Source organism: Microbacterium maritypicum, from assembly GCF_041529975.1.
Taxonomy (GTDB): Bacteria; Actinomycetota; Actinomycetes; order Actinomycetales; family Microbacteriaceae; genus Microbacterium.
The window spans coordinates 3,774,472-3,830,110 of the sequence record NZ_CP168030.1; the positions used below are offsets into that span (position 1 = coordinate 3,774,472).

A 55,639-nucleotide genomic window follows, 5' to 3' on the forward strand; every position below is an offset into this window, starting at 1 on the left:
CGGGCCGATGCTGTCGAGCGCGACCTGCGGGTCGAAGAAGGTCTGGCTGACGACTGCCCAGCCGGGGGTGTTGACGACGACGATGACCAGCACCGCCGCGACGACGAGGCTGCTGATCAGTGCGATCAGGACGGACCGGGTGGTCGCCCGGCGCCGCAGGACGCGGCGCGACAGCTCGAGCTCGCTCGGCTGCCACGCCGTGTCGACGGGCTGTGAGGTCATTTGAAGACGGGGACGTCGACCGCGTCGCTGAGCCACTTCTGCTGCAGCTCGTCGAGCGTTCCGTCTTCACGCAGGGCGTCGACCGCGTCGGTCACGTCCGAGGTGAGCGCCGAGCCCTTGGGCAGCACGATGCCGAACTCCTCGCCGCCGTCGGCCCCGGCGAACTGTCCGGTGACCACGCCGTCGTCGAGCTGTGCACCGACGACGTAGAACGCACCGGGGAGGTCAGTGATCATGGCGTCGATCTGGCCACCCTTGAGGGCGAGCACGACGTCGTCGACCGAGTTGAACACGCTGAGGTTCGCCTCACCGAGCTCGGCCTTGGCGACCGTGTAGCTGGTGGTGCCGCTGGCGACGCCGACCTTGGTGGCCTTGAGCTCGTCGATGGTCGTGGCCGATGCCGCGGGCGAGTCGCCGACCGCGACCACGGCCTGCGTGGTCGTGTAGTACGGCGACGAGAAGTCGACGGCCTTCTTACGGTCATCCGTGATGGAGAACTGCTGCAGGTTGATGTCCCAGTCCTTCGGGCCCGGCGCGATGGCGCCGTCGAAGGTCGTGCGCACCCAGACGATGTCGTCGGCCTTGTAGCCGAGCTGCTCGGCGACCGCGTTCGCGACCGCACCCTCGAAGCCCTCACCGTTGGAGGGGTCGTCGTCGACGAACCACGGCTCGTAGTTGGGCTCGCCGGTCGCGATCGTGAGCTTGCCCTCGGTCACGGTCTGCAGGCCCGAATCGTCACCGCTGCCGGATCCGGTCTCGGCAGCGGGAGCGCTGCAGGCGGCGAGGGTGATGGCGAGGGCGGCGGCAGCGGCAGCGGCTGCCGCGCGGCGGAGGGAGGGAGCGAAGGGCACGATGACTCCAGTGCGAGGAAGGGTGTGGAGGAGACGGCGAGGCAGGCGGGTCTGCTTCTGCAGAGACGGTCTGCCTCTACAGAGTAGGCGATTCGGCGAGACGCCAATCGGCGAAATCGAAACCTGGAGACACGAAGCACGAGACCAGGACCTCGTCGGCATCGAGCGGGCGGGCGGCCTGCCAGACACCGGCGGGAACCAGCACCTGGGCGGCATCGTCGGGGCCGAGCACGACCGTGGTCGCCGTGCCCGGTTCCGCACCGTCGCCGCCGAGGCGGAGTTCGAGTCGGCCCGGACCATGCCAGAGCCAGAGCTCATCGCTGGTCACGACGTGCCATTCGCTGCGCTCAGAGGGCAGCAGCAGGTAGTGGATGCAGGTGGCCGCCGGGCGCGGGCCGTTCGGCGTCTCGACGGGCAGCGGGCTCGTCCACGTGCGGCGGAACCAACCGCCTTCGGGATGCGCGGCGAGGTCGAGCCGCTCGGCGGTCGCGGGGCGCTGTGTCATGCGGAACCTCCGGATGCGGGTTCGACGGGTCGGGATTCGGCGGGTACGGATTCGACAGCGGCGCGCCCGAAGGACTCGATCGCGAAGCGCACCTCGCCGGAGACGATCGTCGCGGCGGCGCGGCCTGCCCCGTGCTCGACGAGTTCGGCGACGGCATCCGGGCCGGCCGGGATATCGAAGAAGGTGAGATCCGCGAGCGCGCCGACGGCGAGGTATCCGGTGCGGTCGGGGCCGACGTCGATCCCCATGGCGTGCGCGCCACCGAGGGTCGCGGCGCCGAGCAGTCGCGCGTGCAGGTCGCGGTCGGTGTAGCCCTGCGAGCGGGCGATGCGGGCGAGCTCCGCCACATCGGCGAGCACGTCGAGCGAGGGGCTGGACGACAGGGAGTCGGTGCCGACGGCGATCGGGCTGCCTTCGCGCAGGTACGCGGCGATGGGCGGCTCCTCGAGTCCGATGACGGCGTTCGAGCGCGGGCACAGTGCCACGGTGGTGCGGCGCTCCCGCAGGATGGCACGGTCTCGGGCGCTCATGTACACGCCGTGCGCGATGTGACAGTCGGGCCCGAGCACGCCGAGCTGGTCGACGAACTCGGTGGCGCTGGTGCCGAATCCGGCCTTGCGCAGCTCCTGGAAGCTGGCGAGCCCGGCGGTGTGCCAGGCCTGCGGATGCTCGTGCGCGAACTCGCTCTCGAACGCGGCCTCACCGAGGTGGATGTGGATGCGTCCGCCGCGCTCACGCACGATGTCGGGGATCTCGAGGAGCGGCTCGATGTCGAGCGAGTAGGGGGCGTGCGGCGAGAGGCCGGTGCCGGGCGGGGTGGGCAATGCGTCGAGGGCCTGCTCGACCTGCGCGCGTCCGGTGCGCGCCCAGTCGGCGTTGGTCCAGCTCATCACCTCCCAGTAGGTGATGCCGTGCAGTCGGGCGTCGTGCAAGGCGCTCGCCGCCGCGCGGTCGGTGACCACGTCGGCCACCGCGGTCGTGCCCGAGCGCAGCGCCTGTGCCGCGCCGTCGGCGGCATCCGCGGCCCAGTCGCACCCGCCCTCGTAGACCGGGTCGAACGCCCGCACCCAGTCGTCGAACCCGTCGTACTGTCCGCGGCCGACCGAGGCCATGCCGGTGTACTGCAGGTGGGAGTGCGCGTTCACGAGGCCCGGGGTCAGCACGCCGGGCCAGTGCACCTCGTCGGCGTCGATCCCGCGCTCGGACAGCGACCGCAGCACCCACTCGCGCTCGCCCACGTGCATGATGCGGCCGTCGCGCACGGCGACCGCGCCGTCGACGATCGGTGGAGCGGTGATCGGCACCACGAGCCCGGCGGAGTAGACGGAGACGGCGGTCATGCGGATGCTCCCCGGAATCGCGGCGAGCGCCACTCGCGCAGGGCGTCGACCTGGGCGGGGCTGCGCTCGTCGATGTGCTCACCGCGGGCGGCGAGTGCGGCCGTGCCGATCGTGGTGTCGGCCTCGGGCGGGAGCGGATGCACGCCGGCGGGCAGGTCGTGCGTGAGCAGATGCTCGACGGCGAAGAGCTGCACCGCGAACGACAGATCCATGATCTCGATCGGGTTTCCCTCACCGGCCGACAGGTTCACGCAGCCGCCTCGGGCGATGACGAGGGCCCCGTCTCCGGCGCGTTCGACGAACGGAGAGGCTTCGCCGTTCTCACCCGCATACGGTCGCAGCGTCGAGGGGTCGAGGTCGATCTCGTGCGGAACGCCGCCCGCGACCGTGACGACCGCCGCCGTGCGCAGCACCTCGGCGTCGACCGTGTGCGGAGCGCCCGTGGCCGAGACGACGAGCGCGCCCGGGGCGAGGTCATGCAGCCGGCCGATGCGGTGGCCGTCGTGGGCGGCCCGCAGTGCGCGGACGGAGTCGGTCTCGGTGACCGCCACCTGCACGCCGAGTGCCCGCAGGTGCGCGGCGACGCCCTCGCCGACGGGGCCGTATCCGACCACGACCGCGGGCTGGTCGCGGATGTCGATGCCCGCGGCATCCAGCGCATCGGCGATCGCGAACACGCACGACTGGCCGGTGCCGTAGCGGTTGTCGAAGGAGGTCTTGGTGAGGGCGTCGTTCACGGCGATGACGGGGATCTGGAGCACGCCTTCACGCTGCATGAGCCGAAGCGGAGTGAGCCCGCTCGTGGTCTCCTCGGCCGCACCCTTCAGTTCTGTGGCGATCCCCTCCTCATGCGCGAGGCGGATCAGGTGCGAACCGTCGTCGAGCAGCAGGTCGAACCCGCGGCGCAGGAACGACACGGCGGCAGTGCGTTCGGCAGCACCCGAGAGGGTCGGGTCGCCGTCGACGGGGATGCCCCGAGCACGCAGCACCGCCGCGACCTCGACGTCGATCTCATCGGGGTGCGCGTAGACGGCGACCGTGGCGCCGGCATCCCGCAGCAGCAGGGCGAGTTGGGCGGTCTTGGGTTCGAGCACCATCGCGATGCCGATGCGGACCCCGCGCACCGTCCCCTTCTCGCCGAGGCGCCGGGCGAGGTCGGAAGAGACGGGCATGTGACGTCCGGCCGCATCCACGCGGTCCTCGGCCGTCTTCCGCACGGGAAGCGGGTGGCCGTCGAGCAGGATCTCGGGCGCCTCGCCCGTCACGAACGTCACGCCGCCGTCGCCGAGGTGCGCACCGAGCGCCGGCAGCAGCTGACGCAGCGCCTCGGCCACGGCATCCGTCCCGACGACCGAGAAGTCCCGACCCGACACGAGCAGGTTGGTCTCGCGGGCGAAGCGGCGCACCAGACGCTGGGCGGTCACGGTCTCGTCGGTCACCTGTCAAGGGTAGAGCCCGCGGGGGTGGAAGATGAGCACGTCATGTACATCTCAGACTTCAAAATGTACAATTTGCCCATGTCCACGATCAGCGTCGCCGACGCGCGCAACAACCTCTCGACGGTCATCGCCCGCTCCCAGGAGGAGGCCGTGTTCATCGAGCGACGCGGTCAGCGTGCCGCCGTCGTGGTCAGCCCGGAGCAGTACGAACGGATGATCGAGGCACTTGAAGATGCCGAAGACGTGGCCGCGTTCGACGAGGCGATGGCAGAAGAAGGCCCGGACATCCCCTGGGATCAGGTGAAGGCCGACCTGGGCTGGACGTGAGTTATCGGATCGAACTGCGCCCCGCTGCGGTTCGAGCATTGAAGAAGGTCGACCATCAGGATCGCGACCGGATCCGCGGTGCCATCGCCCTGCTCGGCGAGAACCCCCGCCCGCCGGGAGCGAAGGCGCTGCAGGGACGCGACGGACTCCGCGTCCGCGTCGGGAACTACCGCATCATCTACACGATCGACGACGACGTGCTCATCGTCGCGGTCGTGACGCTGGGTCATCGGCGGGACGTCTACGAGCAGTAGCGAAGCCGGAGTGCTGGACGTCGCCGCCTAAAGCGAAGCCGATCCGATGCTTGCGGGGGCATCGACAACACAACGTAAGCCCCAATCGGTTCACGGGCTGCGGCGTCACGGATGAGGGGCACCGGACGTTGGTGAACCTCACCCACAGCAGCGCACGAATCAGTCGCGCCGTTTGCCGCCGCGCTTGACGCGAAGGACCAGGTAACCGACGAGTGCGACGACGGCGATGAGCACGATCACCGTGATGACGAGGTGCAGGGGTGCGATACCGGAAGTCATGCGTGAGACGACCCTTCGTGTCGTGCCGGTTCCGCCCGGCGCCGGCGACGCACCCTCGCCCCGCCGAGGACCCCGCCGACAGTAAGGACCATGATTGCCGCGGAGACGTAGCCGTTCACGAAGAACGCAAGGACACCCACACCAACGACAATCAGGAGATCGGTCAGGGAACGCAGCCCGGTGTGGCTTCGTCGGGTGCTTCCAGGCCTCTGGATCACGTCGGTCCTCACTGTTCCTTCCGCGGCTCACTGGCGGCAGCAAGGGGTTCCTTCAGGTAACATGTTACCCGCCGAATCGGGCTTAGGGCCCTCCTCGCATGGGCTCGAGGATGCTAGTCTTGGAACATCACGATCAGCCCGCTCGCCTCACGGCTCGGGCTGATTTTCTTTTGGGGAGACACGTGGTCGAGTACACCAAGCCTTGGATGTCTATAAAGCAGCAGATTGCGCAACTCCAGGGCAGAGGTCTGATCGTCGACGACGAATCGGCCGCTGAACAGTTGCTCGAAGAGGTTGGCTACTACCGCCTCACGGGGTATCTCTATCCATCTCGCGAGTCGGAGAAGTTCATTGATGACCGCGGTCGCCAGTCGACTCGTATTCTGAGTTCGTATCGGAAGGACACCCGTCTGGAGCATGCTGCGGCGCTGATCGCATTCGATCGCGCGCTACGCCTGCTCGTTCTCGAGGCCGTCGAACGCATCGAGGTTTCGCTTCGTACTCAAGTCGGCTACATCCTCGGCCAGACTTCGGCCTTCGCGCACCTCGATCAACGATGCTTCACTCCGGCCTTCACCGCGCCATCCATCGATACGGGCGCTGGCGTGATGACGAGCAAACATGCCGAGTGGATCAGCCGCGTGGACGAAAGGCGAGCCAGCTCGAAGGAAGCCTTCGTCGAGCACTTTCGACGGAAATACGACGATCGAATGCCGATTTGGGCACTGACCGAGATTCTTGAACTCGGCCACCTCGCCAAGCTCTACCGCGGGCTGCAGAACGATCTCGCCACTCGGATCGCCCTTCATTACTCAGTACCCAGCAAGACTGTCCTGGCCAGCTGGATCGCGAGCACCAACTATGTACGGAACGTCGCGGCACACCAGGCGCGCTTGTTCAACAGAAAGCTCGTCGATGCGCCCACCAGACCAAAGAACAATGCGATTCCCGTGTTGGCGCACCTGCGTGAAGACACAGCGCCGAAGCAGGACTTCGGCCTCTACAACTCGTTGGCCGTAATCGCGTATCTGCTGCGCAGCATCGGTGGTTACGCCGATTGGACGCGGCGCCTCAAGGAATTGGTAGCCACCTTTCCGAGTGTCCCCCACGTGAGGATCGACAGCATGGGCTTCCCCGACGGGTGGGCTCAGCAAGGCCTCTGGAAAACCAGCGGATCGAGCTAGACCCATCGACCAGCATCCCCCGGAATGTGTCCGCGCATTTCGGCGGCCCTGGACCGCCCCGCGCCGTTCGCCTTTCATGGGGGCATGACCCGTCAGATCCGCTTCAACGCCTTCGACATGAACTGCGTCGCCCATCAGTCGTCCGGCCTGTGGCGGCACCCCGACGACCGGTCGCGGCAGTACAACACGATCTCGTACTGGACGGATCTGGCGAAGCTGCTGGAGAGCGCGACCTTCGACGGCATCTTCATCGCCGACGTGCTCGGCACCTACGACGTCTACGGCGGCACGAACGAGGCCGCGATCCGCAACGGCGCCCAGGTGCCCGTGAACGACCCGATCCTGCTGGTGAGCGCGATGGCCGCGGTCACCGAGAACCTCGGCTTCGGCATCACCGCGGGCACCGCATTCGAGCACCCCTACCCCTTCGCGCGCCGGCTGAGCACCCTCGACCACCTCACCCAGGGCCGGATCGGCTGGAACGTCGTGACCGGATACCTGCCCAGCGCCGCCCGCAACATGGGCCAGGAGGATCAGCTCGCGCACGACGACCGCTATGACCGCGCGGACGAGTACGTCGAGGTGCTCTACAAGCTCTGGGAGGGCTCGTGGGAAGACGACGCCGTGGTCGAGGACCGCGAGCGCGGCATCTTCACCGACCCGTCGAAGGTGCACCCGATCGGGCATGAGGGGAAGCACTTCAGCGTTCCCGGCATCCACATCTCAGAGCCGTCGCCGCAGCGCACGCCGGTGATCTACCAGGCCGGTGCGAGCCCGCGCGGAGTGAAGTTCGCGGCCGAGAACGCCGAGGCCATCTTCGTCGCCGCCCCCTCGAAGGAGGTGCTCGCCGGCACCGTGAAGCGCATCCGCGATGCCCTGGAAGCCGCCGGACGCGACCGGTACGACGCCCGCATCTACACACTGCTCACGGTGATCACTGCCGCGACGAGCGAGGAAGCGACCGCGAAGCACGCCGAGTACCTCTCCTATGCGAGCCCCGAGGGCGCGCTCACCTTCATGTCGGGCTGGATGGGCGTCGACCTCTCTCAGTACGCAGAGGACGAGCCGGTCGGGAACGTCGAGTCGAACGCGATCCAGTCGGTGCTGCAGCACTTGAAGGAAGAGGCCGACCTCGGCCGCGAATGGACCGTCGGCGACTTCGGACGCCACAACGCGATCGGCGGCCTCGGCCCCACGGTCGTGGGCTCTGGTGTCGAGATCGCCGACGAGCTGCAGTCCTGGGTGGAGGAGACCGACATCGACGGCTTCAACCTCGCCTACGCGGTCACACCCGGCACGTGGCAGGACGTCATCGAGCACGTGATCCCGGTGCTGCGCGAGCGCGGCGTCTACCCGAATGAGTACACGCCCGGCACCTTGCGCAACAAGTTGCAGGGCAAGGGAGACCGCGTGCAGGACACGCACCGCGCCGCGAAGTACCGCGTCGGGGCGTTCGCGCCGAGCGTCTGAGTGCAGTACTCCGGAATAGAACAAGTAGTATTTGTACTCGTGGTACAAGCATCATTAGCATAGAATGATGACCAAGCCGCAGAGGTACCGGGATGTCTCGCGATTCCTCCGCGGGCAAGGCTGGCAGAACACCCGCACACGCGGCAGCCACCACATCTGGCAGTCCGGAGACCGGACGCAGACGCTGTCCATCCCGGTCCACGGTGACACAGTAAAAGCCGGAATCGTCCGCCAGGTGCAGACCGCGTTCCCGAACACTCCGAGCGCATGGAATTGAAGGGCAGGGACATGACGACCAGACTCAGTGCCCGCGCCTCCCGCGATGACGACGGATCGTGGACGATCGAGATTCCGGAGCTCACCTCCGAGACGCCCAGCGGCGCAACGATCGTGGCGACGGGCAGCGCGCTCACTTTCCGCGGAATCAAGAAAGCCGCCTCCGACCTTGCGTCCGTCTGGCTCGATGTCGAGCCCACTGATGTCGAGGTCGACATCGTCATCGATGCGCCCAGCCGAGTTATGCAGTTGCTCGCGGAGAGCAATGACGCGACGGCCGCCGGAGAGGCGGCGATAGAACGAGCGGACAGGCTCCGGCGCGAAGCAGCTCGTGCGCTCCGCGCCGATGGCTACCCTCTCGAAGCAGCCGGCGCTATCCTCGGCGTCACGTACCAGCGGGTGCAGCAGCTCGCCAGCTAGTACGCGCACGTTCTTGAGGCGCCTGCCGGGGGCGAGTTGGATCACCAGCACTCCGACGACGCAAGTCGCTCGACGCAAGTCACCTGACTCACCTCTACGGAAGGAGCAGATCATGGCTCGAGTGATCGTCCACGCGACGGTGACCCTCGACGGGTTCCTGGCGGATGCGGACGGCGGAGTCGGCTGGATGTTCGGCCGCCCCTCCGCTCCCGAAGACGATGTCGTCGTCGAGAACGTCATGAAGAACATCGGCGCCATCGTCGGCGGGGCGAACAAGACGCAGACCATCGACGAAGGAGAGATCCCCTACGGCGGCATGCTCAAGGTGCCGGTCTACCTCATGACCCACAGCGAGCACGAGCCGATCGAACGCGACGGGATCACCTACACCTTCGTGGTCGACGACATCGCGCAGGCGGTCGAGTCCGCCACACAGGCGGCGGGCGACAAGTGGGTCAGCCTGCTCGGCGGGAGCATCTCGCGACAGTGCCTCCAGCTCGAACTCGTCGACGAACTCCACCTAGACGTCGCGCCGGTCCTGCTGGGCGACGGCATCTCGCTGTTCGCCGGTCTCGGGCAGCGCATCGAGTTGGAACGCCTCGAGACCTCGGCCTTCGCGAGCGAGACCCACCTTCGCTACCGCGTGCTCCGCTAGGACCTCTCGCCGAGAACGCGTCCGACGAGGGGGCCGCGCCGTCAGTCGTCGCTGCGGCTGAAGATCCCGCGCAGAACGAGGAACACCACCACGGCGACGACCGCGACGATCGCGAGCTTGAAGATGAACGCGAGCACCGAGAACAGCGCGCTCACGATCCACCACGCGATCACGACGGCGAGGATGACGCCGAGGATGGTCCAGATGTTCTTGGTCATACCTCCAGCCTACGGAGTCGAGGCTGGGGGGATCTCCTCGAGCGAGCGATAGACGGGCAGCCCGCGCTCCTTCGCGATCTCCACGTCCTTGTCTGCACCCGCCGACTCACCGGGAAGGCGCAGCACCGCGTCGCAGTGCTGCAGCAGTCGGTGCGCCGTCTCGTACATCACGTCGCCCTCGCCGGCATCGACGGCATCGAGGGTGCGCAGGATCGGCAGCGCCGCCCATTCACCGATCATCGGCACGTGGCCGAGGCGGAAGATCGGCCCGGAGACCTCTTCGAGGCGCGCCAGGTTCTGGGCGATGAGTTGGGGGTCGCCGCCGGTACCCGAGCGGTACGGACCGGCGATCAGGATCAGGAGTGGTTTCGTCATGCGGATGACTGTAGTCTGAATCATGCAAGAACGTGCAACTTCGTGAGGAAACATATGCTGGCCGCGCAACGCAAAGACCACCTGCTCGCTCTCCTGGAGCGTGACGGACGGGTGGTGGCGAAAGCCGTCGCCGACGAGCTCGGCGTTTCGGAGGATGCCATCCGCCGTGACCTCCGAGAGCTCGCGGACGAGGGCAGACTCCTGCGCGTCTACGGCGGTGCGCTGCCGATCCCCGCTCCCGAGCCCCCGGTTCGCGAACGCGCCGCGCTGGCGACCGAGAGCAAGGAACGCGTCGCGCGCGCGGCGGTGGCCACCGTCCGCCCCGGATCGACGATCGTCCTCGACGCCGGCACGACCACGCTGGCGATGGCCCGGCTCCTTCCCTCCGGTATAGGGATCACCGTCATCACGCCGAGCCCGGCCATCGCCCTCGCCGTCGCCGAGCACTCGGACGCGCGGGTGATCATGATCGGCGGCGAACTCTCCCGACACTCGCTGGTGACCGGCGGCGGGCTGGCCATGGAGGCGATCCAGCGCCTCGCTGCCGACACGTTCTTCCTCGGCGCCACCGGCATCGACCCCGAACGCGGCCTCACCACGGGCGAACTCGACGACGCCGTCACCAAGCGCGCACTCGCTTCGCGCTGCACCGAGACAGTGGTGCTCGCGAGCGAGGAGAAGATCGGCGCTGCCGCTCGCTACCCCGTGCTGGCGCTCGACGCCGTCACCGCGATCGTCACCGACCCCGCCGACACCAACCCCCTCATCGCGGAGGTCGAAGCACGGATCGGCAGCCCGGCGTGATGGGCGCCGTTGCCGACCGCACTAGCGTGATCCCATGAGCTTCACGCCCCTCCGGTCCCGGTCGCGCAACCTCTACACCTGGTTCGCCACTCGCCCAGATCTCTTCGTCTCCGAGCGCTCGCCCCGGAAGTCGGCGACCTGGCTCGTGATCGCCGGGCTCATGGTGGTCGTGATGCTCCTCGTCTACCTCAACCCGGAGGCGACGGTCGAACTGCTCGGCGGACGCGTGCGCAGCGGGCTCGCGATCGCCGGTGCCTTCTTCCTCCCGCCGGCTGTCTTCGTCGCCGCCATCGTGATGTTCTTCGTCGGTGCGCGGCGCTGGCGGATCAAGGGCGGCGGCGTGCTGACGAATCCGGTGATCCACGGTGTCGCCGCGGGATTCCCGCTCGATCAGGCCCTGTCCACGCTGCAGCGCGGCAGCTCGGACAGCGCCGGGATCGTCGCCGCCCTGAAAGACGTGATCGCACACCGGGGCGATGACCGACTCCTCACGATCTGGACGTCCGACGCCGACCGGGCGATGTACATCGGCGTGATCCGCGTCGCGGGGAAGGAACTCTGGATCGACTCCGAGCCGCTCGCGCTGGACCCGGCACTCTTCTTCGACGCGAAAGACCTCGACCTCACCGCGATGCGCGAGCAGGCCGGCCTCGGCGGTCGCTGAACCGAGGCGGCATCCCGGAGGCACGGATCAGGGCAGGGCGCGACCGAGTCCGGAGAACTCGAGCGAGGCCTGCTCCGGATCACGCCACGCGCGGTACGCGAGGGCATCGGGGCTCGTCACCCCATAGGCATCACGCAGCGCAGCGACGCACCGCTCGGCGAGTTCCCGGAAGTCGACCGCGTACGCGGGCAGCGGGAGCTCCGCGGTCCAGTTCGGCTGCGCGACCCCCGGCTCCTTCCACCCGGTGGCCCGCAGCACCGATTCGTCGGCATCCGCGACCACGTCGCCCCCCGGCGCCTCGGCGTGGAGCATCTCGGGGTCTCCGGCGAACTGCACGTAGCGCAGCGGGTCGCCATCGACCGAGACGATGAGGAACACGCGGTCGGTCACACCGCGGAGCGCGGTGATGAGACGGAGCGTGAAGGCTCCCCACTCCGACGGCTGCGCGTCGGACGGTCGCGGGACCGGGCGCTGCGCGACGGCGTCTCGGGTCGACTGCGCCCACGGCATCGGCTCCGGTGTGCGCGTGGTCGTGAAGGCGAGGTCCCGGTCGTCGACGGGCACGAACTTCAGCCACGACTGCAGTTCGGGCCGCTCGAACCCGAACCTCTCGAACCCCTGCTCGGCTGCGCGCGGATCGCGGGTGTCGAGGCGTGCCAATGCTCCGTCGCCGGGCTCGACCGTGACCGGGATGCCGCGATACGTGCCGTGGTGTGCGACGCGGAAGCACTCCAGCTGCTCGTCGGGTGCGATGTTGCGGACCCACCCGCTCCCGATCTTCCGGAAACCCTCGACCGGGGTGGGGCTCCAGAGCGCCCAGTTGCCTCCCGGAGAGGCGAGCGGGTACTCCGTGTTCCCCACGCGCACGTATCGCCCCGACTTCTGCATGGTCAGCACCCCGGCTTCCGGATCGGCGTCGCGAGCACGCGCATCGTCTTCGGCCACCGCGCGCTGAACGTCATACGAGCCACCCTAAGCGAGCCGTCCGACCTCGCGGTCGACGACGACCGTCAGTCCCCCTCGCCCCGATCGACGAGAAGGGCGTGCAGGTGTCCGGCGGCCGCGAGGAGCGCGACGCTGCGCCGTGTGAGCGCGACCAGCCGGCCCTGGAGGATGCGCTGCACCTCGCCCGTGTCGGCATGCTGCCGCACGTGTTCGAGGATGCGCGAGATCGCGGGGATGCCGTAGCCGCCCGCGCGCAGGGCGGCGACGATGCGCGCCTCGGTGATCGCCGCCGCGCCGTACGACCGCGTGGATGCCGTGCCGCGGAGCGGATGCACCAGCCCTTCCTGCTCCCAGTGACGGAGCGCGGACGGGCGGATGCCGAGGGCCTGCGCGAGTTCGCCGATGGTCATCGCATCCGCGTCGTCGAAGTCTTCGCCGGCTTCGACCAGAGCGACATCGAGACCGCGCAGCGCCTCGCGCACTCGGGAGCGCTCGGCCGCGAGACCGACATGCAGGTCATCGATGCGCTCGGCCGCGGCCCCGACCGGCGCCCCGATCAGAGTCGGCATCAGTCGCCGGGCGGGCACGGGGCCGATGGCCGCCGCCATCGCACGATAGGCGCGCGCGGCGGTCTCGTGCCGTCCCGCATAGCGGCGGTAGCCGTTGGCTCCGCGCTCGGCCGGAGGGATGACCCCGAGCCGCTCCAGGTCGCGCACCTGCTGCGTCGAGTAGCCCACGCGTCGACCGAGCGCAGCCGTCGTCATGACATCCTCTTGAGGGTTTGGCATGTGATTCGCCCTCCTTCCCGCTTCCAAGTCCACATAAGCACGTGAACCTCATCATTGAGGGATGACAATGCAGGAGATCATCGAAACAGTCCGTGGCTTCGACGGCGCCCTCGTCGTCACCCCCGAAGCGGGCAGCGACTTCCCTGCGCTTTCCTGGGGAGACGCCTACTTCTATCACGCACCGGACGGGCGGATGCCGGAGCGCACCCAGCCGTACGGAACGATCATCACGAAGGACTACCCCGACGACACGGCTTCCGCGCTGAATGCGCCAGGGCGGTTCCGTGTGAACATCCACGTCGGACGCGAGCAGGTGGCGTCGCTCGTCCCCGTGGATACCGCGCCGGCGGAAGTCGACGTGTTCCAGCGGCATCCGCTCTACGGCGCGGCCGGGTGGGTGTGCGTGATCGACCCCGCGGAGCGCACCTCGGAATCCGTGCTCGATCTGCTCCGCCAAGCGCACGAGTCCGCCCGGCAGCGGTCCCAGCGCCGGGCGAGGTGAACATGACCACCGTGCAGGGCATGACCGAGGCCGACCGCAGGATCGTCGCCGTGTGGGCGGCCGACTGCGCCGAGCGGGCACTGCCCCTGTTCGAAGCGGAGGCGCCGGACGACGACCGCGCCCGAGACGCCATCGCCCGGGCACGAGCATTCGCCCGGGGTGAGCTCAGCGCCGCCGAAGAGATCCGTCGGCGGTTCGTCGCGGGCAGGGCCGCCCACAGTGCGACCTCGCCGGCAGGGGCTGCTGCCGCGCGGGCCTCCGCACAGGCCGCGGGCGTCGCCCACATGGGCGCCCATGCACTCGGAGCGGCGGCATACGCCGCGAAAGCCGTGGAGCTCGCGCACCCCTCGGCGCCCGAGGCACGCGCCGAAGAGGTGCGCTGGCAACTCGCCGCCCTGTCCCCTGAAGCATCCGCCGCTCTGCGCGCACTCCCCCCGCTCGGCGAGGATTCCGCGGGCCCTCTCGGCCCCGGCCTGCTCGCCACCGGCACGCTGGGCGAGGTGACCCGCGAGATCCAGCAGCACCTCCGCTGACGCGTCCTGCCGAGCTTCAGCCCCGATTCAGCGTCGACCGGCCACACTGGAGGAATGCGGATCCTGGTGGTGGACGACGAGGTGCGCCTGGCCGAGGGTGTGCGCCGCGGCCTGGAAGCCGAGGGCTTCGCCGTGGACGTCGCGCACAACGGCGTCGACGGGCTCTGGCGAGCACGGGAGACGCGGTACGACGCGATCGTGCTCGACCTGATGATGCCGGGCATGAGCGGCTGGAAGGTGTGCGAGGCGCTGCGCGCCGAGGAGAACTGGACGCCCGTGCTGATGCTGACCGCCAAGGACGGCGAGTGGGACCAGGTCGAGGCGCTCGAGACCGGCGCCGACGACTACGTCACCAAGCCGTTCTCGTTCGCGATCCTCGTCGCCCGCCTCCGCGCCCTCGTGCGCCGCGGAGCCGTCGCTCGCCCCGCGGTCCTGGAAGCCGGCGACCTGCGACTCGACCCCGCCGCCCACCGCGTCTGGCGAGGCGACACCCCGATCACGCTCACCGCGCGCGAGTTCTCGGTGCTCGAGTATCTGATGCGCCACCGCGGCCAGGTGCTGTCGAAGCGCGCGCTCATCGAGGGCGTCTGGGACGACGACTTCGACGGCGACCCCAACATCGTCGAGGTCTACGTCGGGCACCTGCGCCGCAAGCTCGACAAGCCGTTCGGCCGCGAGACGATCGAGACGATCCGCGGTGCGGGCTACCGGCTGGCGGCCGACGGTGGCTAGTCGCAACTGGCGCTCGGTGCGCGGGAGGACCACGCTCGGGGCGACGGTCGTCGTCGCGGTGGCGTTGCTCATCGGCGCCTTCTCGTTCTACGAGGTGCTCAGCGCCAGCATCCACGGCAGCACGGAACGGGCGGCCGAGCAGCGCCTCGACGAGCTCGCCGAGCGCAGCGACGGACCGGGCCGCGGCGGGATCGACGCCCTCGAGGACGAGTTCGTGCAGCTCATCGGCGCCGACGGATCGGTGCGGGCGGCCAGCGAAGACGCCAGGGAAGCGCTCGGTGCCGCGGCCCTGCCCGTGTCCGACGACCCTCAGACGCTGACCGTCGACGGGGAGCGGATGCTCGTCGTCTCGGACGACCTCGATGACGACCAGACACTAGTGCTGGCCGTTTCGATGGATGACGACGCCGAGACCCTGACGACGGTCGCGACTCTGCTCGCCATCGCCGTGCCCCTGCTCCTGCTGCTCGTCGCGGTGACCACCTGGCTCGTGGTCGGCCGGGCGCTCCGACCGGTCGAGCGCATCCGCGAGAAGGTCGACGGCATCACCGCCGAGCGCCTGCACCAGCGCGTGCCGGTGCCCGAGACGGCCGATGAGATCGCGGCACTCGCGACCACCATGAACGGCATGCTCGATCGACTCGATGCCGCGGCCACCGCGCAGCGGCGCTTCGTGTCGGACGCCTCGCACGAGCTGCGCTCCCCGCTCGCGACCATCCGTCAGCACGCCGAGCTCGCGCAGGCACACCCCGGCGTGACGAGCATCGGCGAGCTCGCCGAGGTCGTCTCGGAGGAGGGGCTGCGCCTGCAGGGCATCGTCGAATCCCTGCTGCTGCTCGCCCGGCTCGACGAGGGCGCGAGCACGCACGACGAGGCGGTCGACCTCGACGACATCGCGCTCGGCGAGGTGCGCCGACTGCGCGCGGCCGGGTTCGATGTCGACGGCTCCGGCATCCAGGCGGCCAGGGTGAACGGCGATCCCCGTCTGCTCGGCCAGCTGGTGCGCAACCTCGCCGACAACGCGGTGCGGCACACCCGCGGCCGGGTCGCGATCGGCGTGACCCCCTCGGGCGGTCACGTGTTCGTGACGGTCGAGGACGACGGCGCCGGCGTGCCCGCCGAAGAGCGCGACCGCATCTTCGAGCGCTTCGTCCGCCTCGACGAGGCGCGCAGCCGTGATGCCGGTGGCAGCGGACTGGGTCTCGCGATCGCGCAGGGCATCGCCGCCTCGGCTCGCGGAACGCTCGCGGTCGACGACTCCCGCTGGGGCGGCGCCCGCTTCGTCGTCACGCTGCCCCTCGGCGGCTGAGCGCTTGATCAGCCGTTCCTGAAGACCGCTTCAGGAGGCTTCAGGGAGGCTTCAGCGCCGGCGCGAGACCATCGGGACATGGACGACAAGACACCCACCCCGGACCAGACTCCCGACCAGACCCCCGCGAGCACCCCGGATGCGCAGACCGTTCCGGTCACCCCCGCTGCGGACGCGGCCACGCCGGCAGCCGGTGTCGGGCAGCACCCCATGTTCCCCGCGGCCGAGCCGGTCGCCACCCCCGCGGCATCCGCGCCGAAGCCCGGGCGCAAGCGTGCACTCCTCATCGGTGGCGGCATCGCGGCGGCCGTGATCCTCGCGGGCGGCGGTATCGCGGTCGGGGCGGCCATCGGCGATGAGTTCGGCGATGACGACGACCGGCCCGCGATGTCGGACGGCCCGCGTCACGACGAGGGAGCGCCCCACGGCGATCGCGACGACCGCCGCGACGACGACGACGGCTCGTCGAACGACCGCGGTCCGGTGACCGGCATCGGCACGGCATCGGCCGACGAGCTCATCGAGATCGCGGATGCCGCACGCGGCGCTGCCGAGGGCGAGGTCACGTCGATCGACGCGAAGCGTGACGGCACCTGGGAGGTGCAGCTCACGACCGCCGACGGCACTGAGACCGACGTCCGCGTCGACGAGACCCTCGCCGCTTCCGTGATCGAGACGGATCCAGCCGACGGCGACGACAACGGTCCCGCGCTCACCCTCGACGACGCCACGATCCGCTCGCTGGTCGACGCCGCGCTTGCGGAGGCCGACGGCATGATCACCGACCTCGATGTGGACGGCGACGACGTGAGCCCCTACGACGCGTCGGTCCTCACATCGGACAACCGCTCGATCGACATCGACTTCAGCGCCGACTTCGCCGTCGTCGGGACCGACATCGACTGAGCCGAGGGCCTCGTCCCCGGGCCGTCCTGCGACGTCCGACATCCCGATGCCGCCGCCCCTCCCCCGGGGGCGGCGGCATCGTCATGCGCCGGGGCGGACACGGCGACGGCTAGCATTCAGGGATGAGCACCTCCGGACCGATCGACGACATCTCCATCGGCGGCGAAGTGATCCGCCTCGGACAGTTCCTCAAGTTCGCCGGCCTCCTCGACTCGGGCGGCGACGCCAAAGAGGTCATCATCGACGGATACGTGACCGTCAATGGCGAGGTGGACCGACGCCGCGGACGCCAGCTGCGCGACGGCGACCTGGTGTCGTTCGAAGGCCGAACGGTGCGCGTCCGCCCCTGACGCGGGAGCTCAGCGGACGTCGCGCGGCAGGACCTTCCGCACGGTCACGACGATCAGGGCGATCAGCAGGCCGACCAGAGTCACATCGGCCACGATGTACGCGTAGTGCGCCCAGTTGGTCCCGGCGGCGGCGAGTCCCGCGATCACCAGGTCACTGCGCTGGTTCAGCACGGGGCGGATGACGGCGACCTCGATGAGGTAGACGAACCAGATCGACCCGAGGATCCCCAGCGTCGCGCGCCCCGCCCGCGCGCGCAGGCTCACCACGGTGAGGACGATGAGAACCACTCCCGCGAGCACGTTCAACGCCGTGAACACGAGCCGCCCGATGCCCAGTCCGATCGGGATCGTGACACCCGGCGCCAGGAACTTCAGCGGCGCTTCCAGGAACGAGATGGCGATGATCGCGCCGAGCAGGAACGCCGGCAGCAGCAGACGGAGGGCCGTGGTGGTCCGTGCCATGCCTGTCACCGCTTCCCTTCGCCCGCAGATGGATCCGCGTCCGACGCTACGCCGACCTCTCGATCGAGGCGCCGCCGAGCACCGTGCTTAACCGCTGCTCACAACCATTCGAACACCTGCTCGATGAGGATCCCGACACCGATGACGGTCATCGCGATGCCGGCGAGGCGGGTGACCAGCGAGCTCGCGCGCGGCCGGGTGCGCAGCAGGCGGCGGGCGAGCAGTCCGACCGTCGTGTAGACGATGGCGATGTTGAGCAGGTGCAGTCCGCCGAGCGCGAGCATCTGCGTCGTCGACGACCAGCCGTCCGGACTCGTGAACTGCGGCAGCAGAGCGAGCAGGAGCAGCAGCCCCTTGGGGTTGATGCCGCTCACTCCCGACCCGCGCAGGAACTGGGACCATCCGCCGGTCGCGATCGGCTCCCCGCTCTCGGTGATCGGCGCCGGGCGGCTGGCGAGCGTCGTCGCGCCGAGGAAGATCAGATAGAGCGCACCGACCACGGTCAGGGTCGTGAGCGTGACGGGATACGCGGTGACGAGCGCGCCGAGCCCCAGCGCGACGGCGACGATGACCACCGTGTAGCCGGCGAGCATCCCGAGGATCGAGGGTGCGATCGAGCGGGCGCGCAGCCCGGCCGATATCGCGTACGCCCAGTCGGCACCGGGGGTCAGCGCGAGCATGACCGCGACCAGCCAGAACTGCATGACCAGTGCGATATCCATCGGTCCTCCTCAATCCGAGGAAGAGACTACGAAGGATCCCGCGAAAGGTGCTTCGATTCTTCGCGTGCTGACGGCTGAATCCTGCAAGACTTGTCGCCATGGATGCACTTGACCGGGAGATTCTCTCGCTATTGCAGGATGACGGCCGGATGAGCGCGACGAACCTCGCTTCGCAGGTCGGTCTGAGCCTCTCGGCCTGCCATCGACGGCTCAAGGAGTTGGAACAGTCCGGGGCGATCGAGCGGTACCGCGCGGTGGTGGCTCCGAAGGCGGTCGGGCTCACGTTCGAGGCGATCGTGTTCGTGACGATCGGGCGCACCGACAAGGACACCATCGTCGCGTTCGAAGAGGCGGTCGTGGCCATCCCCGCGGTCGCCGAGGCGCAGCGCCTGTTCGGCGACCCCGACTACATGCTGCGCATCCTCACCCGCGACATGAGCGCGTACCAGGAGCTCTACGACAGCACCCTCGGAGCGCTCCCCGGCGTGCAGCGGCTCACCTCGACCATGGTCATGAAGCGCCTCGGCGCCGACCGCGCGGTGCCGATTCCCTGACGGGCGGAGAAGCGTCACCGCACGCGGACGTGCCTATCGATTCCAGTGCCGAAGCTTGTCGGGGTTGCACACGATCCAGATGTTGGACAGCAGATGCGATCGCATCTCGGCCGTGAGCGCGGCGACGATGCGCTCCCCACGAACCAGCGTGAGGCCCGGCACACCGTTGACCGACGCGGTGGCGATGAAGGTCCCCGGCGTCATCAGCGCACGCAGCTCCGACGCGGCCGCCTCCGGCCCCGTCGCCGGCATCGGACCGGTCGGAACGTGACCGCCGCTGTCGATGACCACCACGACCTCCGGGTGGAGCAGCACCCGGATCGCGTCTTCGTCCAGTGCGCAGAGTGCACTTCCGAAAGTCTCGATGGTGTCGGCATCGGCAGCATCATGACGGCGCCGGCGCAGCCACGCCGGGTAGTGCTTGCGGGTCATGCGGTGACCGCGTTGACGTGCCCGAGCTTCTGCGGACTCATCACCCAGAGCAGCTGCAGGATGCCCTCGCTCGACGTGGTCGCCGTGACCATGGTCGTGACCTCGCCGCCCTCGACGAGGGTGGCCGCGGGCTGGCCGTTCACCTGCACCCAGTCGATCGTCTTCCCGATCCAGAAGTGGTGCGCGAACGCCGCGACGAACTGCGCCACGCGCCCGCGACCCACCACCGGGATGCGGGCGGCGAGCTTGGTGCCATTGCCGTCGGTGTAGCTGACGACATCGGCCGTGAAGAGGGCTTCGAGCTCGTGGGCATCGCCCTTCTGGGCGGCCGTGAGGAACGCCTCGAGCAGCCGACGCTGCGCCACCGGGTCGACGTGGGCGTTGCGCGTGGACGACAGGTGCGCCCGTGCCCTGCTGACGAGCTGCCTCGCGCTCACGACACTGCTGGAGATCACCTCGGCGATGCGCGGGTACGGATAGTCGAACGCCTCGCGCAGGATGTACGCCGCCCGTTCGGTCGGGGTGAGCTTCTCGAGCGTCAACAGGATCGCGAACTGCAGCGCCTCCGCCCGTTCGGCGCCGAGCGCCGGATCGTCATCGGTATTCACGGGCTCGGGAAGCCACGGGCCGATGTACGTCTCCCGCCGCGAATGCGACGACTGCAGCACATTGATCGAGAGCCGGGTGGTGATCGTCGTCAGGAACGCCACGGGTTCCTGGATCTTGCTGCGATCCGTGTTCTGCCAGCGGATCCACGTCTCCTGCACGATGTCTTCGGCATCGGCGACCGTGCTCAGCATCCGGTACGCGATGCCGAAGAGTCGTCGGCGGTGCGTGTCGAAGACCCGTACCGCCTCGTCGAGGTCTGCGGTCTCACCGAATCCGCTCTCGGCCATCGTCACGCCCTTCGCCCCCCTGTCTTCATCGGAGTCCTGCGACCAGGCGTCGGCCCTCTTCGTGAACCCAGGCATCGAGGGTCGTGGACGCGAGACGCAGCGGAGACCGAGGAAGCAGCAGGTCTCCAGAGATGTTGAAGCCCAGGGTAGTGGTGTCCTCGTCCTCGACGACATAGCGCGGGTCATGGTCGACGCGGAGCACGCGACGCACGAACTCGGGGAGGGCCATCTGCTCGGGGCCTCCGAAGTCGACCGCGCCGCCGAGCGGATCCCCCATCGCCAGGTCGACCAGCGCTTCGGCCACGTCGGATGCCGCGACCGGCTGTACGGGCTTCGGTGGCAGATGCACGGTGTCGTGTGCGGTGTTCCACTCCGCGATCTTCCGCGCGAAGTCGTAGAACTGCGTGGACCGGAGGATGGAGTGGGCGATCGGCCCCGACCGAACGAGGTTCTCCTGCACGCCCTTGGCGGCGAAGTAGCCGTCTTCCCCGGCGTGATCCGCGCCGACGATCGACAGCACGACGTGGTGCTTCACTCCCGCGCGCTCCTCCGCCTCCAGCAGACGCTGCGTCGTGGTCTCGAAGAACTCGCGTGCGGCGGCACCCGACACGTCCGGGGCGTTCGTGACGTCGATGACGGCATCCGCGAACTCGAGCGCCGCATCGAGGCCCTGCCCCGTGCGCGCATCCACGCCGCTCGCCGGCGCAGCCACCACGACCGCCTGAGCTCGACGTTCGAGTTTCTCGACGACCATCCGGCCCACCTGGCCGGTCCCACCCAACACGACGATCCGCATCTCGCTCGCTCCGTTCCTGGGTCCCGCGCCGTGCGCGCAGGGGGTTCTCGTCAACAGTGACCGGACAGCACCTCGAAGTGTGACAACGGTCAGAGAAGTTTCACGTGGCCGCCCGGATGCGCCGGCGTTCGTAGATCAGGGTCGCGGTCAGCAGGAGCGCACCGATGACGATGCCCGCGATCTGTGCGGGCAACTCGGCGACTCTGAAGACCCCGACGAGCACCAGGGCCACGAGGGCACCACCGAGGACGGCGTTCACCGCGCCGACCATGCTGGCCATGGTGAACAGGAACGAGGATCGCGCGTACCGCACCCCGAGCTCGCCCGACTTCGGCGTGTCGAGCGCGATCAGCTCGGAGCCCCGCGGATGCAGGCTGACGAAGTACTCGCGGATCAGCTCCATGCGTTGACGCGCGGTGATGTTCTCGACACTCGTATCGACGAGTCTCACGACCGTGAACCAGCCCAGCGCGAAGATCGCCGGCAGGACGGTGAACGCGAGCACGCCGATCAGGGCCGGCGAGTTCGCGGCGAATCCGATGGCCACCAGACCGCTGGACAGGGTCGACAGGTAGATCGAACTGCGTGTTCCCGCTTCGCTGATCGTCGAGCTCGCCGCCGACTGCAGCACGAACAGCTCCGTGCCGACGGCACTGTTCAGGGCCGAGACATCGGGCCTCTCGTCGGTCATGATTCGCGCCGTCGCTCGGCGTCAGTGCGGGAGAACGCCTGCTCGCTGATGGTCGACATGTTCACCTTCCGGGTCGTGGGGCGCAAAATCGCGCTGTCGACAGCAGAGACCGGGTGGGCGCCCCGGTTGTGACAGGCCTCGAGCGAACAACCGTTTCGAGATGTCACAGGGGGACGCGGTTCACGGTCACATTTGCGTCCGAGAAAAGATCAGGAGAAGCAGATGGAAAGCAGTCTCGAAAGCAAAGTCGTGCTCGTGACCGGTGCGTCGTCGGGAATCGGCCGGGCCGCCGCCCTCGCCCTCTCCCATGAAGGGGCGATCGTGGTCGCGGCCGGACGTCGCGCCGAGCGCTTGCAGACGCTGGTGGAGGAAGCGCCAGGAGAGATGGTGGCCATGGAGCTCGATGTGACCGAGCCGGAATCCGTCGACCAGGTCGTCTCTGCGGTCGTCGCCCGCTTCGGTCGGCTCGACGCCCTCGTGAACAACGCCGGTCTGATGCTCGCGGGCATGATCCTGAACGCGGACACGGACGAGTGGGTGCGGATGGTGGAGACCAACCTGCTGGGTTCGATGCGCGTTGCCCACGCGGCGCTCCCCCACCTCATCGAGTCGCACGGCTCGTACGTGCAGGTGTCGTCGACGTCGGGTCGCATCTCGTCGGCCGGGGCTGCCGCCTACTCGGCGACGAAGTTCGGCATCACCGCGTTCGCCGAGTCGTTCCGCCAGGAGGCGACCCCGTACGGGGTGCGGACGATCGTCGTGGAGCCGGGCTTCGTCGCCACGGAGCTCGTGAACCACACCACCGACCCGGTGATGCGGGAGGCGGCCGATCGCATCGGTGAGTCGATGCGCACCCTCCAGCCCGAGGACATCGCGGCGGCCGTCGTGTACGCCCTCGGGCAGCCCGATCATGTGGCGGTGAATGAGATCCTGGTGCGGCCCACCGATCAGCTGCACTGAGGATCACGGCTCCCTCCGTGTCGCGAATGGTGCGCCGTCGTCGTCCTGACGGCGGCGCACCTTCGTCTCACGGCGTTCCGGCACCGTCTCCCGGCGGTTCGGCGACGTCGGCCACCGCCTGGGCGAACGCGTGGGGCGCCTCGGCCGGGAGGTGATGCCCCGCGTGCGGGATCCGGCGATGCTCGCGCGGGCCGGTGAACAGGTGCGCCTGCGGCGTGCCGTCGGTCGCCGGGAAGTTGCCGTCCGCCATGCCGTCCAGCGTGATCGTCGGAACGCTGATGGGCGGGGCCGACGCCAGTGCGCGCTCGAGCTCGTCGTACTTCGGCGCCCCGGGTGCCAGTCCGAGCCGATGACGGTAGGAGTGGATCACGACGTCGACGTAGTCGGGGTTGTCGAACGCGGCGGCGGCACGATCCATCTCGGCATCGCTGAACGCCCACTCCGGCGAATTGCGGCGCCAGATCACGTCGGCGATCTCGCGTCGGTTGGCGTCGAGGCCTCGGCGTCCGCGATCGGTGGCGAAGTACCAGAAGTACCAGAATCCGGCTTCGAGATCCGGACGGATCGGCGTCTGAGAGGCGGCGATGTTCTGGATGAGATACCCGTTCACCGAAACGAGGCCCGAGATCCGCTCGGGCCACAGCGCCGCGACGACACAGGCGGCGCGACCGCCCCAGTCGTACCCGGCGAGGACCGGCTCGTCCAGGTCGAGGGCGTCGATGAACGCCAGGAGGTCGGACCCGAGCGCCGCCTGCTCTCCGGTCCGAGGCGCGTCCTGATCGCGGAACCGGGTGCCGCCGTGGCCGCGCAGATACGGGACGATCGCCCGGTATCCGGCTTCGACGAGCATCGGCGCGACTTCGACATAACTGTGCACGTCGTACGGGTAGCCGTGCAGGAGCACGACGGGATCCGCCTGCGGGTCGCCGAGGTCGAAGTAGGCGACGGAGAGGTCTCCCGCATCGACACGGCTGGCGGCGGGAAACGCGGAGGGGGCAGTGGTCATGGTCATTCCTTCTCTGGCCGATGGTGCGGCGCCCCGCACCGCGGTGGCAGTGCGGGGCGCCGCGGTCGTGTCAGGCCGCGCTCGACGTCTGGCTCGCGACGTACGCCTTGCCGGCGGAGGCGATGACCTCGGCGACGATGTCGGGGTTCGACACCAGGGCGGCGTGCGATGCCCCCGCGATCTCACGCGTCGCCCGAGACGACGCACGCTCCGCACCGGCGCGGAAGACGGCGAGGGGGATGTTGAGGTCCTGGTCGCCGAACACGTGCCAGGAGGGGATGCCCTTCCAGGCCGGGTTCGCGGCGGTGACCGCATCCGAGAGCGCCGCCTCGGTGACGGGCCGCTGGGTCGCGGCCATGAGGGCGGCGACGTCCTCCGCCACATCTGCCGCGAACTGGTGGTGGAAGGCTTCCGTGCGAATGGCGAACTCGTTGCCACCGGTCGTCACGGGGTACGCGGTGAGGGTGTCGCCGAGGGTGCTTCCCGGCGCGCTCGTCGACAGGTCGAACGCGCTCTGGCCGGTCTCCGGGACGAACGCCGAGACGTAGACGAGACCGACGACGGCGGGGTTGTCGGCCGCAGCCTCGGTGATCACGATGCCGCCGTAGGAGTGGCCGACGAGGATGACGGGTCCGCCGATGGAGGCGATCACATCGCGCACGTAGGCGGCATCGACGGCGAGGCTGCGCAGCGGGTTCGCGGCGGCGACGACCGTCACGCCGTGGCTCTGCAGCCGGCTGATGACGCCGTTCCAGGACGCGGATTCGGCGAACGCGCCGTGGACGAGGACGATGGTGGGCTTTTCCGTGGACATGGTTTCTTCTTTCTTCGGGGGCGGGGTGGGTGGTGCGGGGTCAGGCGACGGTCAGGGCTTTGCGGAGCACGTGGATGGCCTGCTCGATGGCGGCCGTCGTGGCGGCGGAGCTGCGCAGCGGGTTGAGCATCATGAAGTCGTGGAGGGTGCCGTCGTAGCGCACGAGGGCCGTCCGCACGCCGGCCTCGATGAGCTTGCGACCGTATGCCTCACCCTCGTCGCGGAGCACATCGTTCTCGTCGACGATGAGGAGGGTCTCCGGCAGCCCCTCGAGTTCGCTGATCGGGGCGCGCAGCGGGGAGGCGGTTACGTCCTTGCGGGCTTCCACATCGGGCAGGTAGCAGTCCCAGAACCACGCCATCGCGTCGGCGCGCAGGTGGTATCCCTCGGCGTACTCGCGGTAGCTCTCGGTGTTCTGGCCGGCATCGGTGACCGGGTAGTACAGCGACTGGTGCAGGAAGACGACGTCACCGCGCCGCTTGGCGAGGATCGCGACCACCGCGGCCATGTTCCCGCCGACCGAGTCGCCGGCGATGGCGAGTCGTGAGGCGTCGAGGCCCTTGATCGCGCCCTCGTTCATGATCCACCGCGCGGTGGCATAGACCTGCTCGATGGCGACGGGGTGGTGCGCCTCCGGCGAGCGCTCGTATTCGACGAAGACGATCGCCGCCTGCACACCGTTCGCGAGCTCGCGAACCAGACGGTCATGCGTGCCGGAGTTGCCCAGCACCCAGCCGCCGCCGTGGACGTAGAGCACGACGGGGAGCTCCCCGGTCGTGCCGACGGGCTTGACGATGCGCACCTGCACGTCGCCGACCTCCGCGCGGACGGTGACCCACTCGTCGGTGACGTCGGCTTTCGCGATGGGCCCGGCCTGGACGTCGTCCAGCAGTGTGCGCGCGCCGTCGACACCGAGGTCGGCGAGGAACGGGGGCTTTCCTGCGGCTTCGGCGAATGCCCGGGCTTCGGGCTCGAGAACATGGTCGGTCATGGCAGATCCTTTCGTGGGGTGCGAGCCGGTCCGGATCGTCACCGATCATGGGCTCTTGCAAGCCAGGACCAGGTGAGGCCGAAGAATGTGACGACATCTTCGGAGCCGGTCCGCCGCCCGTCGGTCGGTGTCACAACGCGAGCGGCTGCGCGGTCATGTTCGTACGGAGAGGATCCGGAACCGGCATCGGCAACGAGGGAGAGACATGCGAATCACGGTCATCGGCGGAACAGGACTGATCGGCACGAGGCTCGTCCGCACGCTGCGAACGAGCGGGCACGATGTCATCTCCGCCGCTCGCGCCACCGGCGTCAACTCGTACACCGGCGAAGGGCTAGAGGATGCTCTGGTCGGCGCGGACGTCGTCGTCGACGTCTCGAACTCGTCGTACACCGACGAGGAGGCCGCCCGCGACTTCTTCTACACCTCGACGATGAACCTGCTCACCTACGGCGAGGCCGCCGGAGTCCGCCATCACGTCGCACTCTCCGTCGTCGGCACCGACCGTCTGGCCCGTGCGGAGGGCGGTTACTTCGTGGCGAAAGAGCAGCAGGAGCGGATGATCGTCGAGTCGCGACGCCCATACTCCCTCGTGCACGCCACCCAGTTCTTCGAGTTCATCCGCAACATCACCGACCAGGCGGCGCGCAGCGGCGCCGTCCGTGTCGCGGATGTGCTCGTGCAGCCGATGGCCGCCGACGATGTCGCCGAAGCGGTCGCTCGCACGGTCGTCGGCGAACCGCTCTTCGGCATGGTGGAGTTCGGCGGTCCGGAGGTCTTCAGCCTCGAACAGATCGCCGCCCAGGATCTCCGGGCCCGGCAGGACGAGCGTGAAGTGGTCGCGGACCCTCTCGGCACCTATTTCGGAGCGCGTCTGCAGAACCGCGATCTACTCCCCGAAGCGACCGCGACGATCGCTCCCACGAGGTACCACGAGTGGCGTATCGCGGCGACCGTCTGAAGACCAGACCGTGCGCGATGGCTTCCGTCACAACGAGGGCTGCCACTCGGTCATAGCTGATGGGCACCCCTTCGGCGCCCCGGAAAGGAAGGCATGAAATGGCAAAGATCGTCGTCATCGGAGGAACCGGCCTCATCGGTTCGAAGGTCGTCGCGAAGCTGAGCGAGCACGGCCACGAGGCCGTCGCCGCCTCTCCCAACACCGGCGTCAACTCGCTCACCGGCGAAGGACTCGCCGAGGTCCTGGTCGGCGCGAACACGGTCGTCGACGTCTCCAACTCGCCGTCGTTCGAGGCCCAGGACGTCCTGAAGTTCTTCACCACCTCCACGCGCAACCTGCTGGCAGCCGAGGCGGAGGCGGGCGTGACCCACCACGTCGCGCTCACCATCGTGGGCACGAACCGCCCGCAGCACATCGACTACTTCGCCGCGAAGGTGGCGCAGGAGCAGCTCATCCGTGAGTCGGGCATCCCGTACTCCCTCGTGCACGCCACGCAGTTCTTCGAGTTCGTCGGCAGCATCGCCGACATCTCGACCGAGGGCGACACTGTGAGCCTGCCGGGCGCGCTGATCCAGCCCATCGCCGCCGAGGACGTGGCGACCGCCGTCGCGCGCGCTGCGGCGGGCGAACCGGCCGGCGACTTCGAGATCGCGGGCCCCGAGGCCATGGGCATGGACGAGTTCGCCCGGCGCGCGCTGACGTTCCGTGGCGACGCCCGCACGGTGGTCCGCGACGACACCGCTCCGTACTACGGCGCCGTGATCGAGGAGCGCACCCTCATCCCCGTCGAGGGCGCGCACATCTTCGAGACGACTCTCGAACAGTGGCTGCCGCTGAACCCGCCTCGCAAGTAGCGGAAGCGCACCGGACCACACCACGAAGCGGGCACCCACTCGACCGAGAGAGGGTGCCCGCTTCTTCGGGTTACTGGTAGGTCACCGTCGTGTCACCCTGCGGGCCTTCACGCCCGCCGGAACCGCGCGGCCAGCGCCGGGTCGACGTCCACATCGCCGAAGGATGCCGTCCACGCCCCGTCCACCGCGATCGATTCGCCGCTCAGGTAGGGTGCCTCATCCGAGAGCAGGAAGGCCGTCACCGCGGCCACTTCATCGGAGCGGGCGATGCGTCCCATCGGCGGCCCTTCGGCGAGTCCACGCTCCTCGGCGGCGGGGTCGGGGGCTGCGGCGATCTTGGCTTCGAGGTGCGGCGTGCGCACGCCGCCGGGGGCCACGGTGTTGGCGCGGATGCCGAGGCGGCCGTAGCTCACCGCCACGCTGCGGGTCAGTGCGTCGATGCCGCCCTTGGTGAACTCGTAAGCCGCGTGGTCGGGGTGGCTGGCGCGGCCGTGGATCGAGCCGACGTTGACGATCGCCCCGGCGAGGCCCTGATCGATGAAGGCCGATACCGCGGTCGAGCAGCCCCAGATGTAGCCGAAGCCGTTGATGTCGAGGATCTCGCGCACGACGCTCTCATCGAGCTCGTGCAGCGGGGTGTGCTTCGTGATGCCGGCGTTGTTCACCCAGCCGGCCAGGGGTGCCCGTGCGATCGCTGCCTCTGCGGCCCGCTGGTGGACGGCGCGGTCGGAGGCGTCCCCGAGAACGACCTCGGCCACGATCCCCTCCTCGAGCGTGCCCGACCCCGGAGACCGCTCCAGCCCCACGACGATCCATCCGTCGGCGGTCAGTCGCTCGGCGATGGCGCGACCGATGCCCTTTCCGCTGCCGGTCACCACGACGCTGCGTGCGGATTCGGTCATGATGTGTCCCTCTCGGCGCTGAAGTGGGTCGGATGCACTTCCCGTTTGCTATAGCAATCACGAGCATAGCCGGGAGGATGGTCGTCAGCGCAAGCGGATCAGCCTCGAACACTGCCGAGGCTTGTCGACGAGGACGAAGACTCCTCAGACGGCGACCGCGCTGATCGACGCATGGGCGCGACGACCGTCCTGCACACGGGTCTCGCTGTCGACGACCGCGAAACCCGCCCGCTCCAGGTGCGCGGACATCCCGTCGATCGTCACGACTCAATTCCGGGTCAGGATGGAACCGGATGCCGGCGGGAGACGAATAACCAGTGTGAGCAACGACAACGACATCATCCGTGAATCGTTCGACGCCGCGGAGCGATTCTCCGAGATCTTCGAACGACATATCGACGCGGTCTCCGGCTATGTCGCCCGCCGCGTCGGACCGGCGGCGAGAGACGACGTCGTGAGCGAGACCTTCCTGATCGCGTTCCGCAAGCGCGGGCGCTACGACATGTCCAGGCCATCGGCGTTGCCGTGGCTGATGGGCATCGCGACGAACGTCCTCGGCCAGCATCGCCGCGCGCAGGCCCAGCACTGGCGAGCTCTGCAGGCGTCCGTCGCCCAGAGCGACCCCGTCGCCGCGGACGACCACGATCGGTCGTCCGCTCAGCTCGATGCGGCCGGGGAGATCGAGCGCCTCTATCCGCGGATCGCAGCCCTCTCCGCCCGCGACCGGGAGGTCCTCTTCCTGCACGCGTGGGGAGACCTCACCTACGAGCAGATCGCTGCCGCGCTGCGGATCCCGGTCGGCACGGTGCGATCGAGGCTGAGCCGCATCCGCACCAAACTCGCGGCCCCACCGCCGTCGCCACCGCCGAAGGTTCCCCATGAGCCCCGGCCCGCGACCGCACACATCCGACTTGCTGAGAAAGAGATCATCCATGGACATCCTTGACACGGTGCGCGAGATGAAGCCCACCTACCCCGCGTCTTCGCAGGCTCCCCGTCGCGCCCTCCACCAGGAGATCGCCCGGTCGCGACGCCGACGCCCCGTCGGACGCATCGTCGCGGTGGCACTGGCAGGCACGGCCGTCGCCGCGGTGGCGGTCACAGCCACCGTCCTCATTCCCCCGGGAGTCGTCGGCCAGCCGCAAGCGGCCTCGGCATCGACGTACCTCAACGAGACCGCGGCCTCCATCCGCGCCGCCGTCGCCGCGCCGATGGAAGTGACAATCACGACGCGGCACCTGGGCATGATCGGCGGCCCGAACGAGAAGTTCCTGCCGTTCGGAAACCTCAGGTCGGATGCGACCGCTGCCGTCGTCACCGAGTCGAGCGCGAGCTATCTCAGCACACCGGATCGCAAGTTCTCCGAGACCTCTCACACGGAGTTCCACGCCTCCGAGATCTTCGGCGATGAGGCGGCCGCCCATGCCGCGTGGACGTCGTACTACGGCTCTTCGTATCCGATCGGGAAGGAGCCTCGGACGCTCGCTGAGGTTCACACGTATGACGCCTTCGTCGAGGACCTCCCCGTTCCCACCTCCGACTTCCCGTCCGAACCCGCGGCATTCCTCGCCGCGTGGGAGAGCGGCATGGAAGACCGGCTGATCGCCGAGAAGGCTGAGGCGGCGAAGATGCCTCAGGACGGAGAGCCGGAGACCAACGGGTTGTACGAGAGCATCGAAGAGAAGTACGAGATGCCGGCCGCCGAGTACATGTTGAACGAGCTCCTGTGGTCGGTTCCGATCCTGACCGCATCCCCCGAGTATCGAGCGACCTTCCTCGAGGCGCTCGCTCTGGCTGAGGGGATCACCGTCGAGGAGGGTGCCACGGCCGACAAGGTGCTCGTCTACGAGACCGACGACGCCCGGTTCCGCCTGACGGTCAACCCCGAGGCGGGCGCCATCGTCGAGATCGAGAAGTTCATGCTCCGCGTGCTCCCGGAGCCGTGGAGCAACCACACGAAGGACGACCCGCTCGTCGAGGTCGGCACGACCCCGTTCCTGCCGGAGGGAGTGGCGGACTTCTCCGCATCCTTCACGACTGCACCTGCGGACTGACGGGTCCGCCCCTCGTGCCCTTCTCATCCGCGATACCGGGTGAGGAGGGCACGTCGCCGTTCACGGCACAATCGTCAGAGTCTCCGGCCTGGCCTCCGCTAGGCGTCGGTTGCGAGCGTCGGACCGCGGGGCGAGTAGCGGGCCGCGATCTCGACTGCGTGCTGATGGAGCACATCCCTCAGCTCGGGAGGGCTGAGGGCTTCAGCGTCGACTCCTAGTTTCCAGATCGCCCATGCCGCGTGGCGCAGGTCCTGAAAAGTCAACTCCATTCGAAGCCAACCATCCGACTCGGCCGTCTCGTGAACGATCGCGAGAGCCGTCTCGGCGAGTTCCTCTCGTCGCGCGGGGTCTAGCCGGGCGGCGACGATGAACTGCACTTCTCCGGCACGAAAACGTGCACTGCGCGCTTCCCAGAGTTGGGCGAGGTTGACCTCACTCGGGCGTTCTGCAGGAGCGGCGAGTGCCTCTGCCGCCAGAACCCGAGAGAGACGGTAGGTGCGATCATGGCCATCGACCAACGCGAGAAGGTAGCTCCTCTCCCGGACCGTCACGAGGCCGATGGGGTCTACGTGCCGCCAGGCGGCGTCACGACCTTCGGCGGCGTAGTGAATGCGCAGTTTGCGTCCGTCGAGCACAGAGCGGCGCACCTCGTTCATGACCGTCTCCGAGATGCCTTCGGCGAGCCGGTACCGGGACAGGAGATCCGCTTGAGGTTCGAACAGTATGCGCTGCGCGGCGTCGGTCGCCGCGGCTTGATGGCCGGCCGGTATCGCGTCGACGACCTTGCGCATGGCGGAGGACAGCGCCGATCCCAGGCCGAACACCTGTCGCCCCCCGATGCTCCCGGCCGTGAGCAGGGCGAGGGCTTCCTCCTGGTTGAGGCCCATCAGCTCGGCACGAAATCCAGGGAGCAAAGAGAAGCCGCCGTTGCGACCGCGGTTGACGTAGACCGGCACCCCGGCGGCGGACAGCGCCTCGATGTCTCTGAGAATGGTGCGCGTAGACACTTCCAGCTCGTCGGCGAGCTGGGATGCAGAGAGCGAACCCCGTTGCCGCAGGAGCAGCACGAGAGAGACCAGGCGATCGGCACGCATAGGAAACTTTCTCAGAAATACATGACAAGAGGTGTCGTGTATCGCTGCGAGGCTCGAAGTGTCGTCGATTCGGACGGCGATCGGCTGGACCGGATCACCGGCACGGCACACACAACGAATGGAGAAGAGATGACACTCGAACGCACCGCAGTCAACCCGGTCACGTGGTCGCTGGAAATGGGGTTCAACCAGGGTGAGGTCGTGTCCGCTGAGTCCCGCACGTTGTACATCTCGGGGCAGACCGCGATGAACAAAGAGGGACAGCCCGAGCACCACGGCGACATGGCCGCTCAGCTCGCGCTCAGCATCGACAACCTCGAGGCGGTGTTGACGGAGGCGGGGATGACCCTCGCGAACCTCGTGCGCCTGAACGTCTACACGACCGACGTCGACGCACTGTTCCCACACTACGGAGAGCTCGCCGGACGGCTCGGCGCCGCGGGCGTCTCGCCCACGACCACAATGCTCGGAGTCTCGCGCCTTGCGATCCCCGGCCAGCTCGTCGAGTTGGAAGGTACGGCGGTCGCCTGATCGGACGGCTCAGACGACCGCCACGCTCGACGCCGTGCCTGCGACGTCGAGCGTGGCGGAGCCCCGTCGGGCGCATCCCTCGCAGGAATGAATCGGTGTCCGTCCGAAGATGGCGGTCCGTGGGTTCGGTTTCGCCTCGGTCTCAGGCGTGGAGGCTCATCTGAGGGCGATCGCGCCCAGCCCGTCGGAGGCGACCGCCCCTGACGACATGCCCGGAACGAGGACGCACGGCTGATAGCTGACGCCCGGCTGCCGGGCTGCGGGGTCGTCCGCCAGCAACGCCTCGGCCGCCACTCGCCCCAGGCTGTTCAGCTGAGGATCCACCGAGGTGAGGAATCGATCGGGGCTCCCGCTGTACTTCGACCAGTTGTCGTAGCCGACCAGTGCGACGTCTTCCGGGACCCGGACACCGGCCTGTTCGAACGCACGGGTGACGCCCAGAGCGATGTAGTCGTTGCCGCAGAACACGGCGTCGAACTCGCCCCGCCGTTCGAGCAGCTCGAGACCGGCCCGGTAGCCCCACGGAATGGTCCAGTCGCCGAACAGGGGTTCCGACAGCGCGATCTCCACGCCGGCATCAGCGAGCTCGGCACGAAAACCGCTCAGACGATCCTGGACCGCCCGCGAATACTCCATCGCGGTCACATGCGCGATCCTCGTTCTACCCTGGCGAAGGAGGTGCGCGGCGGCCAAACGCCCTGCCTGCACATCGTCCGGGAGAAAGCACGTGTCCTCGGGGTTGTCCGAGACTCCGAAGACATGGATCACCGGCGTCTGGAACGACTCCGATATCGAGGGGAACGGCACGTCCGTGCCGTCACCCACCACGATGATCCCGTCGACTCGGCGGGCCTGCAGCGTGCGAAGGTTCTGCGGCCGGGCGGCGACATTGTCCTCATCGTCGTAGACGAGCACGGCGACATCGTGCTTGCTGAGCTCCGCGATTATCCCGGTGATGACCGGAGTCGAGAAGTTGCCCGATGCCTTCTGGGCGAGAACACCGACCGTGAAACTGCGCCCGAGCGCGAACGACTGCGCGAGCGCATTGGGCCTGAAGTCCAGTCGTGCTGCGGCCTCATGGATGCGCTGCCGCGTCTCGACGGATACATGTCCACCGCCGTTGAGCACGCGCGAGGCCGTGGGCACAGAAACACCCGACTCTGCCGCGACATCCTTCAAGGTCACCGGCCGCCTCATCGCGCTCCTTCCCGATCCCTCATCCTCTCAGGATCCCACGAGCCGCCGAGCACCGCTCATCTTCTACGACCCCACCAGATCCGAGATCGTGAGCCCGGACAACCAGGACTCCTTCATCGTGACCTCGGCGTCGTCGACCGCGCGCTCGTGCGTGGATTCGAACATCCGGCGCGCGAGGATCTGCGCGGCGATCGCACGATCCTCAGGAACGGCCATGTCCAGGCCCTCGGCGACCTCCGGTCGAGCGCGTATCAATGCATCCAGGGCGCCCGGATCGTCCGTCAACGCGGTGGCGTCCGCCGTCTCCTGCTCCGATGCCGCATCCGCCATCTCCTGGAACTCATACTGTTCGAGGGTCTTCTCCACCGGCCCGTAGAGCACTTCCCCTGCTTGGGAGGACGCGTGACGTGCGGCTTTGTCGGCTTTCCACCGCTCGACCAGGCTTTCGAAGGACGCGTCATCGATGAATGTGAGGGCGACCGCGCCCTGCCGACGGACGACCCCGTCGACGCAACGCGCGGCTGCCTCGTCAACCAGAAGTTCGCCCGCACGGCTGTCGTGCACCGGGTCCGTGTCGTCCACGACCCACCCCTTCTTGGACGCGGTATCCATGACCGTGGCTTGAACCTGACTGACGCAGTATCGGAACTCATCCGCATGAACCGGTGTTCCGTTCACCTCCATGGCGGTGCCGTTCTTCGCGGCACCCGGTGATGCGGGGGCGGGAGCGCATGCGCAGAACCCCAGCGCCATGAAGAGGGCGATGCACGCCGCAACGTACGGTCGTTTCACTGGTGCTTCCTTTCGGTCTCTTGCCCTGGTCACCGCTTCGGTTCCGCCCCCGCAGGGTGTTCGAACGATCGATCTTCCGATCGCTCGAACACCCTGCGCTCGGACGGCTACGGCTTCTTGGCCACGACCGGGCCGCTGTATGCGCCGATGTTCGGTGCGGCCGTCCCCGACACCGCATTGCCCCAGTAGTCGCGGCCCCCGTTGCCGGAGATGATGCGGCCTGCCGCGATCGCCGGCGATCCGGCCGTCAGCTTGTAGCCGTCGACGGTGTCGAGACCGTCGCCTCCCGTGCCCGGGTTGGCGAACAGCGGGTCGGCGTTGATGGCGTTGGCATCTGCCGCAGGGCCGGCGAACCCGTGATAGACGTTGCGGTCGACGGTGATCCCCCGATCGGTATCGAACCGGGTCAGGCTCGAGCCGACGAAGATGTTGTTGGCGACCGTCGAGTTCGCAGCGAGCCGGATGTCGAACGCACCGCCCGGGTTGTAGAGCGTGTTGTTGTACATCTCGAGCTTGACCTTGGCGTTGCCACCGCTGCCCGCGTTGACGATCCCCTCGCCCTGCGACACGTTGTACCGCACGACCAGCTCGGGGGTGTCGGTCTGTGCCGGACCGAAGCAGGTGAGGCACTCGAGGTAGAACCCTCCGGCGTTCTCATGGCTGTAGTTGTACTGATACGTGCACGAACCGGTGATGCCCCAGTCGCAGTCCCAACCCATCGAGTCCGGCCCCGGCTCGGTGCGGGCCGACTCGTTGAACTGAAGAACCGGATTTGCGCTCGTGTAGGCCCAGATGCCGGCGATCGCGCCACGGTTGACCGCGTCGTGTCCGGCGTCATAGCTCAGGTTGCGCTCGACCAGGGGGTCGACGGAGACGCCGATCAGGATCGAGTCGGCGGCCGCGCGAAGCACGGAGTTGCCTCGGACGACGACGTTGCGGTTGTGGTTGATGGTGTCGTCCCCATTCGGGGAGCCGACGATCGCGATACCCATCGATTTCACGTCGCGGATCGAGTTGTCCTCGATGGTGACGCCGTCGAAGTATCCCGTGAGCCCGCTGGCTTTGGCCGGCAGGCGAACCTGGATTCCTGCCGAGACGTAGCGGTCTGCGGCGTTGCGGTCCGAGCGGCCGGTGACGTCGTGGACATCGAGGTTCTTGATGGTGATGCCGGATCGCACCTCGTTGCCGGTGTTCTCCACGAGCACGCCGCTGCGCTTTCCCTCCGCAGCGGCGATGTTCGTCACCTCCAGGCCGTCGACCGTCCAGTAGCTGACGTCCCTCAGGGTGACGGGCGCTTCGACACCGCCTCCCCCGTTGATGATCGGTTTCGCGCCGGTGCCGTAGCTGCCCAGAACGATCCGTTTCGCAGAAGTGCCACTCCCCGACGCTGTGAAGGAACCTGCGCAGGTCGTGCCGGCTTTGAGTCTGATCGAGTCTCCCGCAGCGAAGGCACCCCCCGGAGCCTGGATCGCGGCGAGCGAGTTCCATGGACTGTCCTGCGTGCCGGTCCCATTGGCGGTCGCCGCGCAATCGACGAAGAACGTGGTGTCCGCGGCGTTCGCGGGTGCCGCTCCTGCCCCGGTCAGGGGCGCTCAACACGACGGCGGCTCCGACAGCGGCAGTGATCGCGGCCCTCCAGCGGCCCGGCTTCTGTCGCGTTGCCGCGACGGCGGATGGAACAGAATGCATGGTGCACTTCCTTTCTTCGGAGGGTCCGAGCGGGCGCTCGGACCGGAGGTCAGGTCTTCACGGCACCCGCCGACATGCCGGCGACGACGTAGCGCTGCAGGAAGCTGAACACCAGGATCAGCGGCAGGACGCCGAGAAGCGCCGCCGGGAACAGCGTCGTCGGCTCCACCGTGTTCGGGTCGATCAGGGCATAGGCGTTCGCCATGATCGTGCGGTTCTGCTCGCCCTGGAGGAACACGAGGGGAACGATGAGGTCGTTCCACACGACCAGGCTGATGAACGTCACCAGCGTCGCCGTGACGGGTGCCAGGAGCGGGAAGATCACGACGAAGAAGATGCGAAGCGGACCCGCACCATCGATCGCCGCGGCCTCCTCCAGCTCCGTCGGCACCTGGCGCATGAAGCTGGTGTAGAAGAACACGGCGATCGGAAGGTTCATGGCCGTGTAGACGAGGATCACGCTGAGATGCGTGCCCAGGATGTGCAGATCCCGGATCATCAGGTACAGCGGTGCGATGAGCACATAGATCGGGATGGTGGTCCCGATGATGAACACGCGGTAGGTGGTGTTCGTCCAGGAGCGCCCGATCCGGCTCAGCGGGTAGCTGGCCATGGCGCCGAAGGCGACGGTCAGCACGCAGGAGCACACCAGGATGATGAGGGTGTTCGCGACGCTCTGCGCGTAGTTGATGCGCTGGAACGCATCCACGACGTTGTCGAGCGTGAGGTGTTCGGGCCACCCGAGCGGATTCGCCGACACGTCAGCGGCCGGTCGGATCGCGGTCAGCACGGCGAACGCGAACGGGGTCACGAGCAGTGCGACGCCGACGATGAGCCCGATGTCGCCGAGCCGGCGTTTGCCCGCGTTCCACAGGCGGTGGTCGCGTGACCGGGCCGGGGCGGGGAGAGATGCGGACATGGATTCAGATCCTTTTCTCGCGCATGCGCAGAACGGACGTGGCGACGCTGCTGAGCACGACGACGATGACGAGGAGGAGGACCGCGATCGTCACTCCGTAGGCGAACTCGCCCGCCCCGCCGAAGACCTTGCGGTAGACGAGGAGGGTGAGCGTGGTGGTGGATCCCGCCGGGCCGCCGTTGGTCAGCACGAACGGGAACTCGAACACCTTCAGCGAGCCGATGAGGGAGAGCGTGATGTTCACCGTGAGCGAGGGGGCGAGAAGAGGCCATTCGATCGTGCGGAATCGGCGGAATCCCGTCGCACCGTCGAGGTCGGCCGCTTCGAGGACATCGGCAGGTAACGCGAGGTATCCGGCGAGGAAGATCGCCGCGGAGTAGCCGGCGAACATCCAGATGTTGACCAGAGCCACCGCGCCGAGTGCCGTGCTCGTCTCGCCCAGCCAGATGCGGGTGAGGGAGTCCAGCCCGAGGGCGCGGAGCACCTCGTTGATCGTTCCATCCGGTGCGTAGAGATACGAGAAGATGAACGATGCCATCACCGGGGCGACGAGCGTCGGCATGAGGATGAGGACGCTGACCGGTTTGCGGATCCGCGGCCGGTTGTAGAGCGCTCTGGCCAGGAGCAACCCGAAGAGGTTCTGCAGGACGACGACGATGACGGCGTAGAGCACGGTCGTGCCGACCGCTCGGATGACCTCCCCATCGGTGAACAGTCGTGAATACTGCTCGAGACCGACGAAGTCTGCCCGAGGGCCCCCGCTGCTGTCCGTGAAGCTGAGCCAGAGGCCGTTGACCAGCGGGTAGAGGATGAGGAGCCCGTAGACGACGAGCGCGGGAAGGAGGAACCCGAGAGCGACGAGGGGACGTTTGGAGATCATGACAATCCTTCAGCGAGAGCGGTGCGGCCGCCGGAGAGGGCGACCGCACCAGGAACGGGACTAATCCGCCTTCTTCGCGATCCCGTCCATCTCGTCGAGGAACTCGTCGGTCGTGATCTCACCGAGGAACAGTGCCTGCAGGCGAGAGCCCATCTGCGTCTGCACGTCGCCCGCCATCCAGGTGTTCGTCTGCATGAAGCGGTAGTTCCCCGCCTCGTAGGACGCGAGGAACTCGCCCGTCGCGTCGTTCTTCGGACTGGTGCCCGATTCGAACGGAGAGATCGCGTTCTCCGCTTGGAGGAACAGATCGAGGTTCTCGGGCTGGGACCAGAAGTCCACGTATTTCTCCGCGGCGTCCTTCACCGGGGATGCCTCGTTGACGCCCCACATCGTTCCCACGAACAGCAGTTCGTTCGGATCGACGCCCGCCTCCCCACCCGGCCAGGCCGTGAACTGACTCTTGATTCCGGCTTCGGCGACGCCGCCGAGGTTCCACGCGCCCTGGAGCCAGAAGCCCGTGTCGCCCGCCGTGAAGTCGTCTGCGCCCTGCGACCACTCGTCTTCGCCGAGCTCAGTCTTCCAATCGATGAAGCCCTGCTCCTGCAAGTCGAGCAGCTGCTCGACCGCCGGCTTCCAGTCCGAGAAGCTCGCATCACCCTCGGAGAACTCTTCGTCCCAGCCCTTGTCGACGGTCGTGGCCGCAGCGTTCAGCAGCGCCATCGCGCCCGTCCACCCGGCCTTGTCGGGAAGAGTGATCGGGTCGTGGCCGGCAGCCTTCACCTTGGCGAGCGCGTCGAGGAAGCTCTCCCAGTCCTTCGGCACCTCGTTCACACCGACCTCGCTCAGCAGTTCCATGTTCGAGTACAGACCGACACCGATGGCCTCCATGGGCATGGCGAGCACGGCGTCGTCATAGGTCGCGAAGCTCTCGACCTCGGGGGTGATGTCGTCGGCCCAGGACGCCGAGGACAGGTCTGCGAGGTATCCGGACTTCCCCCATGTCGCGAGAAGGTTGCTGTCCAGCATGATCACGTCGGCGGCATTGCCGGCCAGCAACTCAGGCTGCACGCGCTGCGAATAGGCCTCGTTCGCGGGGATGGCCTCGAACTCGAGCTTGATGTCGGGGTTCGCCTTCTCGAAAGCCGCGTTGATCTCGGCGACGTTCGCCGGCTCGCCTTCGCCGCCCTTCCAGCCGTACACCGTGAGAACGGTCCGGCCGTCGTCGGTCGTGGTCGACGAATCGCCGGATGAACAACCGGCCAGAGTCAGTGCCGTCACGAGGGCGGTGAAGGCACTGGCGGAACGAATCATTCGCTGCTGCGACTTCTTCATTGAAGGATCTCCTTATCGGGACGCGAGGACGTTGTCGATGGTTGTCCCATCACCGCACCGATATATAGGTAACCGGTTGCCTAACGTTGCTGGCGAGCGTAAATTGATGCGCGTCGCCTTGTCAAGTGCTCGCATCTGCGGGCGATCCGACCCTGATCACGCCCTGGACGAAGAGAAGCAGATGCCCACCGCCACGCCTCCCATTCCGGCATCTGCCGCCGTGGGTTCCCCCCGCCGCTCCCGCCTCGACTGGTTCCGTTCCGCCTCGTTCGGACTGTTCATCCACTTCGACCAGGCGAGCCGGCTCGGAGTCGATCTGTCCTGGCCGATGGTCGGGCTCACCAGCGATGACGGCACAGGAGTGCACGCACGAAGCGCGGTCGACTACTTCCGGCACGCCGACGAATTCGACCCTCGTGAGTGGGATCCTCGCGCCATCGCACAGGCAGCGAGGGATGCGGGGATGCAGTACGCCGTCTTCACGACGAAGCATCACTCGGGTTGGGCGTCCTGGCCGAGCGAGGCGACACCGCTGAACATCTCCACCTCTCCCTACGGGGCTCGCGGAGGCGATCTCGTCCGCGACTACGTGGATGCCTTCCGGGAGGCAGGACTGCGCATCGGCTTCTACTACTCGGTGTCCGACTGGTCGGATCCCGACTACCCGGCGTGGCGCGCCGAGTTCGCACCGTATGCGTTCGAGGAGTACCCGCGCGCGACGCCCGAACAGTGGACGAGATTCCGCGAAGGGATGAAGGCCGAACTCAGCGAACTGCTCACGAACTACGGGCCGATCGATCTGCTCTGGTTCGACGGCGGGTGGGAGCGCACGGAGGAGGAATGGGACAGCGCGGAGCTGGAAAGGCACATCCGATCCCATCAGCCGGACATCGTCCTCAACGACCGCCTCCCCGGCATCGGCGACTACGTGACGCCGGAGCAGTCGATCCCTGCGGAGCTTCTCAGCGACGCCTGGGAAGCGTGCATCACCATGAACGACACATGGGGATGGGATCCGAGCGACCACGACTACAAGACCACCGCGCACCTGATCCGGACGCTCGTCGACTGTGTCGCCAACGGCGGCTCGCTCCTGCTGAACGTGGGCCCGAGCAGCACCGGCGCTCTGCCGCACGAAGAGGAGAAGTCGCTCCACGAGATCGCCGATTGGATGCGCACCCATCGCGAGAGCGTGATCGGCGCTCGACCGGGGCTGGAACCGTGGCAGTTCTACGGTCCGACGACCGTCAACGCGGACGACCTGTACCTGCACCTCGTCGCCTGGCCGGACGAGACCGCCACCGTGCGCGGCATTCGACCTCAGTCCGTGCTCGGCGTGGAACTCCTGACGACCGGGGAAGACCTCGATTTCCGAGCCGTCGTCGATCCCGCGCACGCCCGCGACGACGACCCTTTGGGCAACCTGGTCATCTCGATCCCGCAGGATCGGCCGATGGGCCCGCTCCCGGTGATCCGTATCCGTTTCCGCGCGGGCACAGCGGGGACCGATCGGTTCACGCCGGTCTCCGTGGGCGGCCGCAGAGAAACGCCGGCACCAGGATCCGCCGGGTAGTCCTCTCGGAGAGATGGCGCCGGCCGGGATCGGTGGACCCGCGCATCTTCGCCCGACTCGTCCCGCAAATCCGTCTCCCGGTCGACGAAGCTGCGAAGCTGGATGCCGTCATCATCCCCCACCCCCGTCGCCTTCATGCTCCTTCCAGAGTGGGAACTGCAGAGGCGTCGAAGCAGGAGCCGTCCCGTGAGCGTCGCGTCCACCCTTCCCCTCATCCGCCGTCCGCTCGCCGAGGGCTGGCGCGTCCGCCCGAACGGCGGCCCCGCACAGGTGGCCGATGCGTGGATCCCCGCCGTCGTCCCCGGTGTGGTGCATCTCGACCTGCTGCGGGCGGGCCTCATCCCCGACCCGTACCTCGACGACAATGAATCCGCCCTCGCGTGGATCGGTCTCGTGGACTGGACCTACGAGGGCAGCTTCGCGCTCGAGTCGGAGGAGCAGGCGGCCGATCGTCACGAGCTCGTGTTCGACGGGCTCGACACCGTGGCGACCGTCACCGTGAACGGGCGGGTGATCGCCGAGGTCGCCAACCAGCATCGCTCCTATCGACTGGACGTGACCGACCTGCTCACCACCGGCGACAACACGGTCACCGTCGCCTTCCGCAGCCCGGTCCGGTACGCCGACGCGCAGAGCGTGGCGCTGGGTGCGCGCCCACGCCCCTACCCCTCGCCGTTCAACGCCCTGCGCAAGTCGGCGTGCAGCTTCGGCTGGGACTGGGGCATCGCCACCTACTCGAGCGGCATCTGGCGCGAGGTGCGTCTGGAGTCCTGGTCCGACGCCCGCCTGAGCGACGTCCGCGTCCACGCGACACCGGACGGCACCGACGGCACGGTGCGCGTCGCCGTCGAGATCGAGCGCGCCTCGGCGCTCCCGCTCGACCTGACGGTCCAGGTCGCGGGGACCGTGCAGACGGTTCCGATCGCCGCCTCGGAGACGTCGGCGGAGATCGAGGTCCGGGTGAGCGACGTCGAACGGTGGTGGCCCGCCGGCCATGGCGCTCAGCCGCTGTACGACGTCGAGATCGCCCTCCTGGACGACGGCACGGCGCTGGACTCCGCGACCAGACGCGTCGGGTTCCGCGATCTGCGCTGGGACACCACCGCGGATGCATCCGGCACACCGTTCACCCTGTTCGTGAACGACCGCCCGATCTACGTGAAGGGCGTGAACTGGATTCCCGACGACGCGTTCCCGAGCCGGGTCGACCGCGACCGGTATCGCACCCGACTCGAGCAGGCGAAGGCGGCGAACCTCAACCTGGTCCGCGTCTGGGGCGGGGGGATCTACGAGTCCGAGGACTTCTACGATCTCGCCGACGAGCTCGGCCTGCTGGTCTGGCAGGACTTCCTGTTCGCGTGCGCCGCGTACGCGGAGGAGGATCCGCTGCGCGCCGAGATCGAGGCGGAAGCGCGGGAGAACGTCGCACGCCTCGCGCACCGCGCCTCACTCGCGCTGCTCACGGGCAACAACGAGAACACCTGGGGATACGAGGACTGGGGCTGGAAGACGCTGCTCGACGGCAAGAGCTGGGGCGCGCACTACTACTACGAGCTGTTCCCGGCGATCATCGACGAACTCGCGCCGCACGTGCCGTATGCACCCGGAAGCCCCTTCAGCCCGGGCGCGGGGTGGGACGGGCGTCAGCAGACCGGACCGCATCCCAATGACGAGGCGCACGGCACCATGCACCTGTGGGAGCAGTGGAACCGCCGCGACTGGCCGACGTACCGCGACCATCGCCCCCGGTTCGTCGCCGAGTTCGGGTGGCAGGGGCCGCCCACGTGGTCGACGCTGACGCGGTCCATCTCCGACGATCCGATCACGCCCGACTCCCCCGGCATGATCGTGCACCAGAAGGCGGCCGACGGAAACGCGAAGCTGGGCTCCGGCCTGGTCGCGCACTACCCGATCCCCGACGACATCGAGACCTGGCACTGGGCCATGCAGCTCAATCAGGCGAATGCGGTGGGTTTCGCGCTCGACTGGTTCCGCTCACTGGCCCCGCACAACGCCGGCGCGATCGTGTGGCAGCTCAACGACTGCTGGCCTGTGACTTCCTGGGCGGCGATCGACGGCGACGGACGAGAGAAGCCGCTGCTGTTCGCCATCAAGAACGCCTTCGACCCCCGCGTGGTGACGGTGCAGCCCTCGGGCGACGGCCTCGAAGCCGTGTTGCACAACGACACCGATGACACCTGGTCGGACAGCCTCTCGCTGCGACGGATCGGCTTCGACGGCACGGTGCATGCCTCGGTCGAGGTGGCGGTGTCGATCGCTCCGCGGGAGTCGACGCGCGTTGCGATTCCGGATGCCGTCGCCACGCCCGGTGACGCTTCCGCCGAGCTGATCGTCGCCGATGTGTCCGGCGCGCGCGGGCTCTGGTGGTTCGCCGAACCCCGCGACAGCGCCCTCGCCGAGCCGCGCCTCACCGCCGAGGTGGAGCGCGTCGCCGACGGCGGGCACCTGGTGACCGTCACGGCGGGCGCACTGGTGCGCGACCTCACCCTGCTCGTCGACCGGCTGTCCCCCGACGCCCGAGTCGACCGCGGCCTGGTGACCCTGCTTCCCGGCGAGCGGGCGGTGTTCCGCATCGACGGCGTGGCCGAGCTCGACGCCGCCACCGTTCTCGGTCCGCTGGTCGCGCGATCCGGCAACCAGCTCGTCGGCGGGCGGTAGCACCCGGCCGACACCGTCCGCTGAACAGTTGAGGGGCCTCCGCACGGACGGAGACCCCTCACCGGTTCAGGCCCGCGGCAGCCGCAGCGTCACGAGTTGGAACGGACGCAGCGCCAGACGGATGCCGTCGGCATCCTGACCCGTCAGCGCCGCCTGCTCGCTCTCCCGCTCGAGCAGGTCCACTTCGCTGGCGTCGCCGCTCGGGAAGCCCACGGCGACCGTGGCGTCGGCGCGACGCCCAAGCGCCTCGTACAGTCGCACGATGACGTCGCCGCTGCCGTCTTCGGCGAGCTTGACCGTCTCAACCACCACACCCGGGTGATCGATCGAGACGAGGGGCTTCACATCGTCGGCGCCCTCGATGCGGCGCTCTGCGAGGTTCGTGCGGTACCCCTCGGCGATCGCGTCGACGAGCTCGCCACCGACGACGATGCCCACCTCCAGATGATGCCGGCCCTGGTCCTGCTGCGGGTCGGGGAACAGCGCAGCCCTGACGAGCGAGAGCCGCACGGTCGAGTACGTGCCGCCCGTCTCACGCGGATGCCGGGTGATGTCGTGACCGTAGGTGGAGTCGTTGGTGACCGCGACACCGAAGTCGCTCTCGCCCACTCTGACCCACCGGTGCGCCACGGTCTCGAAGCGCGCGGCATCCCACGAGGTATTGGTGTGGGTCGGACGCACGATGTGCCCGAACTGGATCTCGGAGGCGGCGTGGTCGGTGTGCACGTCGACGGGGACGCTGAGCTTGAGCAGCTTCTGCTGCTCGTGCCAGTCGATGTCGACAGCCAGCTTCAGGGTTCGCGACCCCTCGTCGAGACGGATGCTGTGCACCAGCGTCGACGCGCCGAAGGAACGCGAGATCACCACGGCGCCGTCGACGATCTCGATGCCGTCCGCCTCGAGGAGGTCGGTGACGTTGCGGCGGTAGTGCTCGTCGATGTCCCAGGCATCCCACTGCGTCGGGGTGTCCCGGTGCAACTGGAAGACGCCGGCGTTCTGACCTTCCGGCACGACCTCGCGGCCGCTCGCCAGGTCGATGATCGACGTCAGCACCCCCCGGGCGTCGATCGTCGCACGCACGAGCTCGTTGTCGAGCACAAACCCGCCGTCCGCCGCGACCGGCGTGACCGGTGCGACCGCATCCGCCTCGCCGATCGCCAGCGCGCCGACCGAGGCATGCCCGTGCGGGGCCGCGTTGACCACGAGGCTGCGCGTGCCCTCGCCGACCAGCGCACGCAGCGAATCGGCGATGATCTGCTCGAGCTCCACGGCGATCGCCGCGTAGTTGCGCTCGGCATCCTGGTGCACCCAGGCGATCGACGTTCCGGGCAGGATGTCGTGGAACTGCTGGAGGAGGACGAGCTGCCAGAGGCGTTTGAGCTGCTCGGTCGGGTAGGCGCGTCCGGTTCGGACAGACGCCGTCGCCGCCCAGAGCTCGGCCTCGCGGAGCAGGTGCTCGCTGCGACGGTTGCCCTGCTTGGTGCGCAGCTGACTCGTGTACGTGCCGCGGTGGAACTCGAGATACAGCTCGCCGCTCCACACCTCGGGCGACGGGTACTCGGACTCGGCCTGCTCGAAGAACGCCCGTGGCGTGGAATGCCGGGCGACCGGCGACCCTTCCAACGACCCCGCGCGCGCGACCTGCGCAGCCATCTCCCGGGTCGGTCCGCCTCCGCCGTCGCCGTAACCGTACGGCAGCAGCGAGACACGGGCTCTGCCCTTGTCCTGGAAGTTCCGCTGCGCATGCGCGAGATCGGCCTGCGAGGCGTCCGAGTTGTACTTGTCCACCGGAGGGAAGTGCGTGAACACGCGCGTTCCGTCGAGGCCCTCCCAGAGGAACGTGTGGTGCGGCATCCGGTTCGTCTCGTTCCAGGAGATCTTCTGCGTGAGGAACCACTTCGATCCCGACGCCTTGATGATCTGAGGAAGGGCGCCGCTGTAGCCGAAGGAGTCGGGCAGCCAGACCTCGGGGGTGTCGATCCCGAACTCGCGGAGGAAGAAGCCCTTGCCCTCGACGAACTGGCGGGCGAGGGCTTCGGAGCCGACCATGTTCGTGTCCGACTCGACCCACATGCCACCGACCGGAACGAAGCGGCCCTCGCGCACGCGCTCGACCAGACGCTCCCAGATCTCCGGGTAGCGCTCCTTGATCCAGGCGAACTGCTGTGCCGACGAACTGGCGAACACGACGTCGGGGTTCTCGTCCATCAGTGAGAGCACGTTCGAGAACGTCCGCGACACCTTGCGAGCCGTCTCGCGCACCGGCCACAGCCAGGCCGAATCGATGTGCGCGTGCCCGACGGCATGCAGCACGTGCGCGCTGGCATGGGCGGGACTCGCCAGCACCTCTCGGAGCGCCTCACGGCCCGCTGCCGCCGTGCCCGCGACGTCATGCGGGTCCACGAGGTCGATCATCCGATCCAGCGCCTGCACGATCTCCGCCCGCCGCGGCGACGAAGCATCCAGCTCACCGAGGAGCCCCCGCAGGATCACGGTGTCGTCGAGCAGTGACTCGACGGTCAGGTCGCGCAGGGCCACGTCGACGACGCGGAGTACGTAGATCGGATCGGCACCGGCGGTCTCGGGGTCGCCTAGCGCGGTCGGGTCGAACGTGAAGATGCTGCCCACGTCGGGATTGGACGCCGCCTCGAGCAGCACGTCGATGCGGCCGTCCGACTGCACTGCCGCGGCGACCGCGTTGTTGAACGGCGAGATGCCCTTGATCGGATTCCCGTCGAGATCCCAGACGAGAGCCTCGGCCTGGAAGCCGCTCTGTCCGGCCGTGAAGCCGAGGTCCACGACGAGCTCTGCCCTGGTGCCGTCAGGAAGACCGCCGGATGCCGTACGCCACTCGCTCGGGACCTCCCCGGTCACACGGAACCACGTCGTGCCCCAGGGACGCCCCCACGGAGCGCCGACCGCCGTGGGCGTGAAGTCCGCCTGAACGGCATCCGTGAAGGACACCGGCTCCCCCGGCACCTCCCACGCGCGCACCTCGAGCGGGTGGCTCAGGCGATGACGTGCCGGACGGAGGCGCTCGCGGATGAATCGGTCGATGCGCATCTCGATGAGCGCGGTGCGGTCGTGCATGTGTAGTGCTTTCTGGATCGTGGGGATTGTGCGAGGAGGCCGGGGATCAGCCCTTGACGCCGCCGGCCAGCGCGAAGCTGCTGCCGGAGAGACGCTGCACGAGCAGGTACAGGGCGAGGATCGGCACGGAGTACAACGTGGCGAACGCGGCGAGCTGCCCGTAGGCGACGGCGCCGTGGTTACCGAAGAAGGTGAAGATCGCGACGGCCGCCGGCATCTTCTCCGAGCTGAACAGCAGGACGAACGGGACGAAGAAGTTCCCCCACGCCTGCGTGAACACGAAGATGAAGACGACGCTGATACCGGGGCGCATGAGCGGCAGGACGATGGTCCACAGCGCACGCATGGCGGACGCGCCGTCGACCCATGCCGCCTCCTCGAGGGAGACCGGCACCGAGTCCATGAAGTTCTTCAGCATCCAGATGGCCATGGGCAACGACGTGGCGGCCATGAACAGGATCACGCTGACCTGCGAGTCGAGCATCTTCAACTGCACGAAGAGCGCGTAGACCGGCACCATCATGGCCGTGATCGGCAGGCAGGAACCGAACAGGACCGAATACATGAAACCGCGCTGGAACCGCGAGTTGTGCCGCGAGAGCGGATACGCGGCGAGCACTCCGACGACGACGGTGATGAGGGCGGTGCCGAACGAGATCAGCGCCGAGTTCCACAACGGCAGCAGCGTCATCGACCAGTCGAACACCGCGACGAAGTTGTCGAACGTGAGGCTCTCCGGCACCGAGATCGACACCGTGGCCGACGGAGACACCGCAGAGAACGCGATCCACGCGATCGGCACGAGGAACACGACCCCGATCACGATCAGGACGGTGTTGGCGAGCCGTGCGGAGCGGCGCTTCGTAGGCGACGCGACGGAGATCCGCTGGCCGCGCCTCACGGCGGGGCGGACGATCGCTTCCGTGGCAGTCATCAGTCGACCTCCGGCTTAAGGATGCGGATGTAGAAGATCGCGAAGATCGCGCCGAGCACGAGGGTCACCGCAGCGATCGCCGTCCCGTAACCGATCTGGGAGTACTGGAAGGCCTCCTGATAGGCGAGGACGGGCAGGGTCGAACTCGAGACGCCCGGCCCTCCCTTGGTCATCACCCAGATCAGACCGAAGGTGCCGAGCGTCTGCAAGGTGGTGAGCATCAGGTTCGTCGAGATCGAGCGGCGGATCATCGGGATGGTGATGAGGAAGAAGCGCTGGGCGGCGTTCGCACCGTCGATCTGTGCCGCCTCCATCACCTCGGGCGGCACCTCGTTGAGGGCGGCTCCGTAGACCAGCATCGAGAACGCCGTGCCGCGCCAGACGTTGGCGAGGATGACGGCGAACATCGGGTACTCGATGAGCCAGCTCACCGCAGGGATGCCGATGGCCTCGAGCAGCGCATTGAGCGTGCCGTCCTTCGAGAAGTACGCGTAGAGGGCGAAGGCGGCGACGATCTCGGGCATCACCCAAGCGACGACGACGAGTGCGCCGACCACGCTGTTGACCGACTTCGAACCGATGCGCATGAGCGCGGCGACGCCGAGGCCCAGCACGTTCTGGCCGATGATCGCGGAGAACAGCACGAAGACGACCGTGAGGACCAGCGCCGTCCAGAAGTTCGGGTCGGTGAACAGCGAGACGTAGTTGTCGAGTCCGACGAACTCGGGCTGCGCCGCCCGGTAGCCCGTGAGGGCGCGGTTGGTCAACGATCCCCAGATGGCGTAGATGATCGGCCCGAGCAGGAACACGACCAGCAGCACCACGGCGGGCAGCAGCGGGACGGAGCGTATCAGCTCGCGGAGAGGGGCGCGCCGCCCGGCCCCGGTGGGCACCGGGGCCGGGCTGTGCGTTGCGGAAGCGGAGGTCACTGCGGGATTCCTACTCGACGTTGTCCGCACCGACGATCTGGGTGAGCGCATCGTCGTAGGTCTTGGCGGCATCCTCCGGGCTCGCTTCTCCGGTGATCACCGATTCGGTGGCCTGCTGAAGCGCGCTGGTGATCTGCGAGTAGTCCGGCGTGGTCGGACGGAAGTGCGTGTACTGCACGAGGTCGGAGAAGAACGCGAAGGTCGGGTTGTACGAGAGGTACGCATCGTCGGTCGCGACGTCTTCGCGGACGGCGATCTGACTGTTCTCGGTGTCGTACTTGAGGGAGTTCTCCTGGTTCAGCGCCATCGCGATGAAGTCGAAGGACGTCTGCGGGTGCTTGGTCTGAGAGCCGACCGCGAGGGTCCAGCCTCCGGACATCGAGGTGTAGCCGGGGTCGCCGCCGTCCTGCGTCGGCATCTTGGCGAGACCGATCGTGTCCTCCCAGCCGTCCCAGGCGCTTTCACCGCTGATCCAGCCGCCCGGGAGCCAGGAACCGTCGATGGCCATGGCGAGCTTCCCCTCGGGGAGCAGCTCGGTGGAGACGCGGCTGCCGATGGTCGAGTCGAGGGCGAGATCGAGCGGAGTCGCCAGATCGTTCTTGTAGAGCGTGTCGTAGAAGCCGAAAGCGTCGGTGAGGCCCTCGGAGCCCACCGCCCACTTGTCGGAGTCGGCGTCGTACAGGGTGGACTCGGTGCCGTAGAGAAGCATCTCCAGACCCTGCATCGACGTCTGCTCACCGGCGCTCTTGCTGCCGTAGATGTTCAACGGGATCAGGTCGGCGTCGTACGCCTTCACCGCTTCGGCAGCGTCGAGGATGTCCTGCCACGACGTGGGCTGCCAGTCGGTGGGGAGCCCGGCCGCCGCGAATATCTCCTTGTTGTAGTAGATCGCGCGGGTGTCTGTGCCCATCGAGATGCCGTAGGTGCTGCCGTCTCCACCGAGTCCGGCCTCCTTCGCTGCGTCGTAGAACTGGTCCCAGTCAGCCCAGTCGGCGAGGTAGTCGTCGATCGGGAGCAGGTAGCCGGCAGCGGCGTCGGAGCGCAGCTGGAAGGTGTCCTCGTAGATCACGTCGGGTGCCGTGTCGGGCGAGCCGTTCATCAGAGCAAGCTTGGTGAAGTACTCGTCCTCGGACTCGATCGGCTGGAGCTTGACCGTCACACCGGGGTTCGCGGCCTCGAACTCGGGTTTGACCTTCTGGAAGAGGTCATCGAGCTGGTGGAACGCCGACGTCATCTGGTACGCGACGGTGATGGTGCGGTCTCCGCTGTCGGACGTCTCCGCGTCCCCGGACGCACCGCATCCCGAGAGGACGACTGCGCCGACCGCGATCGCGCCGATGGCGGCGAAGGGCTTCGTTCGCATCTGCTTGCTCCTTTGCATGCGGACCTCGCTGTTGAGGCCTCAGACGGATAACCCTATCAAATGGGATAACTGCGTAGATGGGCCCTCGTAACAGTTCCGTCACGGAACGCTATGCCGTTCGGGATGACGGCAGACCGCGGTCAGCGGCTGATCATGAGCCGCGACGGCCGCGCCGTGAGCGCGTCGTCGAGCACGAGACACGCGGCCCCCACGGCGGCCGCGTCCGCTCCCATCTGCGAGGGGCGCAGCTGCACGGGTGCTGTGGACGTGCTGACCGCGGTGGTGTGCACCCAGTGATCCAGCGCCGGGAGAAGCCGTTCACCGAGCCTCGACCACGCGGGGCCTCCCAGGACGACGATGCCGAGATCGAGGAGGTTGTTCACCTCGACGATCGCTGTTGCGAGGTGCCTCCCCGCGCTTTCAAGGGCGGCAAGCACCCCCTTGTCGCCGGCGGCGGCCAAAGACGACAGCAGCTCGAGCTGCATCCGCGCATCTTCCGTGCCGCTCGGCGGAGTCGTCCGCTCCGCCTGGGCCAGGAGCATTCGCGGCTCCATGATCACTCCGATGCAGCCGCGCGATCCGCAGGTGCAGAGCGGCCCCTCCGGGTCGACGACGATGTGCGCGATATTGCCGGCGTTACCCGTCCTGCCGTGCACCGGCGCCCCTGAGACGGAGAGCCCGAGGCCGAGTCCGGCACCGTAGTAGAGGAACATCGCGTCGGCGAGCTCTTGCCCTGCATCGAACCACTGCTCCCCTACGACCGTCGCCACGACGTCTTTCTCGAGCAGCGTCGGCAGCCCGCTGACCCTTTCCAGCTCCTTGCGCACCGACACGTTATGCCAGGCGGGGAGGAGCGGCGGATTCAGCAGGCGACCCGCGTCTCGGTCGAACGGCCCCGGAGCGGCCACACCGATCCCGAGCACGCGCTCGGCCGGAAGGCGCGCCTCGAGGATGAGCGATCGGACGCTGTCTCCGAGACGCCCCACGAGTTCATCCGGCGACGCCTCAGCGCCTCCGGGGGTCTGCTCGGTCCGCGCGACGACAGCGCCGGCGGCATCCACGACCACGACGGTGTCGACGGCCGGGTCGAGATGCACACCGACCGCGTAGCGCGAATCCGACCGCAGCGCGAGGAGCGTCCGCGGCTTTCCCGGGCCCGAGATGACCTTCCCGGTCTCTTCGATCAGCCCCTCGTTGGCGAGTCGGCGAGTGACATTGCTGAGCGTCTGCGTCGACAACCCCGTGCGTTCGGCGAGCTCGCTGCGACTGAGCCCCTCCTCCGACCGACGGATGAGGTCGAAGACGAGTGCCTGGTTGTAGACGCCCACAGCAGGGAGGTTCGACCCACGCTGCATATTCCGCTCCTCACCCGTGCGCCTCCGTCGGCGCGTGAACCTCATGATCGCGGCGGCACACCGCAACGGTCAAACCCGGGGCCGCACGTTTCGAGCTTCGTGACCGCACGGGGAAGAACACCTGGCCGCCCGGTCACCCCGCGACTCAGTTGAAGTCGCCGCCCGGGGCCATGTCCATGAAGCGGGAGTAGTGGCCCTGGAACGCGACGGTGATCGTGGCGGTGGGGCCGTTACGGTGCTTGGCGACGATCAGGTCGGCCTCGCCGGGACGCACGTCCTTGTCGTACACCGAGTCGCGGTGCAGCAGGATGACCATGTCGGCGTCCTGCTCGATCGAGCCGGACTCACGCAGGTCGCTGATCGCGGGCTTCTTGTCGGTGCGCTGCTCGGGACCACGGTTCAGTTGCGACAGGGCGATCACCGGAACCTGCAGCTCCTTGGCGATGAGCTTGAGGCTTCGCGAGAACTCCGAGACCTCCTGCTGACGCGACTCGACGCGCTTGCCCGAGGTCATCAGCTGCAGGTAGTCGATAATGACCATGCGCAGGCCCTCGCGCTGCTTGAGTCGACGGCACTTCGCGCGGATCTCGACGAGCGTCATGTTGGGGCTGTCGTCGATGTAGAGCGGCGCGTCGTTGATGCGGCCTCGGGTCGCGGCGACGGTCGTCCAGTCGCGCGGGTCGAGGTTTCCCTTGCGCATGTTCTGCAGCGGGATCTGCCCCTCGGCGCTGAGCAGACGCATCGCGATCTCGCTCTTGCCCATCTCGAGCGAGAAGAAGACCGAGGGGATGTTGTGGCCGATCGAAGCCGAGCGCGCGAAGTCGAGCGCGAGCGTCGACTTACCCATGGCGGGACGCGCGGCGACGACGATCATCTGCCCACCGTGGAGGCCGTTGGTGAGCTCGTCGAGCTCTCGGAACCCTGTGGGGACACCCGTCATCGAACCGTCGCGGCCGCTGGCGGCCTCGATCTCTTCGAGCGCCGCGTCGACGGCGATCTGCAGCGGGACGTAGTCCTCGGCGGTCTCGGATCCGGTGATCGAGTAGATCTCGGCCTGCGCGTTGTTGACGATGTCGGTCGCGTCGCCCTCACCCGCGTAGCCGAGCTGCACGATGCGCGTGCCGGCGTCGACGAGGCGGCGGAGGATGGCGCGCTCCGAGACGATGCCCGCGTAGTAGCCGGCATTGGCCGCGGTCGGGACGATCGAGGTGAGGGTGTGCAGGTAGTCGGCGCCGCCGGCGCGACCCAGCTCGCCGGTCTTGATGAGCTCGTCGGTGACGGCGACGACGTCGGTCGGCTCGCCGTGCGAGTAGAGCGAGAGGATCGCCTCGAAGATGAGCTCGTGCTTCGGGATGTAGAAGTCGGCGCCCTTGAGCGTCTCGATCACGTCGGCGACGGCATCCTTCGAGAGGAGCATTCCGCCCAGCGCGCTCTGCTCGGCGAGAAGGTCGTGAGGAGGGGTACGCTCGGGCGCGCGCTTCGCGCCCATCCGCTCCTCTGAGATGTCGGCGATCGACACAGTCTTCCCTTCGATGCGACGTTTCCGATGCGATGTTCTGATGAGGCGTTCCGACGGCGGGCCGCGTGGCTCTCGGCCAAGAATTGCCGCTTCGCACAGCGAAACAGGTGCCTCCGACATTCGGTCGCTCGCCCACGCTACGAGCGACTGTTTCCACATGCAACACGGCCTGTGGATAACCATGTGGAAAGCGTGCGGACAAAGTCGGAGTGTCTGTGCACAACGGGTGTGGATAACCCCGTGGATGGGTGTGACTTCAAACTTTTTTCTTGGCCCTGACCAGGGTTTAACTGTTTCCCCAGCCTGTGGATGGGAATCAGTTTAAATCGCGCATTGAAGGTTGCCCCTCTCGGGAGGGGGATGTGTAGAACCTGGGGAAAGTCAAGCCGAGATTTCACCGGGCGCGTCACAACCCGACATCCCCGGAAACGCGCGCAAAACCCCCTAGACAGACGGTCTGCTCGCGAGTATCGTCACCCGCAATCGATGCACCTGCGTCGAGGTACGTTGCCTTCGGAGGGGGAGGTCGACGTGGACGTTCCGGCCACCCGACGCGGCGTTCCTGCCGTGGTCCTCTGGAGCGCCGTCGGAGCGCTCGCCTGGGCGACACTCACCCTCTTCTTCGGGGGCGGATCGGCGCACGCGGATGAGCAGCAGGACGGCCCGCTCGACGGGCTCACCTCGATCGTCAGCGAAACCGTGTCGGCCGTCACCGCCCCGGTGACCCCCGTCGTCTCGAAGGTCGTCGCACCGGTCGTCACGAAAGTCGTGGCCCCCGTGCAGCAAGCCGTTCCCGCCGTCGTCGAGACCGTGACGGAGACGGTCGCCAAGACCCCGGTCGTGGGCCCTGCGACCGCGCCGGTCGTGCAGGCCGTGACCGAGAAGGTCGACGCGGTCGTCGCCCCGGTCACCGAGGTTCTGACGGATTCGCCGGTCTCGCAGATCACCGACCCGATCCTCGACACCGTCGCGGGCGTCCCCGTCGTCGGCGGACTCGTGACCGACCTCGGCGTGGTCACCGCGGTGCGCGATGTGGTCGGAGTGGTCGATGACACGACGGCTCTCCTCGGAAACGTGACGAACGGGACCGTTCCGCCGGTGCTCGAGGCACTCGATCCGACGACCCCCGATCCGACCCCGGGTACCGGTGTCGTCGATCCCCCCGTGAGCCCGACCGCCGTCGCCGCCGTCTCCGCGACGCAGGCGACTTCCGCACCGATCCTCGGCGCTTCGGTCGCCGCATCCGCGCGCGCATCCGCCGCGTCGTCCTCGGCCGCGGACCTCGTCTCGCACGAGTCCGCCCCGGCCACGGAAGACACTGCGACCGCGCCCGCGGGCGCTCCGTCCGGGAGTCCGCCGGGCGCCCCCGTACCCGCTTCTTCCTCCGCCGGCCCCGGCGGAGGGTCCAGCCCTGCCCAAGCGCGCCTCAGCGATGTGGACGCTGCTCCGCTCCGTGCTAGCGAGCGGACATCCGGCGCATCCGACGACGTGCTTCCTTCGTCGCCGGTCGCCGACACCGACGTCTCACCTGACTGACGGACCGTCACGTCGTTCCCCCGGGGACGACAGATGCCGTGCTGCGCGCGCACTCTGATCGCGCGCACCCATCAGACGATCCATCCAGTCAGGAGAAACGATCATGCGCACTTACCTCAAGCGAGCCCTGTGGGGCACGCTCATCGCCGGGGGCATCACGCTCCTCGGTGCGACGGCCGCCAACGCGGCCGAGACATCCGGAGACGACGGACTTCTCTCCGGCACGCAGGCGGAGACAGCGATCTCGGCGCCGATCTCGGCGGTCGGCAATGCGATCTCCGTGCTCGGCGATGTCGTCGCGGCGCCCGCACCGGCACCCGCACCTGCGCCCGCACCTGCACCTGCACCTGCACCAGCGCCCGCCCCGGCCCCCGCACCCGCTGCGGAGACCAGTGGGTCCTCGGGCACGGCATCCGGCACCCAGGCCGTGGTGACCGTGAACCTGCCCGTCACCGTGTCGGGCAACGCCGTGAGCGTGCTCGACGACAGCTCATCGACCAGTGCCCCGGCCGCAACTCCCCAGAACTCGGCTCCCCAGGCCGAGACCCCGGCCGGGGCACCTCTCGTGACCACGAACGGCGTGGACGGCGTGCTCTCGGGCACGCAGGCACTGCTCGCGGTCAATGCACCGATCACCGTCACGGACAACGCCGTGTCGCTGCTCGGCGACTCCGAGAGCGCTGCAACGAGCGGGGAGGGAGCCGCAGCACCGGCATCCTCCGCTCCGGCCGCATCGGGCACGACGTCCGGTGACGACGGGATCGGCAGCGGCACTCAGGTGGTCGCACCGATCACGGCACCCGTGACGGTGTCGGGCAACGCGATCTCCCTGCTCGGCGACACGAGCTCGACCGGTTCCGGCACGGCCGGCACCGGGGGCTCGTCCGCTCCCGCCACGACGGGGGGAACCTCCGGCGATGACGCCACCCTCGGCGGCACGCAGGCGATCGCGCCCGTGACGGCACCCGTGACGGTGTCGGGCAACGCGATCTCCCTGCTCGGCGACAGCGCGGCGACCGGAACCGGCACCGGCGGCACCTCGGCGCCGACCGCACCCGCCACCGGCGGCAACACCACCACCGGCGATGACGGCATCCTCGGGGGCACCCAGATCACCGCACCCGTCACCGCCCCCGTGGCCGTGACCGGCAACGCGATCTCCGCACTCGACGACGCCACCGTCACCGGCACCGGCGGCACCACCACCGCACCCACCGCGCCCGCGACCGGAGGCAACACCACCACCGGAACCGACGGCATCCTCGGCGGCACCCAGCTGGGGCTGCCGGTGACGCTCCCGATCACGATCGGCGGGAACGCCATCTCCGTGGTCGGCGAGGCGACGGTGACCGACCCCGGCCCCGGAACGGACCCGGGCACGGACCCCGGAACCGACCCAGGAACTGACCCGGGGACGGACCCCGGAACGGACCCTGGCACCGACCCCGGAACGGACCCGGGAACCGACCCGGGCACCGACCCCGGAACAGACCCGGGCACGTCGGCCGGTGCCGCGACAGCCTCTGGCGCGGTGACCACCGGCCAGGCGGAAGGGCTCGCCATGAC

Annotated in this window: 58 protein-coding genes (2 of these 58 running past the window's edge); 26 read left to right on the plus strand and 32 right to left on the minus strand. The window is 68.1% G+C overall.

Annotated features, from left to right (window positions below):
• From ACCO44_RS18295 to ACCO44_RS18315, 5 genes are all read right to left on the minus strand, one after another.
• A protein-coding gene (locus ACCO44_RS18295) for an amino acid ABC transporter permease (protein ID WP_091030652.1) crosses the window boundary here: on the minus strand, positions 1-222 show its start. 645 nt of this gene lie to the left of the window's left edge; the window shows 222 of its 867 coding nt (coding positions 1-222); its start codon is at positions 220-222; its stop codon lies beyond the left edge, outside the window.
• On the minus strand, positions 219-1,073 hold the full coding sequence (locus ACCO44_RS18300; protein ID WP_372467693.1) for an ABC transporter substrate-binding protein: 855 nt from the start codon (positions 1,071-1,073) through the stop codon (positions 219-221). The genes ACCO44_RS18295 and ACCO44_RS18300 overlap by 4 nt, the downstream gene beginning before the upstream one ends.
• Positions 1,074-1,149: 76 nt before the next feature.
• Positions 1,150-1,578 (minus strand): cupin domain-containing protein, encoded by a 429-nt coding sequence (locus tag ACCO44_RS18305; protein WP_372467694.1) that lies wholly within the window; start codon positions 1,576-1,578, stop codon positions 1,150-1,152.
• Positions 1,575-2,918, minus strand: coding sequence for an amidohydrolase family protein (locus ACCO44_RS18310; protein WP_372467695.1), 1,344 nt, complete (start codon positions 2,916-2,918; stop codon positions 1,575-1,577). The genes ACCO44_RS18305 and ACCO44_RS18310 overlap by 4 nt, the downstream gene beginning before the upstream one ends.
• On the minus strand, positions 2,915-4,357 hold the full coding sequence (locus ACCO44_RS18315; protein WP_372467696.1) for an adenosylhomocysteinase: 1,443 nt from the start codon (positions 4,355-4,357) through the stop codon (positions 2,915-2,917). Before ACCO44_RS18315 ends, ACCO44_RS18310 begins: the two co-directional genes overlap by 4 nt.
• Positions 4,358-4,435: 78 nt before the next feature.
• On the opposite strand from ACCO44_RS18315, the gene ACCO44_RS18320 reads away from it, so the two are divergent.
• From ACCO44_RS18320 to ACCO44_RS18350, 7 genes are all read left to right on the plus strand, one after another.
• A complete protein-coding gene (locus ACCO44_RS18320) occupies positions 4,436-4,684 on the plus strand; it encodes a type II toxin-antitoxin system Phd/YefM family antitoxin (protein ID WP_029264316.1) in 249 nt (82 codons plus the stop codon).
• The gene (locus ACCO44_RS18325; RefSeq protein ID WP_029264315.1) at positions 4,681-4,938 is read left to right on the plus strand and encodes a type II toxin-antitoxin system RelE/ParE family toxin; all 258 of its coding nucleotides are present in this window, start codon (positions 4,681-4,683) and stop codon (positions 4,936-4,938) included. Before ACCO44_RS18320 ends, ACCO44_RS18325 begins: the two co-directional genes overlap by 4 nt.
• 679 nt (positions 4,939-5,617) lie before the next feature.
• On the plus strand, positions 5,618-6,619 hold the full coding sequence (locus ACCO44_RS18330) for an Abi family protein (RefSeq protein WP_105712162.1): 1,002 nt from the start codon (positions 5,618-5,620) through the stop codon (positions 6,617-6,619).
• Between the two features lie 84 nt (positions 6,620-6,703).
• Positions 6,704-8,089: an LLM class flavin-dependent oxidoreductase gene (locus ACCO44_RS18335; protein WP_372467697.1), complete on the plus strand. Its 1,386-nt coding sequence runs from the start codon at positions 6,704-6,706 to the stop codon at positions 8,087-8,089.
• Positions 8,090-8,156: 67 nt separating this feature from the next.
• Positions 8,157-8,366 (plus strand): type II toxin-antitoxin system HicA family toxin, encoded by a 210-nt coding sequence (locus ACCO44_RS18340; RefSeq protein WP_167381543.1) that lies wholly within the window; start codon positions 8,157-8,159, stop codon positions 8,364-8,366.
• An 11-nt stretch (positions 8,367-8,377) separates the two neighbouring features.
• Positions 8,378-8,785 carry a hypothetical protein gene (locus ACCO44_RS18345; protein ID WP_372467698.1) on the plus strand — a complete coding sequence of 136 codons (408 nt, stop codon included), beginning with the start codon at positions 8,378-8,380 and terminating at the stop codon, positions 8,783-8,785.
• 112 nt (positions 8,786-8,897) lie between these two features.
• A complete protein-coding gene (locus tag ACCO44_RS18350; RefSeq protein WP_372467699.1) occupies positions 8,898-9,440 on the plus strand; it encodes a dihydrofolate reductase family protein in 543 nt (180 codons plus the stop codon).
• Between the two features lie 41 nt (positions 9,441-9,481).
• On the opposite strand, the gene ACCO44_RS18355 is transcribed toward ACCO44_RS18350, so the two are convergent.
• Positions 9,482-9,658, minus strand: a complete 177-nt coding sequence (locus ACCO44_RS18355; RefSeq protein ID WP_047522894.1) for a hypothetical protein — start codon at positions 9,656-9,658, stop codon at positions 9,482-9,484.
• Between the two features lie 9 nt (positions 9,659-9,667).
• Positions 9,668-10,033, minus strand: a complete 366-nt coding sequence (locus tag ACCO44_RS18360; protein ID WP_029264312.1) for a hypothetical protein — start codon at positions 10,031-10,033, stop codon at positions 9,668-9,670.
• 54 nt (positions 10,034-10,087) lie between these two features.
• On the opposite strand from ACCO44_RS18360, the gene ACCO44_RS18365 reads away from it, so the two are divergent.
• Positions 10,088-10,837, plus strand: coding sequence for a DeoR/GlpR family DNA-binding transcription regulator (locus tag ACCO44_RS18365; protein WP_372467700.1), 750 nt, complete (start codon positions 10,088-10,090; stop codon positions 10,835-10,837).
• Positions 10,838-10,871: 34 nt separating this feature from the next.
• Positions 10,872-11,501, plus strand: coding sequence for a hypothetical protein (locus tag ACCO44_RS18370; protein ID WP_372467701.1), 630 nt, complete (start codon positions 10,872-10,874; stop codon positions 11,499-11,501).
• A 27-nt stretch (positions 11,502-11,528) separates the two neighbouring features.
• Here ACCO44_RS18370 and ACCO44_RS18375 read toward each other — a convergent pair whose 3' ends face one another.
• Both ACCO44_RS18375 and ACCO44_RS18380 read right to left on the minus strand, forming a co-directional pair.
• On the minus strand, positions 11,529-12,446 hold the full coding sequence (locus tag ACCO44_RS18375) for a hypothetical protein (protein WP_146114875.1): 918 nt from the start codon (positions 12,444-12,446) through the stop codon (positions 11,529-11,531).
• Positions 12,447-12,511: 65 nt separating this feature from the next.
• On the minus strand, positions 12,512-13,210 hold the full coding sequence (locus tag ACCO44_RS18380) for a MerR family transcriptional regulator (protein WP_262002355.1): 699 nt from the start codon (positions 13,208-13,210) through the stop codon (positions 12,512-12,514).
• A gap of 85 nt (positions 13,211-13,295) precedes the next feature.
• Here ACCO44_RS18380 and ACCO44_RS18385 point away from each other — a divergent pair, with 85 nt between their 5' ends.
• The 6 genes from ACCO44_RS18385 (at position 13,296) to ACCO44_RS18410 (ending at position 17,566) form a co-directional block, all read left to right on the plus strand.
• Positions 13,296-13,736, plus strand: coding sequence for a DUF6194 family protein (locus ACCO44_RS18385; RefSeq protein ID WP_262002356.1), 441 nt, complete (start codon positions 13,296-13,298; stop codon positions 13,734-13,736).
• A 2-nt stretch (positions 13,737-13,738) separates the two neighbouring features.
• The gene (locus ACCO44_RS18390) at positions 13,739-14,269 is read left to right on the plus strand and encodes a putative immunity protein (RefSeq protein ID WP_372467702.1); all 531 of its coding nucleotides are present in this window, start codon (positions 13,739-13,741) and stop codon (positions 14,267-14,269) included.
• A 54-nt stretch (positions 14,270-14,323) separates the two neighbouring features.
• Positions 14,324-15,001 (plus strand): response regulator transcription factor, encoded by a 678-nt coding sequence (locus ACCO44_RS18395; RefSeq protein WP_372467703.1) that lies wholly within the window; start codon positions 14,324-14,326, stop codon positions 14,999-15,001.
• Positions 14,994-16,310, plus strand: a complete 1,317-nt coding sequence (locus ACCO44_RS18400) for an ATP-binding protein (protein WP_372467704.1) — start codon at positions 14,994-14,996, stop codon at positions 16,308-16,310. Before ACCO44_RS18395 ends, ACCO44_RS18400 begins: the two co-directional genes overlap by 8 nt.
• A 78-nt stretch (positions 16,311-16,388) precedes the next feature.
• The gene (locus ACCO44_RS18405; protein ID WP_372467705.1) at positions 16,389-17,216 is read left to right on the plus strand and encodes a PepSY domain-containing protein; all 828 of its coding nucleotides are present in this window, start codon (positions 16,389-16,391) and stop codon (positions 17,214-17,216) included.
• A gap of 122 nt (positions 17,217-17,338) precedes the next feature.
• A complete protein-coding gene (locus ACCO44_RS18410) occupies positions 17,339-17,566 on the plus strand; it encodes an RNA-binding S4 domain-containing protein (protein ID WP_029264302.1) in 228 nt (75 codons plus the stop codon).
• A gap of 9 nt (positions 17,567-17,575) precedes the next feature.
• Here the strand turns inward: ACCO44_RS18410 and ACCO44_RS18415 are convergent, their stop codons facing one another.
• On the minus strand, positions 17,576-18,028 hold the full coding sequence (locus ACCO44_RS18415; RefSeq protein WP_372467706.1) for a hypothetical protein: 453 nt from the start codon (positions 18,026-18,028) through the stop codon (positions 17,576-17,578).
• 98 nt (positions 18,029-18,126) lie between these two features.
• Positions 18,127-18,750 carry a LysE family translocator gene (locus tag ACCO44_RS18420; protein ID WP_372467707.1) on the minus strand — a complete coding sequence of 208 codons (624 nt, stop codon included), beginning with the start codon at positions 18,748-18,750 and terminating at the stop codon, positions 18,127-18,129.
• Between the two features lie 98 nt (positions 18,751-18,848).
• On the opposite strand from ACCO44_RS18420, the gene ACCO44_RS18425 reads away from it, so the two are divergent.
• Positions 18,849-19,304 carry an Lrp/AsnC family transcriptional regulator gene (locus tag ACCO44_RS18425; RefSeq protein WP_029264299.1) on the plus strand — a complete coding sequence of 152 codons (456 nt, stop codon included), beginning with the start codon at positions 18,849-18,851 and terminating at the stop codon, positions 19,302-19,304.
• Between the two features lie 33 nt (positions 19,305-19,337).
• Here the strand turns inward: ACCO44_RS18425 and ACCO44_RS18430 are convergent, their stop codons facing one another.
• From ACCO44_RS18430 to ACCO44_RS18445, 4 genes are all read right to left on the minus strand, one after another.
• Positions 19,338-19,736, minus strand: coding sequence for a hypothetical protein (locus ACCO44_RS18430; RefSeq protein WP_262002362.1), 399 nt, complete (start codon positions 19,734-19,736; stop codon positions 19,338-19,340).
• Positions 19,733-20,632: an RNA polymerase sigma-70 factor gene (locus ACCO44_RS18435; protein WP_372467708.1), complete on the minus strand. Its 900-nt coding sequence runs from the start codon at positions 20,630-20,632 to the stop codon at positions 19,733-19,735. Before ACCO44_RS18435 ends, ACCO44_RS18430 begins: the two co-directional genes overlap by 4 nt.
• Before the next feature lie 25 nt (positions 20,633-20,657).
• A complete protein-coding gene (locus ACCO44_RS18440) occupies positions 20,658-21,428 on the minus strand; it encodes an SDR family oxidoreductase (protein ID WP_372467709.1) in 771 nt (256 codons plus the stop codon).
• A 100-nt stretch (positions 21,429-21,528) separates the two neighbouring features.
• Positions 21,529-22,119 (minus strand): hypothetical protein, encoded by a 591-nt coding sequence (locus tag ACCO44_RS18445; RefSeq protein ID WP_372467710.1) that lies wholly within the window; start codon positions 22,117-22,119, stop codon positions 21,529-21,531.
• Between the two features lie 222 nt (positions 22,120-22,341).
• On the opposite strand from ACCO44_RS18445, the gene ACCO44_RS18450 reads away from it, so the two are divergent.
• Complete coding sequence (locus ACCO44_RS18450) at positions 22,342-23,079, plus strand: SDR family oxidoreductase (RefSeq protein ID WP_372467711.1); 738 nt, start codon at positions 22,342-22,344, stop codon at positions 23,077-23,079.
• 67 nt (positions 23,080-23,146) lie between these two features.
• Here ACCO44_RS18450 and ACCO44_RS18455 read toward each other — a convergent pair whose 3' ends face one another.
• From ACCO44_RS18455 to ACCO44_RS18465, 3 genes are all read right to left on the minus strand, one after another.
• Positions 23,147-24,085: an alpha/beta fold hydrolase gene (locus tag ACCO44_RS18455; protein ID WP_262002367.1), complete on the minus strand. Its 939-nt coding sequence runs from the start codon at positions 24,083-24,085 to the stop codon at positions 23,147-23,149.
• A 70-nt stretch (positions 24,086-24,155) separates the two neighbouring features.
• Positions 24,156-24,899 (minus strand): alpha/beta fold hydrolase, encoded by a 744-nt coding sequence (locus tag ACCO44_RS18460; protein ID WP_029264292.1) that lies wholly within the window; start codon positions 24,897-24,899, stop codon positions 24,156-24,158.
• Positions 24,900-24,939: 40 nt separating this feature from the next.
• Positions 24,940-25,890 carry an alpha/beta hydrolase gene (locus ACCO44_RS18465; protein ID WP_262002368.1) on the minus strand — a complete coding sequence of 317 codons (951 nt, stop codon included), beginning with the start codon at positions 25,888-25,890 and terminating at the stop codon, positions 24,940-24,942.
• Between the two features lie 205 nt (positions 25,891-26,095).
• Between ACCO44_RS18465 and ACCO44_RS18470 the strand changes: the two genes are divergently transcribed.
• On the plus strand, positions 26,096-26,851 hold the full coding sequence (locus tag ACCO44_RS18470) for an SDR family oxidoreductase (protein ID WP_372467712.1): 756 nt from the start codon (positions 26,096-26,098) through the stop codon (positions 26,849-26,851).
• 98 nt (positions 26,852-26,949) lie between these two features.
• The gene (locus tag ACCO44_RS18475; protein ID WP_029264289.1) at positions 26,950-27,705 is read left to right on the plus strand and encodes an SDR family oxidoreductase; all 756 of its coding nucleotides are present in this window, start codon (positions 26,950-26,952) and stop codon (positions 27,703-27,705) included.
• A gap of 107 nt (positions 27,706-27,812) precedes the next feature.
• Here ACCO44_RS18475 and ACCO44_RS18480 read toward each other — a convergent pair whose 3' ends face one another.
• On the minus strand, positions 27,813-28,607 hold the full coding sequence (locus ACCO44_RS18480) for an SDR family NAD(P)-dependent oxidoreductase (protein WP_372467713.1): 795 nt from the start codon (positions 28,605-28,607) through the stop codon (positions 27,813-27,815).
• 319 nt (positions 28,608-28,926) lie between these two features.
• Here ACCO44_RS18480 and ACCO44_RS18485 point away from each other — a divergent pair, with 319 nt between their 5' ends.
• Positions 28,927-29,553, plus strand: a complete 627-nt coding sequence (locus tag ACCO44_RS18485; RefSeq protein WP_372467714.1) for an RNA polymerase sigma factor — start codon at positions 28,927-28,929, stop codon at positions 29,551-29,553.
• Positions 29,540-30,661 (plus strand): hypothetical protein, encoded by a 1,122-nt coding sequence (locus ACCO44_RS18490; protein ID WP_372467715.1) that lies wholly within the window; start codon positions 29,540-29,542, stop codon positions 30,659-30,661. The genes ACCO44_RS18485 and ACCO44_RS18490 overlap by 14 nt, the downstream gene beginning before the upstream one ends.
• 98 nt (positions 30,662-30,759) lie before the next feature.
• Here ACCO44_RS18490 and ACCO44_RS18495 read toward each other — a convergent pair whose 3' ends face one another.
• Positions 30,760-31,728 carry a helix-turn-helix transcriptional regulator gene (locus ACCO44_RS18495; RefSeq protein ID WP_372467716.1) on the minus strand — a complete coding sequence of 323 codons (969 nt, stop codon included), beginning with the start codon at positions 31,726-31,728 and terminating at the stop codon, positions 30,760-30,762.
• A 156-nt stretch (positions 31,729-31,884) separates the two neighbouring features.
• Between ACCO44_RS18495 and ACCO44_RS18500 the strand changes: the two genes are divergently transcribed.
• A complete protein-coding gene (locus ACCO44_RS18500; protein ID WP_105712165.1) occupies positions 31,885-32,286 on the plus strand; it encodes a RidA family protein in 402 nt (133 codons plus the stop codon).
• Positions 32,287-32,442: 156 nt separating this feature from the next.
• Here the strand turns inward: ACCO44_RS18500 and ACCO44_RS18505 are convergent, their stop codons facing one another.
• The 6 genes from ACCO44_RS18505 to ACCO44_RS18530 all read right to left on the minus strand — a co-directional run bounded on the left by ACCO44_RS18505 (position 32,443) and on the right by ACCO44_RS18530 (position 39,095).
• The gene (locus tag ACCO44_RS18505; RefSeq protein ID WP_372467717.1) at positions 32,443-33,471 is read right to left on the minus strand and encodes a LacI family DNA-binding transcriptional regulator; all 1,029 of its coding nucleotides are present in this window, start codon (positions 33,469-33,471) and stop codon (positions 32,443-32,445) included.
• Positions 33,472-33,546: 75 nt separating this feature from the next.
• Positions 33,547-34,308, minus strand: a complete 762-nt coding sequence (locus ACCO44_RS18510) for a hypothetical protein (RefSeq protein WP_372467718.1) — start codon at positions 34,306-34,308, stop codon at positions 33,547-33,549.
• Positions 34,309-34,382: 74 nt separating this feature from the next.
• A complete protein-coding gene (locus ACCO44_RS18515) occupies positions 34,383-35,519 on the minus strand; it encodes a hypothetical protein (protein WP_372467719.1) in 1,137 nt (378 codons plus the stop codon).
• Positions 35,520-36,013: 494 nt separating this feature from the next.
• Complete coding sequence (locus tag ACCO44_RS18520) at positions 36,014-36,883, minus strand: carbohydrate ABC transporter permease (RefSeq protein WP_372467720.1); 870 nt, start codon at positions 36,881-36,883, stop codon at positions 36,014-36,016.
• Between the two features lie 4 nt (positions 36,884-36,887).
• Positions 36,888-37,763 (minus strand): carbohydrate ABC transporter permease, encoded by an 876-nt coding sequence (locus ACCO44_RS18525; RefSeq protein ID WP_105712138.1) that lies wholly within the window; start codon positions 37,761-37,763, stop codon positions 36,888-36,890.
• Between the two features lie 60 nt (positions 37,764-37,823).
• A complete protein-coding gene (locus ACCO44_RS18530) occupies positions 37,824-39,095 on the minus strand; it encodes an ABC transporter substrate-binding protein (protein ID WP_372467721.1) in 1,272 nt (423 codons plus the stop codon).
• A 181-nt stretch (positions 39,096-39,276) separates the two neighbouring features.
• On the opposite strand from ACCO44_RS18530, the gene ACCO44_RS18535 reads away from it, so the two are divergent.
• Together ACCO44_RS18535 and ACCO44_RS18540 are read left to right on the plus strand one after the other, a co-directional pair.
• Positions 39,277-40,668, plus strand: a complete 1,392-nt coding sequence (locus ACCO44_RS18535) for an alpha-L-fucosidase (protein ID WP_372467722.1) — start codon at positions 39,277-39,279, stop codon at positions 40,666-40,668.
• A gap of 186 nt (positions 40,669-40,854) precedes the next feature.
• Positions 40,855-43,347, plus strand: a complete 2,493-nt coding sequence (locus ACCO44_RS18540) for a glycoside hydrolase family 2 protein (protein ID WP_372467723.1) — start codon at positions 40,855-40,857, stop codon at positions 43,345-43,347.
• Between the two features lie 66 nt (positions 43,348-43,413).
• On the opposite strand, the gene ACCO44_RS18545 is transcribed toward ACCO44_RS18540, so the two are convergent.
• The 6 genes from ACCO44_RS18545 to dnaB all read right to left on the minus strand — a co-directional run bounded on the left by ACCO44_RS18545 (position 43,414) and on the right by dnaB (position 52,537).
• A complete protein-coding gene (locus ACCO44_RS18545) occupies positions 43,414-46,437 on the minus strand; it encodes an alpha-mannosidase (protein ID WP_372467724.1) in 3,024 nt (1,007 codons plus the stop codon).
• 46 nt (positions 46,438-46,483) lie between these two features.
• The gene (locus ACCO44_RS18550) at positions 46,484-47,371 is read right to left on the minus strand and encodes a carbohydrate ABC transporter permease (protein ID WP_372467725.1); all 888 of its coding nucleotides are present in this window, start codon (positions 47,369-47,371) and stop codon (positions 46,484-46,486) included.
• Positions 47,371-48,351, minus strand: coding sequence for a carbohydrate ABC transporter permease (locus ACCO44_RS18555; protein ID WP_372467726.1), 981 nt, complete (start codon positions 48,349-48,351; stop codon positions 47,371-47,373). Before ACCO44_RS18555 ends, ACCO44_RS18550 begins: the two co-directional genes overlap by 1 nt.
• Positions 48,311-49,663 (minus strand): extracellular solute-binding protein, encoded by a 1,353-nt coding sequence (locus ACCO44_RS18560; RefSeq protein WP_372467727.1) that lies wholly within the window; start codon positions 49,661-49,663, stop codon positions 48,311-48,313. The genes ACCO44_RS18555 and ACCO44_RS18560 overlap by 41 nt, the downstream gene beginning before the upstream one ends.
• A 140-nt stretch (positions 49,664-49,803) precedes the next feature.
• Positions 49,804-51,018: an ROK family transcriptional regulator gene (locus tag ACCO44_RS18565; protein ID WP_262002381.1), complete on the minus strand. Its 1,215-nt coding sequence runs from the start codon at positions 51,016-51,018 to the stop codon at positions 49,804-49,806.
• A gap of 145 nt (positions 51,019-51,163) precedes the next feature.
• Complete coding sequence (gene dnaB / locus ACCO44_RS18570; protein ID WP_029264272.1) at positions 51,164-52,537, minus strand: replicative DNA helicase; 1,374 nt, start codon at positions 52,535-52,537, stop codon at positions 51,164-51,166.
• A 531-nt stretch (positions 52,538-53,068) separates the two neighbouring features.
• On the opposite strand from dnaB, the gene ACCO44_RS18575 reads away from it, so the two are divergent.
• Both ACCO44_RS18575 and ACCO44_RS18580 read left to right on the plus strand, forming a co-directional pair.
• The gene (locus ACCO44_RS18575; protein ID WP_372467728.1) at positions 53,069-54,073 is read left to right on the plus strand and encodes a hypothetical protein; all 1,005 of its coding nucleotides are present in this window, start codon (positions 53,069-53,071) and stop codon (positions 54,071-54,073) included.
• A gap of 103 nt (positions 54,074-54,176) precedes the next feature.
• Positions 54,177-55,639, plus strand: the 5' portion of a protein-coding gene (locus tag ACCO44_RS18580; RefSeq protein WP_372467729.1) for a chaplin family protein. 97 nt of this gene lie beyond the right edge of the window; the window shows 1,463 of its 1,560 coding nt (coding positions 1-1,463); the start codon lies at positions 54,177-54,179; the stop codon falls past the right edge of the window.

Excerpts from the sequence above, each read along its gene's own strand:
- ACCO44_RS18415 (WP_372467706.1), bottom strand. The coding sequence starts at position 18,028 with ATGGCACGGACCACCACGGCCCTCCGTCTGCTGCTGCCGGCGTTCCTG.
- ACCO44_RS18385 (WP_262002356.1), top strand. The coding sequence starts at position 13,296 with ATGACAATGCAGGAGATCATCGAAACAGTCCGTGGCTTCGACGGCGCC.
- ACCO44_RS18565 (WP_262002381.1), bottom strand. The coding sequence starts at position 51,018 with ATGCAGCGTGGGTCGAACCTCCCTGCTGTGGGCGTCTACAACCAGGCA.
- ACCO44_RS18345 (WP_372467698.1), top strand. The coding sequence starts at position 8,378 with ATGACGACCAGACTCAGTGCCCGCGCCTCCCGCGATGACGACGGATCG.
- ACCO44_RS18435 (WP_372467708.1), bottom strand. The coding sequence starts at position 20,632 with ATGGCCGAGAGCGGATTCGGTGAGACCGCAGACCTCGACGAGGCGGTA.
- ACCO44_RS18530 (WP_372467721.1), bottom strand. The coding sequence starts at position 39,095 with ATGAAGAAGTCGCAGCAGCGAATGATTCGTTCCGCCAGTGCCTTCACC.
- ACCO44_RS18360 (WP_029264312.1), bottom strand. The coding sequence starts at position 10,033 with ATGACGAAACCACTCCTGATCCTGATCGCCGGTCCGTACCGCTCGGGT.
- ACCO44_RS18420 (WP_372467707.1), bottom strand. The coding sequence starts at position 18,750 with ATGGATATCGCACTGGTCATGCAGTTCTGGCTGGTCGCGGTCATGCTC.
- ACCO44_RS18405 (WP_372467705.1), top strand. The coding sequence starts at position 16,389 with ATGGACGACAAGACACCCACCCCGGACCAGACTCCCGACCAGACCCCC.
- ACCO44_RS18390 (WP_372467702.1), top strand. The coding sequence starts at position 13,739 with ATGACCACCGTGCAGGGCATGACCGAGGCCGACCGCAGGATCGTCGCC.
- ACCO44_RS18480 (WP_372467713.1), bottom strand. The coding sequence starts at position 28,607 with ATGACCGAATCCGCACGCAGCGTCGTGGTGACCGGCAGCGGAAAGGGC.
- ACCO44_RS18525 (WP_105712138.1), bottom strand. The coding sequence starts at position 37,763 with ATGATCTCCAAACGTCCCCTCGTCGCTCTCGGGTTCCTCCTTCCCGCG.
- ACCO44_RS18465 (WP_262002368.1), bottom strand. The coding sequence starts at position 25,890 with ATGACCGACCATGTTCTCGAGCCCGAAGCCCGGGCATTCGCCGAAGCC.
- ACCO44_RS18450 (WP_372467711.1), top strand. The coding sequence starts at position 22,342 with ATGGAAAGCAGTCTCGAAAGCAAAGTCGTGCTCGTGACCGGTGCGTCG.
- ACCO44_RS18555 (WP_372467726.1), bottom strand. The coding sequence starts at position 48,351 with ATGCGCTCACCCAGATCGTCGGTGCGGACAACGTCGAGTAGGAATCCC.
- ACCO44_RS18445 (WP_372467710.1), bottom strand. The coding sequence starts at position 22,119 with ATGACCGACGAGAGGCCCGATGTCTCGGCCCTGAACAGTGCCGTCGGC.
- ACCO44_RS18430 (WP_262002362.1), bottom strand. The coding sequence starts at position 19,736 with ATGACCCGCAAGCACTACCCGGCGTGGCTGCGCCGGCGCCGTCATGAT.
- ACCO44_RS18365 (WP_372467700.1), top strand. The coding sequence starts at position 10,088 with ATGCTGGCCGCGCAACGCAAAGACCACCTGCTCGCTCTCCTGGAGCGT.
- ACCO44_RS18460 (WP_029264292.1), bottom strand. The coding sequence starts at position 24,899 with ATGTCCACGGAAAAGCCCACCATCGTCCTCGTCCACGGCGCGTTCGCC.
- ACCO44_RS18455 (WP_262002367.1), bottom strand. The coding sequence starts at position 24,085 with ATGACCACTGCCCCCTCCGCGTTTCCCGCCGCCAGCCGTGTCGATGCG.
- ACCO44_RS18440 (WP_372467709.1), bottom strand. The coding sequence starts at position 21,428 with ATGCGGATCGTCGTGTTGGGTGGGACCGGCCAGGTGGGCCGGATGGTC.
- ACCO44_RS18340 (WP_167381543.1), top strand. The coding sequence starts at position 8,157 with ATGACCAAGCCGCAGAGGTACCGGGATGTCTCGCGATTCCTCCGCGGG.
- ACCO44_RS18425 (WP_029264299.1), top strand. The coding sequence starts at position 18,849 with ATGGATGCACTTGACCGGGAGATTCTCTCGCTATTGCAGGATGACGGC.
- ACCO44_RS18500 (WP_105712165.1), top strand. The coding sequence starts at position 31,885 with ATGACACTCGAACGCACCGCAGTCAACCCGGTCACGTGGTCGCTGGAA.
- ACCO44_RS18535 (WP_372467722.1), top strand. The coding sequence starts at position 39,277 with ATGCCCACCGCCACGCCTCCCATTCCGGCATCTGCCGCCGTGGGTTCC.
- ACCO44_RS18520 (WP_372467720.1), bottom strand. The coding sequence starts at position 36,883 with ATGTCCGCATCTCTCCCCGCCCCGGCCCGGTCACGCGACCACCGCCTG.
- ACCO44_RS18410 (WP_029264302.1), top strand. The coding sequence starts at position 17,339 with ATGAGCACCTCCGGACCGATCGACGACATCTCCATCGGCGGCGAAGTG.
- ACCO44_RS18355 (WP_047522894.1), bottom strand. The coding sequence starts at position 9,658 with ATGACCAAGAACATCTGGACCATCCTCGGCGTCATCCTCGCCGTCGTG.
- ACCO44_RS18350 (WP_372467699.1), top strand. The coding sequence starts at position 8,898 with ATGGCTCGAGTGATCGTCCACGCGACGGTGACCCTCGACGGGTTCCTG.
- ACCO44_RS18320 (WP_029264316.1), top strand. The coding sequence starts at position 4,436 with ATGTCCACGATCAGCGTCGCCGACGCGCGCAACAACCTCTCGACGGTC.
- ACCO44_RS18560 (WP_372467727.1), bottom strand. The coding sequence starts at position 49,663 with ATGCGAACGAAGCCCTTCGCCGCCATCGGCGCGATCGCGGTCGGCGCA.
- ACCO44_RS18475 (WP_029264289.1), top strand. The coding sequence starts at position 26,950 with ATGGCAAAGATCGTCGTCATCGGAGGAACCGGCCTCATCGGTTCGAAG.
- ACCO44_RS18380 (WP_262002355.1), bottom strand. The coding sequence starts at position 13,210 with ATGACGACGGCTGCGCTCGGTCGACGCGTGGGCTACTCGACGCAGCAG.
- ACCO44_RS18490 (WP_372467715.1), top strand. The coding sequence starts at position 29,540 with ATGGACATCCTTGACACGGTGCGCGAGATGAAGCCCACCTACCCCGCG.
- ACCO44_RS18310 (WP_372467695.1), bottom strand. The coding sequence starts at position 2,918 with ATGACCGCCGTCTCCGTCTACTCCGCCGGGCTCGTGGTGCCGATCACC.
- ACCO44_RS18305 (WP_372467694.1), bottom strand. The coding sequence starts at position 1,578 with ATGACACAGCGCCCCGCGACCGCCGAGCGGCTCGACCTCGCCGCGCAT.
- ACCO44_RS18395 (WP_372467703.1), top strand. The coding sequence starts at position 14,324 with ATGCGGATCCTGGTGGTGGACGACGAGGTGCGCCTGGCCGAGGGTGTG.
- ACCO44_RS18335 (WP_372467697.1), top strand. The coding sequence starts at position 6,704 with ATGACCCGTCAGATCCGCTTCAACGCCTTCGACATGAACTGCGTCGCC.
- ACCO44_RS18370 (WP_372467701.1), top strand. The coding sequence starts at position 10,872 with ATGAGCTTCACGCCCCTCCGGTCCCGGTCGCGCAACCTCTACACCTGG.
- ACCO44_RS18545 (WP_372467724.1), bottom strand. The coding sequence starts at position 46,437 with ATGCACGACCGCACCGCGCTCATCGAGATGCGCATCGACCGATTCATC.
- ACCO44_RS18470 (WP_372467712.1), top strand. The coding sequence starts at position 26,096 with ATGCGAATCACGGTCATCGGCGGAACAGGACTGATCGGCACGAGGCTC.
- ACCO44_RS18550 (WP_372467725.1), bottom strand. The coding sequence starts at position 47,371 with ATGACTGCCACGGAAGCGATCGTCCGCCCCGCCGTGAGGCGCGGCCAG.